The following is a 57,671-nucleotide window of genomic DNA, read 5'->3' as shown; positions in this document are numbered from 1 at the left end:
TTGGTAAAATTTGCATACAGCCTGAACGGGTCCAAACGGAATATTATCAATCAGCTTGAAATCAGAAAGAAGAACGACGATCTGATCATGACGCTGTTTGCAGAGGGTAGAACGATTGCAGAGGAATATCAGGCTGGTAAACAGAAAAAACACCTTGAAAAAGCGTTGAAGATGAACATTCAGCTGGATTTCAAACAAATGTCTGCTATATCAAACAGGTAACACGGAGGGATAAGTGTGGGGCATCATAAATCGCAATTTGATCAATCGGAATTTTTTAATAACAGGGAATTGAGCTGGCTTGCATTTAATGAAAGAGTTTTATATGAAGCGCTCGATAAAAAAAATCCGCTATTCGAACGGTTAAAATTTCTGGCAATTTTCAGTTCCAATCTGGATGAGTTTTTTATGGTTCGTGTAGCCGGTCTGAAGGATCAGGTTAAGGCAAATTTTAATAAACCTGAAAATAAAGCGGGTTTGACACCGAAAGGCCAGCTGACAAAAATTGCTGAGTATAACCACCGTCTTGTCAAACTGCAGGATAGGACCTTTATCGAAGAGCTGCTTCCGGCTTTAAAAGGTGAAGGGATCAGCATTAAAAAGCTGGATGACTGCAGTCATAAGCAGAGGAATTTTCTCGAGCGGTATTTTAATGAACAGATCTTTCCTGTTCTCACGCCTCTTGCAGTGGATGCATACCGTCCTTTTCCGATGCTTCTAAATAAAAGTCTCAATATGATTGTCAGACTTGAAGCAGAAAGCGGAAGTCAAATGGTTGCAATTGTTCAGGTACCGTCAGTTTTGCCCCGGTTTATCAAGCTGCCGAGTGTAACAGGATTTGAATATATTCTGCTTGAGGATGTCATTAAATTTTTTCTCGATAAATTATTCATCGGGTATGATGTCAGATCCTCCATGCTTTTTCGAATAACACGGAATGCGGATCTGACCATTCATGAAGAAGGAGCACGGGATCTCCTGCTTGAAATTGAAAAAGAATTAAAGAAAAGGAAATGGGGAGCCGCTGTCAGGCTTGAAGTTGTTGATGGGATGCAGGATGATGATATGCTTGCTTACCTGCTGCAGGAATTAGAAGTGCATCCGGATGATGTTTACCGGATTAAAGCTGCCATTGATTTAACATTCTTATTCCCATTTACTAAAGAGGTTTCTGTCAATAAAGAACATTTGCTGTTTGATTCATTCATTCCGCAGCCGCCGGAAGATTTACCCTCAGGTGAAGACCTGTTTGAAAAAGCATTACATCAGGATCTGTTTTTTCATCATCCATATGAATCTTTTACCCCTATCGTTGATTTTGTTGCTGATGCAGCCGAAGATCCGGACGTGTTGGCGATCAAGCAGACGTTATACAGGGTGAGTGGAGATTCGCCCGTGATAAACGCTCTGAAGAAGGCTGCTGAAAATGGGAAGCAGGTAACCGTTCTCGTAGAATTAAAAGCACGTTTTGATGAAGAAAATAATGTTCAGTGGGCAAAAGAGCTTGAAAAAGCAGGATGTCATGTTATTTACGGCATGACTTTATTAAAGACCCACAGTAAGATCACATTAATCGTCAGAAAAAGAAATAATAAGATAGAGCGCTTTGTCCATCTTGGAACAGGGAATTATAACGATCAAACAGCAAAGATTTATACGGATATGGGTATCATTACAACAAAAAGAAAATTCGGAACGGATGCGACAAACTTTTTTAACTACCTGAGCGGATATACAGAGAAACCATCGTACCATCATCTAGTCGTGGCCCCATTTTCAATCAGGGATGAATTTATGAATTTGATTGATCAGGAAATCGATTTTCATAAAAAACATAAAAATGGACATATTATAGCAAAGATGAATTCGCTCACTGATAAATCAATAATCATAAAGTTGTATGAAGCATCCACTGCCGGCGTGAAAATTGAACTGATTGTAAGAGGAACCTGCTGCCTGAAGCCCGGTATAAAAGGGGTTAGTGAGAATATCCATGTGCGGAGTATTGTCGGAAGATTTCTTGAACACAGTAGAATCTATTATTTTTACCACAACGGCGAGGAAAAAACGATGCTTTCATCTGCAGATCTTATGACGAGAAACATGGAAAAAAGAGTGGAGCTTCTTTTCCCGGTTCTTGAAAAAAAGCACAAAAAAAGAATTAAGACTATTTTGGCCTTACAGCTTTCTGATAATACGAAAGCCAGGGTTCAGGACCAGAATGGGCAATATTATTATGTACAGACAGAAAGTAATGATTCTATTCATGCTCAAGAACTGCTTCTTAAAAAGGCCTATCGTTTGAGAGAAGATGAAGAATGAGGGTATATTTAACCAAAATATACCCCTATAACGTTACTAAAGTTGTGATATTCAGTTGACAGACCATAGGTTATTTGAAATGATGGAGTTAATATATGAACCGTTTTATAAAGTCAGCTGTTATTATGTTGGAAGGATGAACCTATGGACACCTCATATTCCGGAATAGAAATGAAAGAGAGCAGAGACCTCTCTCTTATGATCCCGAGTGTACTGGAACAATTAATTACGATTCATGCATCAGACGCCATCTACATAATGAAAGCAGATGAGCAGGACCAGTTCACTTACCTATATGTGAATAATGCCGCTCTCCGTTCCATGAATCTTGAGCGGGACGACGTTTTAGGCAAATCCATCCTACAAGTAATGGGGGAGAGTTCAGGCAGAAAAATTCATGACTACTACATGGAAGCTAAAGCATCAAAAAAGAATCTCCGCTACCGTGACGTGATCAGTGATGAATTTGGTGTCAGAACATTTGAAACTGGTATTACACCTATTTTCAATGAAGAAACAAAAGAGAACTATATGGTCGCAGTTGCCAGAGACGTGACAAGAGAACAAAAGGAAAGAGACAGGCTTCAGACGCTTGAGCAACGATACAGATCAATTATAGAAGAAAATCTCGATGCAATTGTTACACTTTCAAAAGATGGAATGATGGAAACGGCTAATGAGGCAGCAGAGGAAATTTTTGACTGTGAAGCTTCTGCACTAAAAGGGAAGCATGTGTTAGATCTGTTTCCGGGAGAAGCAATCAGTAAGGTGAAGCAGGCTTTAAATCGCTCCTCAAAAGGGACACCGACAGCAGTCAGCCTGATTCAGGTGGAAACTTTCAAAAAAAGACCTGTCATCCTTCAGGCTAAATTTGTCCCAATCAAACTTGAAGGAACGGTTCACGGGGTTTATTTAATTGCGCGTGATGCGACTAATGAAATTGAGACAGACGAAAAAATCAATTATTTGCATTTTCATGATAAATTAACGGGATTGCCAAACAGGCAGGCATTAAAAATCAGACTGGCTGAGTTGACGGTAAAACAAAAGGACGATTCTCATGCAATCCTGTGTCTGGACCTCGACAACTTTAAAGCGCTGAATGAAGCGCTCGGGTACACAACAGGAGACGAGCTCCTTGTTAAAGTGTCTGAGCGGCTTGAAGGGTACAGCAGCTTATCAAACAATCTGTTCCGTCTTACGGCAGATGAATTTATTATGATCATGGAAAACACTTCAAAAGAAAAAATTGAAAAGCTTGCATCCGGTGTTATCCGTCTTTTTGCTGACCCGTTCATTGTCAGGGGACAGGAATATTTTATTTCAGCGAGTATCGGAATCAGTCTCTTTCCGCAGGACGGACAGGATGATGACAGTCTCGTGAATCATGCAGGTCATGCTCTGCAGATGGCAAAAAGAAAAGGACGATCCCTGTTCCAGTTTTACAATGTTGAAATGAATAAATCCTCTTCAAGAAAAATGATGATTGAAAATCATTTGAGAAGAGCGATAGAATTTGATGAGCTTTCACTCGTTTATCAGCCTCAGGTCAACCTGAAAAACGGTGAAATCAACAGTGTCGAAGCTTTACTGAGGTGGAATAACCGTAAGTTCGGGCATGTTTCGCCGGGCGAGTTTATCCCTGTGGCAGAGGAAAGCGGCCAGATTTTACCGATCGGATCATGGGTAATTGATCAGGCCTGTCATCAGCTATTCAAATGGACTAACCAGGGAATCAGAAACACCCGAATTGCCATTAACATTTCACCAAAACAGTTTGCACAGGAGAATTTTGATGAAATTATTATGAAGTCTCTTGAAAAATATAATGTAACTCCTGACCTGCTTGAGATCGAGATAACAGAGAGTGCAATGGGAAATATGTCTGAAACATTGTCCATGCTGAAAAAACTGAAGGAAATCGGAGTGAAAATTTCAGTTGATGATTTTGGTACAGGCTATTCATCCCTGAACTATCTTCGCCAATTTCCGATTGATATATTGAAGATTGATCAGTCCTTTGTGAAAGAGCTCCGATCCGAGCAAAAAGATGCAGCCATTACAAAAACCATCATTCACCTTGCACACAGTCTGGGACTCGAAGTAGTGGCAGAAGGTGTGGAAGAACAATTTCAGGTTAGATTTCTGCAAAAAGCACACTGTCAAAAGGGGCAGGGCTATTTCTTCAGCAAGCCTCTTCCTTCAGGAGAAATGGAAAAAAAGCTGCTCTCTATCGGGTAGGACCATATGATGATTGACAGAAGCCCTGCTGTAAGTTAACGTAAAATTATTGTGCAAAATAATGAGATTACGTTAAAAGGAGCTTTTACCATTGAAAAAAGGAATTGCGCTTGATCTGTTACGCATCCCTACAAATGCTGGAACGATCGTGGCTTACATCGAAGGGTTTCAGTCCACTCAACATAAAGGAACTGTGTTTGCTGAATTAAACGGTAAAACCGTTACAGCCTCAGGATTTAATCGAAAAAAAACGATTGTACGTGCGATTGCAAAGCTTCATCAGCAGCATGCCATTCAGCAGGATTTTACGAAATAAAGAAACCTGATCAGGTAATATAGTGACCGTTCACTATTTTACAGGATCAGGCTTTTTTATTTTTTAGTTTAACGGTATAATGAATGAATAGTCATTCATTATAAGGGGGATATGTATGTCAAAAGTGTATATTGTAACTGGCGGGTCAAATGGAATGGGGAAATACATGGCGCAGCGTCTGGTGAATGATGGTCATTCAGTTTTGATCACGGGACGGGATGAAGAAAAACTGATTGCTGCTGCAGAAGAATTGAAAAGCGGTAAAGGAAACATTGCTTATTTCCAGATGGATGTAAGGGAGCCAGAGCTCGCTGAAGCCATGGTTCAAAAAGCAGTAGATGAATTTGGAACGCTGCACGGACTGATTAACAATGCTGCGGGTAATTTCATTTGTCCGGTTGAAAAAATGTCAGCCAATGCTTGGCGTGCGGTCATTGATATCGTTTTAAACGGTACTTTCAACTGTACAAAAGCTGCAGGTGATTACTGGATCAAAAATGATGTCAAAGGGGTAATCATTAATATGGTCGCTACATATGCATGGAATGCCGGAGCGGGAGTGGCGCATTCTGCTGCAGCAAAAGCAGGTGTATTATCACTTACCAGAACAATCGCAGTTGAATGGGGACATAAATACGGAATTCGTGCGAATGCTATCGCTCCTGGTCCGATTGAGCGTACGGGCGGAGCAGAAAAGCTGTGGGAGTCAGAGGAAGCTGCGAAAAGAACCCTTCAGTCAGTTCCATTAAAACGTCTTGGCAAACCGGAAGAAATTGCTGCACTGGCAGCCTTTATGCTCTCAGAAGATGCTGCTTACATGAACGGTGAATGCATTGCCCTTGATGGCGGACAATGGCTTAACGCTTTTCCATTTTAAGCAAAAAGGCGTAATCAGTTAATAATTTCATCATGAATGAATGAAACATCCATTTTTCACACACGCTATAGAAAAAAGGTGTGTGAAAAATGGATGCAGTGACTGTAAGTCTGATTGTCCTTGTTACCGTAATCCTCATCGGATCTCTAATCATGACACTTCGAACCGCTTATTGGGTGAAGAAGAGGGAAGCCGTTCAGGATGCGGAAATTTCAACAAAAGTAAGGGAACACAACTTGTTTTTGAACCCGGTTTTCCTGACTTATGTATTTGCAGGAGTTGTGTGGGCCGGGACAATCATTTATATGGTAATGGCTTACAGCTGAACGAAAAAAACCAGTGAGTCCGGACTCACTGGTTTTTCAGTTGAAGTATATAATGCATTACTCACAAACGATATTCAGTTTTCCAGCGAGTTCTTCCAGATTAAATCCTCTGACTACTTCAGCATCATTAATAAGAACCGTTGGGGTAGAATAGGAGGCAAGCTGATCTATCATAAACTGTCTTGATTCAACGTCGTTTTTAATATTGATTTCCTCAAATTGAATTTCATGTGCCCTGAAAAATTTTTTGACAATTTCGCACGGTGGGCACTGGGGCTGTGTATATAAAACAACCTTTTGCACAACCATCACTTCCTTTTGCTTTTAAACTTACCTTTAGTTTCTCTTATAAGGCGGACAGTGTCAAAAGATTTGCAGGCAAACACAAGAAATTCCTGTTCTCATATTGTATTGTATGGTATAGTAATCCTTGTTTTGTAATAGCCGAAAAAGGGAATCATGGTTGATATGGACGTGAATTCATACACTAATGGACATCTTAAAAGTTCCCATATCTTATTAATGGCGTTATAAAGAAAAGAATCGTTTACTTTTAATAGAAGGGAGAATACCACATGTCTCAGCTAATGGGGATTATCCAACGTTTAAAATCGTTACAGGAACAAGATCAGTCAGGTGAAGTACCTTCCCGTTTCTTCGAACTGAACGGAAAACGCGTTTGTCAGGTAAAATACTTTGGAGCAAACGACACATTTGAACTTGAAGTATATGACAAAGATCAGAAAGCTCAAAAATATCCATTCGACAACATTGATATGACAGCCATCGAAATTTATGAGCTGCTTCAGGAAGAAAATAATCAGTAATCACACCAAACCGGGGCCAACCCGGTTTTTATTATGGATAAAAACGGACACATGACCTCAAGGGGCCAGTCGCCGGAGCTGGACAAAGAAAGCTCTATTGAATGTTTATCCATAAATCGCTACATAAAGAATTCAATTAATATTAATTGTAAAAAGGACCTGGACCATCCGCAGACTCCTGTGGCGGAAAGGGACAGGTGAAACCGATGTGCGAAGCACAGCGGGTTCACCGCCCGGCTACGGAAAAGCGGAGACGGGCGTTTAGGGACGTACAAACTGGACTGGCCCAGACGGAGATAAAGGAAACACGGCGAAGTGAGCTGATGTTGACTTATCGGACGAGGGGACGGGAAGTTTGCTAGTCCCTGCCCGACGTAGCTAGACAGCGAAAAGCGTAGGATGGTCCAGGTCCGGTTCAACTTTGGAAATTAATGATAAAAACCAGCCAATATAATAGAGAACAAATTTACCATTATGTTATGATAAAGGCACTGAGATTTAAAAAAGGGGTTTATACAATGATTACCATCGACCATAAGGAATTTCTTGAAACTGCAATTGAACAGTATATCATTCCATCTGAAAAAATTGCCCATGTTCAGGAACTAAATACAGCAGAGCATGCATTGCTCGTTTTAACAAAAAGCGGATATTCGGCCATACCTGTGCTGGATGCAACTTACCACTTAAAAGGCCTTATCAACGTACAAATGATAACGGATTCAATGCTCGGAATGGAGCAGATTGAATTTGACCGGTTAAACGAAAAGAAAGTGCAGGATATTATGCAAACGAATATCCCTTGTCTGAAAATGACCGATCAGTTTCAATATGCTTTAAACCTGCTTGTCGACCATCCGTTTCTCTGTGTGATGGATAAAGACGGCTATTTCGAAGGGATCCTGACGAGAAGGGTCATGTTAAAACAATTACAGCGTCACATCCATAAACAAATTCAGCGTTCTTAAAGCAGCCGGGAGCCGACAGATGAGCCAAACAGAACATGAACATAAAATAAAAAAATACAGACCCTATATACTCGCTTCCGTCATGCTTGCCATGTTTGTCGGCGCAATTGAAGCAACAATTGTTTCTACTGCCATGCCTTCTATAACGGCAGATCTTGGAGGATTCCAGCTCTACAGCTGGGTTTTTTCTTCTTACCTGCTTATGAGCACTGTGACAGTTTTGCTGTACGGGAAACTGTCTGATTTATTCGGACGCAAACCGGTCATGACGCTTGGCATGTCACTTTTTTTAATCGGTTCTATTTTGTGCGGATTTGCTGAATCAATGGAGTGGCTTATTGCGTTCAGATTTATTCAGGGGCTTGGTGCAGGTGCGGTTTTACCTATCGCAACAACCATTGTCGGAGATATTTATACGAAGGAAGAACGGGCTAAGATTCAGGGCTACCTGTCAAGTGTGTGGGGAATATCAGCTGTAATGGGGCCTGCAATTGGGGGTTTGCTAGTTGAAACAGTCGGCTGGCAATATGTATTCTGGGTGAATATTCCGCTTGGATTGCTTTCACTTACTGGTTTATGGCTGTTCTTAAAAGAGGATGTAGAGAAAAACAGGTCTCCAATTGATTATAAAGGGGCTATCCTTTTAACGCTTGCGCTGACGTTTTTTTTATACCTTCTGGTTGAAGGTGGCGTGTCTGTTTCCTGGACTTCAGTGCAGGCTATCGTAATCCTTCTACTTGCTGCCCTGCTGCTAGTCTGGTTTGTCCTTCATGAGCTAAAAGTGGAGGATCCGATGATGCCATTTTCCATCTGGCAAAACCGGGCCATTTTTATTGCTAATGCAGCCTCGCTCATGACGGGTGTCCTTTTGATTGGCATTTCGAGTTATCTGCCGGCATTTGTCACAGGTGTCATGGAAGAGGATGCGAGAACAGCCGGCTTTACATTAACGGCGATGTCAATTGGCTGGCCAATTGCGGCCACAATTGCAGGAAGACTGCTGATTAAAATTGGCTATTACAAGACGAGTCTGATAGGTGGGGCTGCACTTATTCTCGGAACACTTCTGTTTGTTCTGATGAAGCCGGAATACGGTCCGTGGTGGGCAGCCATGTCGTCATTCTTTGTCGGCGTTGGGATGGGATTAACAACGACATCGTTTATTGTCTCCATCCAGAGTGCGGTGCCATGGAATCTGAGAGGAGCGGCAACGGCTGCCAATATGTTTATGCGAAATCTGGGTAGCACGATTGGCGTAGCGCTCCTCGGTGGGGTTCTGAATGCATCTATTCAGCGATCTTTTACAGCAGACGAAACTGATGAGCTTAACGGATTAGGTGTTGAGGCAGTGAACAGTCTACTGGAAGAAGAACAGCGAAACACCCTGGATCCTGACGTGCTTGCCGGATTACAGGAAGCCATGACGGGTGGATTAAGCACGGTTTACCTCATTGTATTCGGTTTCGCGGTTGCTGCTTTTATCCTTTTATTCTTCCTGCCGAAAAATGAATAACAATAGAAGGAGAAGTTAAATGAACCGTTCAGATTACCGGCTTCTTGATATTCTAGCTCAGGAAATGAATATGCGAAAAGCAGCAGAGCGGCTGTTTGTGTCACAGCCTGCATTATCACAACGACTTCAAACAATAGAAAAAGAATGGCAAAAACCATTGTTTATCCGCTCTCAAAAAGGCCTTACCCTTACGCCTGCGGGTGAAATGATTGTGAACCTGTCGAGGGAAGTTCTGGCAAAAGAAGAGGGCATCAAAGAAAAGCTTCAATCACTTGATTCCCAGGTGTATGGAACGCTAAAGATCGCCTGTGCTTCAATCGTCGGACAAAACTGGCTGCCAAAGGTGCTGAAATTGTTTGTGGAGACAAATCCTCATGCCAGAATTTCGCTAATTACCGGATGGAGCAGTGAAATTTTGCAGGCCGTTTATAATGGGGATGTTCATATTGGGATTATCAGAGGTACGCCTGATTGGAAAGGTCCGAAAATGCATCTCTTTCAGGATCAGCTTTATTTGGTTGATCGGGAAATCCGCAGAATTGAAGACCTGCATCTAACCAATCGCCCGTTTATACAGTTTAAAAGCGATTCCACCTACTATCAGGAAATACAGGAGTGGTGGAATCGTCAATTCCAGATTACACCGAGGCAGAACATCCTTGTAGATCAGATTGAAACGTGTAAACAAATGGCGTTAAATGGTATCGGATATGCGATTCTTCCATCTATTACATTGACGGGAGAGGAAGAGGTTTTCACAACACCCCTGAATATGGAGGACGAAACGGCGCTGAAAAGAGATACTTGGCTGCTAGGATATCAATCTGCTTTTGAACTGCCGCAGGTTGAAGCGTTTATTGAATCAGTCAACACTCACCTTGAAAATACAAACAAAAACTGATCACTTGTCTACACATGCTGTGATCTGATAAAGTAAAAGAGGATTTATAATTATTCAAACAATTGAGAGGAGAATGCAACAATGAATCAGATGGATGCAAATGAAATCATTTCTTACATACAGAATGCGAAGAAGTCAACACCAGTAAAAGTTTATGTAAAAGGTGCTGACCTTCACAAAATTAATTTTGGTGATGCTTCTCAGACGTTTTTATCAGAAGGATCAGGCGTTCTCTTCGGAGAGTGGGCTGACATTGCACCTGCACTTGAAGAGAATAAAGATCAGATCTGGGATTATGTCGTTGAAAATGACCGTCGTAACTCTGCGATCCCGATGCTTGACCTGAAAAACATTAAAGCCCGTATCGAGCCGGGTGCAATTATCCGTGATCAGGTTGAAATCGGCGACAACGCCGTCATCATGATGGGCGCTTCTATTAACATCGGATCAGTAATCGGTGAAGGAACAATGATCGATATGAACGTTGTAATGGGAGGCCGTGCAACAGTAGGTAAGAACTGTCATATCGGAGCAGGTTCTGTTCTTGCCGGAGTCATCGAGCCGCCATCAGCTAAGCCGGTTGTCGTGGAAGATGATGTTGTCATCGGTGCCAATGCCGTTGTACTTGAAGGTGTAACAGTTGGAAAAGGTGCTGTTGTTGCAGCAGGCGCAATTGTTATTGAAGATGTAGAACCTTATACAGTTGTTGCCGGCACGCCTGCAAAAATGATTAAGAAAATTGATGAAAAAACAAAGTCAAAAACAGAAATCAAACAGGAACTCCGTCAGCTTTAATACGGGATTTCATATAAAGAGGCTGGAACGACTCTGATGAGTGCTGTCCCAGCCTTTTTTCTGAAGAAAATGATGTGTGGATATTCCTGCAGTCAATGATACTTATGGATGGATGGAGATCCTGACTGCCAGGATGTGATGTCCGTTTAACATCGCGAAAGGAATGAAATAAATGAACTCATTTGTTCAAATCAGAAGGGATCTTCACAAGATTCCTGAAGTCGGATATGAGGAATTCAAAACGCAGCAGTACCTGCTCCGTTATATAGAAAGTCTGCCCCAGGAGCGAATTGAAATAAAACAGTGGGAAACAGGTCTCTTTGTAAAACTTACAGGGTTGAAACCTGAATCCAAAACGATCGCCTATCGGACAGATATTGATGGACTGCCGATCACAGAGTTGACGGGACTTGATTTTGCTTCCGAGCATCCTGGCAGAATGCATGCATGCGGCCACGACTTTCACATGGCGATCGCACTCGGTATATTAACTGAACTCGTTAATCAACCGCCAGAAGTCAATGTTCTGTTTATCTTCCAGCCGGCAGAGGAAGGACCTGGCGGAGCGGCCAGAATGCTCGAGTCAAAAGAAATGCAGGAGTGGATGCCTGATGAAATTATGGGTCTTCATATTGCGCCTGAATATAAAGCAGGCGTAGTCGCATCAAAGCCGGGACTTTTATTTGCGAATACATCAGAACTGAGAATCATTCTGAAAGGAAAGGGTGGACATGCTGCTTATCCTCACAAAACGAGAGATATGATTGTGGCGGGTGCCCATTTAATTACACAGCTTCAAACCATTGTGGCACGTTCAGTGGATCCGCTTGACAGCGGTGTCGTAACAGTTGGAAAACTTGAAGCTGGAACAGTAGGTAACATTATTGCAGAAACAGCAGAATTAAACGGAACGATGCGAAGCCTTGACCCGGAAACGATGGAGATTTTAAAAAGCCGGGTACGGGCGATTTGTGAAGGGATCAGTGCATCATTCGAATGTGAAGTGATTCCTGAATTCAACCAGCCGTATTATATGGTTTATAACGATGAGGACTCAGTAGGTGATTTTATTTCGTTTGCTGAATCTTATGAAGGTGTAGAGTTTGTTCATTGTAAAAAAGCGATGACCGGTGAAGATTTCGGGTATTTTCTGAAAGAAATCCCGGGCTTTATGTTCTGGCTAGGGGTAGATTCAGTTTACGGATTGCACCATGCAAAATTAAACCCTGATGAAAAGGCGATTGGTGTCGCGATCGGGTTAATGAGAGATTATATCAAGTCTAAATAAAGACGGGCAGATTTCCCCCTTCGCTTTCCGCGGCCGCTTGGTTAACTCGCCTACGCTTTAGCCGGTTTCACCTGTCCCTTTACGCCACAGGATTTTTCGGGGAAATCCTGTCCTCTTTTATTAACAAATCAGCCTTTTGTAACTTAAAGAAAAGTGCTGAAAAAATAAGAAGATGATCTTCTTATTGTACTGAAAATTTTCTGAAGTATAAGGACATTTTAATTTTCGCCTAATGAAAAAATAACTTTAAAAGCAACAAAACAAAGTGCCAGGTCATTCCATAGACTTCTGCGGCAGAGGAGCGACAGGTGAGACAGCGTAATGCGGAGCATTAGCTGGCTCACCGCGCGGCCGCGAAAAGCGAAGGAATGACCTGGCACGATTTAGAACTTCAACAACCTGTAAAACGACCTGATTGTTAATATCAGGTCGTTTTTTTTGGTTATTTTTTTTCGACATATACTTGATGAGGAAATGGGATTTCAATTCCGTTTTTATCAAGTGTCTCTTTTAGTACCTTTCGAAGCTCACGCTCAATGCCCCACTGCTCATTATTAACTGTCTTTGCGATGACACGGATGACTACATCAGAGGCGCCAAGTGTCTGAACACCCAGTACATTTGGTCCTTCAACGATCATGTCATTTGATGCTGCGACTTCATCACATGCTGCCTGCATGACAGCAATGGCTTTATCGATATCATCATCATAAGAAATGCCGATATCAATTAAAGCGCGCATATTGCCTCTGGAGTGGTTACTCATTCCGGTAATCTCTCGGTTAGGAACAAAATGAAGTGTCCCATCAAATCCGCGGATTTTCGTCTGTCTAAGCCCAACTTCTTCGCAAATCCCTGAAAACTCTCCCGTTGTAATATAATCACCTACATCAATCTGTTTCTCAAGCAAAATGAAAAATCCGGTGACCACATCACTGACGAGTCCCTGAGCACCAAAACCGATTGCAAGCCCTATAATGCCGGCACCCGCAATTAATGCAGTGACATCATAGTTGAACACCTGAAGAATGGTCACAACCAAAATGAAGATTAATGCATAGCCATATACGTTTTTAATCAGGCTTTCGAGTGTTTTTGCCCGACCGATTGAAATATTTTCTTTTTCCTGATATTTTTCGAACACATTTGAAAGGATCCGATTACCGATCGACCGAACAATTAAAAAGGCAATAATAATACCAATAATCTTTAAGGCACCAATCCCGATTGCAATCAGGAGTGCTCCCCACTCGTAGTCAGCCAGCCGGCTGCCGAGTGCATTGAACAATAAAGTTTCCATCGACTCACCCCATTAAAAATTATGTAGATTTTTTCACTATACCCTTATATCAAACAATGTAACGTCGATTCAAGTAATTCGGGTTAATTCCATTGGATTCGGACCATACTTCAGAATAGGAAGGATCCGCCGTTTCAATTAAATTGATTCTGAATTAAATTGACTATGCTTTGGCAATCATTTATCATGAACAACGTGAGTTTTTTAGAGGTGAACGATTTCACCTTGATGCAGATTATTTTTGGAGGGATTTCTTATGGCAGAACGTATGGTTGGCAAGCAGGCTCCACGCTTTGAAATGGATGCTGTTCTTGCAAACAAAGAATTTGGCAAGGTAAGCCTTGAACAAAACATGAAAGAAGACAAGTGGACAGTACTTTTCTTCTATCCAATGGACTTCACTTTTGTATGTCCAACTGAAATTACAGCAATGTCTGATCGTTACGACGAATTCGAAGACCTTGATGCAGAAATTATCGGGGTTTCTACAGATACAATCCACACACACCTTGCATGGATTAACACAGAGCGTAAAGACAATGGTCTTGGCGAACTGAAGTATCCACTTGCAGCAGATACAAACCATCAGGTATCACGTGAATACGGCGTCCTTATTGAAGAAGAAGGGATCGCTCTTCGCGGACTATACATCATCAGCCCTGAAGGTGAACTGCAGTACCAGACAGTGTTCCACAACAACATCGGCCGTGATGTAGATGAAACACTTCGCGTACTTCAGGCCCTTCAAACAGGCGGACTTTGCCCGGCTAACTGGAAGCCAGGCCAGAAAACTTTATAATTCAGACATAACCAAAAAGAGACAGCTCGTGATATAGAGCTGTCTCTTTTTTTTGCCGATCCATCACAGATAAGTTCCTTAATATACATGGACAATGTCTCCCCATACCACTCTAGCGCTTCTGATTTTGACCTGTCCATTAAACTAAAGGTGTTTTTTTCTATCTAAATCCGCCTTCAAAACACCGGAAGGAAAGGGAATACTATTTGCAGATCTCTATTCTGCACTCTTTATTTTTGAAAAACCTCAAAAGTGCAGGGGGCAGCCGTAGACTCCTGCGGCAGAGGAGCGAAGGATGCCCCCTGCACTTTTTTAGCTAAATGATAACTTATGTGAAAACTTAGAGGTCGGCCACTAGCGAAGGATGGTCCCAGGCCGGCTCTTGCTAATACGATCTCAGTCATCCGACTGATCATTTTTATTTCGATATCCTATATAATCAACAAGTGTTAGAAAATAAACAAATGAGAAAAAATTCAAAATAAAGGTGGAAAAATATTTCGATTACCGATATATTTAATAGTATGTTTTATCAGGAGAGGGGGAAAACACTTGGATGTTTTTCAGAAATTAAAAGAGTTTTATTGGCCTCATAAACGTCATTTTATTATTTCTATTATCTTTCTATTTGTAATGACGCTCATCACGGTCGTTTATCCGGTCATTCTTCAATTAACCATTGATGAAGTGGTCGGTCAGGGCAGGTATGAGATCGTACCATATCTGGCATTTGGTTTCATCGGGCTGATGGCTGTAAAAGGGGTAGCGACCTTTATTTCTCAATATAACGGAGATTTATTTGGGATCATTTCTGTATATGATTTGAGAAAGCGCTTATATGATAAGCTTCAGAGCCTGCCTTTTCAGTATTACGATAATGCGAAGACCGGGGATATTATGTCACGTCTGACCGCGGATGTGGAAGGTTTCCGCTTTTTCCTTTCATTCGGATTTGCAGAATTGATCCGGCTGATTTTACTGCTTGTTGTCACAACGGGACTTATGCTTTATTATTCAGTGCCTTTGACGATTGTGACGATGATTTCAATTCCCTTTTTAGCGATCGCGGTATATAAGTTTGATAAAAAAGTTCATCCTGCGTTCCGTGGCGTCCGTCAGTCATTTGGACGGCTGAATACGAATGTTCAGGAGAATATTAGCGGGATCAATACGGTTAAATCACTTTCGAGAGAGGAACACCAGATCGGAAAATTTAATTCTTCAAATGAAGATTATAAGGAGAAGTATATTTTCACTTCGGATGTCTGGGCAAAGTATTTTCCACTGATGGAGTTTCTCGGGAATGTTAGTGTCGTTCTGCTGCTTGGATACGGTGGATTTCTTGTAGTGAATGGACAGTTGACGCCAGGTGAGCTTACCGCTTTTTACAGTCTGGTTGGATTTATTATCTGGCCGATCATGAACCTCGGTTTTACGATTAACCAGTTTTCACAGTCCAAAGCATCGGGTGAAAGACTGCTTGAAATTCTTGAAGCGGAAGAAACCATAAAAGAACCAGAGCATGCCATTGAAATGAAAAACACAGATGGAGAAGTTGAATTTGACAATGTGACGCTTCGCTATACTGAGGATGATGAAAAAGCGCTGGACCAGGTTTCCTTTAAAGTGAGAAGCGGACAGACGGTTGGTCTGATCGGGGCAACGGGTTCAGGAAAGACGAGTATTACACAGCTGATGACACGCTTTTATGAACCAAGTGAAGGAAGCGTACTGATTGATGGTAAAAACGTTAATGAGTACACTGTCCAGTCTTTAAGAAAAAATGTTGGTTTTGTCCTGCAGGAGTCATTTCTGTTTTCATCAACTATCAAATCGAATATTGCATTTGGGAATCCAGGCGCGACAATGGACCAGATTGTTGAGGCAGCAAAACGTGCGCAGGCTCATGATTTCATTATGGAACTCCCTAAAGGCTACGATACGATGCTCGGTGAAAGAGGACTCGGATTATCAGGCGGGCAGAAACAGCGGATTGCGATAGCGAGAGCGATCTGTCTTGATCCGGGGATTTTAATTTTGGATGATGCGACGAGTGCGGTGGATATGCAGACTGAATTTGAAATTCAAAAAGCATTAAAGGAAGTTATGCGTGGAAGAACAACCTTTATCATTGCGCACCGGATTTCTTCATTAAAGCATGCTGATGAAATTTTTGTTTTTGAAAATGGACGCATCACCCACCGTGGAAAACATGATGAACTGATCAAAACAGAAGGACAGTACAGAAGAATTTATGATATTCAGTATAAAGATCAGATTGAACTGGCGGCCAGTATGAAAGCGGGGGCAAGCCGATGAGTAAAGCGTCAAATGCAAAAGAAAGATTTCATTATTCCACCGATCAGGTGATTGAAAAGCCGTTTAACTGGCTGCAGCTTTGGAGGCTGCTGCATTATTTGAAGCCTTATACAAAAAAGCTCCTGCCTCTTTCCGTTTTAATGGTGTTAATTACGACTGCAGTCCGGCTTGTGATTCCGATTATGATCGGGATTTATGTGATTGACGAAGCGATCATGTCAAAGGATGGGGATTTGCTTCTCCAGCTTGTTGGTGTCATCGCAGGGCTTTATATCATTAACTATGTAGCCAATATTTTCAGAATAAAATGGATGAATATACTCGGTCAAAGTGTAATTTATGATTTGAGAAAGCATTTATTCACGCACGTACAGTGGCTGAGTAACCGTTTTTTTGATCAGCGTTCGGCGGGATCCATTCTGGTCCGGATTATGAATGATATTAACTCCCTGCAGGAATTGTTTACGAATGGGGTTATTAATCTGCTGATGGATGCATTGATGCTGATCGGGATTTTTATTATCCTGTTTACAATCAGCCCACAGCTGGCACTTGCCGTCATGATTGTTCTGCCACTGATGTTTTTGATCTCAACTAAGCTGAGAAAGAAAATCAGGCGTTCATGGCAGACGGTGCGTCTGAAGCAGTCAAAGCTGAATTCTCACCTGAATGAAAGTCTTCAGGGAATGCGTGTAACACAATCTTTTACGCAGGAAAAAGAAAATGCAGCCTATTTTAATGGTGTAAACACTGAAACGTTTGAAAGCTGGCAGGATGCGACGAAGAAGAATGCAACCTTCAGGCCTCTCGTTGAAATGACAAATGCAGTAGGATCAGCGATTCTCATCTGGTATGGTGCCTACCTGATTCAAAGCGGCAGTCTGCAGATCGGTGAATTCGTTACGTTTGCCTTCATGGTGGGCATGTTCTGGGAGCCGATTTCGAGACTTGGTATGGTCTATAACCAGCTGTTAATGGGGATGGCATCTTCTGAACGTATTTTTGAGTTTCTGGATGAAAAGCCAAACGTCGCTGAAAAAGAAAATGCTGTTGAGTTAAAAGAGATCAAAGGGAAGATTGACTTTGATAATGTTGAGTTTGCCTACACAGAAGATCGAAAGGCATTAAATAAGCTTTCACTGTCTATTAAAGCCGGTGAAACCATTGCGTTGGTTGGTCACACAGGATCGGGTAAAACGACGATTGCCAACCTTGTTACCCGCTTTTACGATCCAACTGCCGGTACTGTTAAAATGGACGGCCATGATCTGAAAGACGTGTCTTTAAGAAGTCTCAGATCCCAAATTTCGATTGTATTGCAGGATACGTTTATTTTCTCGGGTACAATTAAGGATAATATCCGGTTTGGTTTCCCTCATGCAACGGATGAACAGATTATTGACGCTGCCAAAGCAGTTGGGGCACACGGTTTTATTGAGAGGCTACCTAAAGGCTATGAAACGGAAGTAGAAGAACGTGGAAATATCCTATCGGTGGGAGAGAGGCAATTAATTTCATTTGCCCGTGCACTGCTTGCTGATCCGAGGATTATCATTCTGGATGAAGCAACAGCCTCTATTGACACTGAAACTGAAGTGATCATACAGAAGGCACTGTCCACTCTTCTTGAAGGACGTACAGCAATCATTATTGCGCACAGACTGTCAACTATACGGGATGCTGATAAAATTTATGTTCTCGATCACGGGAACCTGATGGAATACGGTAATCACCAGGAGTTAATGGTGCGAAAAGGCATTTATCACGGTTTGGTTCAGTCTCAGTTCACGATGCAAAAAGAAGCTTAAATGAAATTTTGACAAATTTATAAACGGAAAAGCCCTCTGATTCATTTCAGAGGGCTTTATTCGTTGATTTTTTTTGTGAAGGGGATGTATACTTATATCAAATAGTTTGTGAAGGATGTCACAAAATATTCATGTTCAACATATCACAAACATTCTTCCAGTTACATTGTGATGATCTCTTAGTGGTATAGTAAAGATAATAACAAGTTGGAAATCGGGAGGGAATACCAGTGCTAGATTTAGATGGCGTTACGCTCACCAGGCTGCTAACTGCAGCAACATTAATGTTTCACGTTATTTTTGCAACCATAGGTGTCGGAATCCCGGTCATGATTGCCATTGCGGAGTTTTTGGGTATTAAGAAAAATGACCCTCATTATCTTCTGTTGGCAAGACGATGGGCGAGAGGGTTTACGATCACGGTAGCAGTGGGAGTTGTGACCGGAACAGCAATTGGTCTGCAGCTGTCATTACTGTGGCCAAGCTTTATGCAGCTTGCCGGACAGGTAATCGCACTGCCGCTGTTTATGGAAACATTCGCATTCTTTTTTGAAGCCATTTTCCTTGGAATCTATTTATACACTTGGGATCGTTTCAAAAACAGATGGCTACACTGGCTATTGAATATACCGATTGTGATTGGAGCTACTTTATCAGGTTTCTTCATTACAACGGTAAACGCATTTATGAATACACCGCAGGGATTTGATCTGCTTGATGGAGAAGCGGTAAATATTGATCCGCTGGCAGCGATGTTTAATCCTGCAACACCGACAAAGGTATTTCACGTTTTAACATCGAGTTACATGACATCAGCATTGATTCTTGCTGCCATCGCGGCATTTATGATTTTGAAGAAAAAAGGCAGCTTTACTTACCATAAAAAAGCGCTGAAATTGACGATGATTGCGGGTCTTATTTTCACAGCGGGTACAGCGCTTGCAGGTGACCTTTCAGCTAAGTTTCTTGCTAAAGAGCAGCCTGAAAAATTAGCTGCTGCTGAGTGGCACTTTGAAACTGAATCAAATGCAGATCTTATCGTATTTGGTACGATTGATGAAAATAATGAAATCAGCAATGAAATACGAATTCCGGGGGCATTGAGTTTTCTTGCCGGTAACTCATTTGATACTGAGGTAATTGGTTTAAATGAATTCCCTGAAGAAGAAAGACCGCCTTTATGGGTACACTATGCATTTGACCTGATGGTTTCGATCGGAATGTACTCTCTGTTTATCGCTGGAATTTTCGTTCTGTTCAGCTATATCAAGCGATTTAATGAACATAATAAATTCCTGCTCATGGGGATTGTGGCGAGTGGTCCACTGGCGATGCTGGCAGTTGAATTCGGCTGGGTATACGCAGAAGTTGGGCGTCAGCCATGGATCCTCAGAGGCATTATGACAGTGGATGAAGCAGCGACCACTTCAACCTCAGTGGGTATTGCATTCGGATTGTTCCTTGCACTGTACGCTGTACTTGGATTCTTCTGTGTCCGTGTTTTGCTGAAGATGTTCAGAAACAAACCAGCAGAAGCAGAGCTTGAACAGCGTTTCCCTGGAGGTAAGCTTTAACACAGGATGACAACTGATTCTGTATGAGCAGAATCAGTTGTTCCTGTGCTTATACATAAATAGATGGGAGGGAATTTCATGAGCTTGGAAGTCATTGGGATTTCGGTATTGTGGCTCTTTTTATATGGATATTTAATTGTGGCATCGATTGATTTTGGGGCCGGTTTTTTTGCTTACTATGCGAGGGTCTCAAAACGTGAACATATTATGAGTAAATTAATCAGCCGTTACTTGTCACCTGTGTGGGAAGTAACCAATGTATTCTTTGTTTTTTTCTTTGTCGGTCTTGTCGGGTTCTTTCCTGACACAGCCTACTACTATGGAACAGCACTGCTCCTGCCTGGATCAGTAGCAATCATATTAATTGCGATCCGCGGATCTTTTTACGCATTCGGAAATTATGGATCAAAAGACAATACCGTTTATCTGTTTTTATACGGTGCAACAGGGTTATTGATACCGGCAGCTTTATCAACATCATTGACGATTTCAGAGGGAGGATATCTTGAAGAAACGTCTGAAGGTGTTGTCTTCCTGGCAGGTGAACTTTTTACCAGTCCGTATTCATGGAGTGTAGTTGCGCTGGCGATCGTTTCTGTTCTATTTATCAGCGCAGCTTTCCTGACTTATTATGCGGATCGTGCCGAGGATGTTGATTCACGTGCCATCATGAGAAAGTTTGCACTATGGTGGAGTGCACCAACGATTGGAGCGAGTCTTCTCGTTTTTGCGGGACTGCGCGATCATAACGTGGAGCACTTTAGAAGAGCTCTGGATTTATGGTGGATGTTCGGACTTTCTCTATTATTTTTCCTGATTGCTGCATTTTTAATTTACTCAGGAAAAAGATACGGTACAGCGTTCATCATGGTTATGCTTCAATTCTTCTTTGCATTTTTTGGTTACGGGGCTTCGCACTTACCATATATCCTGTACCCTTATATCACCATTGAAGGAAGTGTTGTTAACGAAACCATGGGAACAGCGCTCGTCATTGTCTTTATACTCGGTCTGTGCCTGCTTATTCCGTCTCTATACCTCCTGATGAGGCTATTCCTTTTTGATGCAGACTACGTAAAAGGGAAAAAATAATTTCATTTTCAGAAATTTCCTGTGATAAAATAAGAGCAGGATTCAGAAAGTGGAGGAATGGGTTGTGAAAAAAGAATTTGTAGTCATCGGCCTCGGCCGATTTGGAGGCAGTATTGTACGTGAACTTGTTGAGCAGGGCATGGAAGTTATGGCCATTGATAAGTTCGAGGATAAAGTCGACGAATTCTCAAACATTGCCACACATGCGGTAATGGCAGATTCAACGGACGAATCAGTTCTCAGAAGTCTTGGGATCCGTAACTTTGACCATGTCATCGTAGCAATTGGTGATGATATTCAGGCCAGTATCCTAACAACACTGATGTTAAAAGAAATAGGTGTTAATAAAGTAACGGTCAAGGCTCAAAATGACTATCACGAAAAGGTGTTGCGCAGAATCGGTGCAGATAAAGTAGTACACCCTGAACGTGACATGGGTAAACGTATTGCACACAACATCGTCTCAAATAACGTACTCGACTATCTTGAACTGTCTGATGAACATTCCATCGTTGAAATCGCCGCCAACAGCCTGCTCATAGGTAATACAATCATTGAGCTCGATATCCGAGCAAAATACGGAATTAACATCGTAGCGATCAAAAGGGGAGACAACATCATCGTATCCCCACAGGCGAACGATGTCATCGAAAAAAATGATATCCTTATCGTCATCGGAGCAGATAACGATATCAACCGCTTCGAAAAACGCGTCATGCAAAGCTCCTGACAAAAACCGGACCACAATCAACATCACGTGGTCCGGATTTTTTTGTGTGGTAAGGAGCGGAGAACTTTCGATCCACAAACTGTGACAGTGGAGTGAAAGGTGAGACAGCTAAGGTTTAAAGCACAGACCCAACGAGTTGCCGTGGAGGATGCGAACCTCCCCGTTATCAATGCGTTTTATAAATAAATAGTTGAAAAAAATACACAAAGGGCCTGCCTCAACCGTAGACTCCTGTGGCGGAAAGGGTCAGGTGAAACCGATTGTGCGAAGCGCAAGCGGGTTCACCGCCCAGCCACGGAAAGCGAAGGTTGAGGCAGGCCCGATTATTTATAATTGAAAAGGGAGACTGCACACAATGCAGTCTCCCTTTTTTATACTTCCATAATAATCGGTAAAATCATCGGACGGCGTCTCGTCTTTTCATAAAGGAAAGGCTCAAGCGTGTCCGTAATCTCATTCTTAATCTCAGACCATTGACTCGTCTTATTCGAAAGCACCTTATTCAGATGCTTCTGCAGCAAATACTGCGCCTGATGAATAAGTTCACCGGATTCCCTCATATATACAAATCCGCGTGAAATCAGGTCCGGACCTGAAACAACTTTATGCTCATTCAGGTTCAGGCTGACTACGACAACGACAAGGCCTTCCTCAGAAAGAATTCTTCTGTCGCGAAGAACGATATTTCCGATATCACCAATTCCGCTGCCATCAATGTATACATTTCCGGATGGGATCTTACCTGCAACCGATGCCTCTGTACTGCTTAGTGCAAGAACATCGCCATTTTCCATGACAAAACAGTTTTCCTCAGGAACATCACAGTCAACAGCAAGGTTTACGTGCATCTTCTGCATTCTGTATTCACCGTGAATCGGCATAAAGAATTTCGGCTGAATCAGACGCAGCATCAGCTTCTGCTCTTCCTGAGAGCCGTGACCTGACGTATGGATATCGTTCAATGAACCGTGAATGACATCAGCGCCGGCGCGATACAAAAGGTTAATCGTCCGATTTACGCTGATGGTATTTCCAGGGATCGGTGATGAAGAAAAGACAACTGTGTCCCCGGGGATAATCTGAATCTGACGGTGTGTACCATTCGCAATTCTTGAAAGAGCTGCCATTGGTTCCCCCTGACTTCCGGTACAAAGAATGACGACTTTGTCCGATGGAAGTCTGTTCAGTGTATGTGCATCAATAAACGTATCTTTTGGTGCATTTACATAGCCGAGTTCATGTCCGATGTTAATCGCATTTTCCATACTCCGGCCGAAAACAGCTACCTTACGGCCGTGTTTCACAGCAGCATCAGTTACCTGTTGAAGTCGATAAATATTAGACGCAAACGTAGCAAAAATAATTCTTCCATTTACTTTCTGGAAAATATTATCGATGCTGTCACCAACCTTGCGTTCTGAAAGCGTGAAGTTTGGAACTTCACTGTTAGTGCTGTCTGAAAGAAGGGCAAGTACACCTTCCTTTCCGATCTCAGCCATTTTCGTTAAATTGGCAGGTTCTCCAACCGGCGTGAAATCAAACTTGAAGTCTCCGGTATGAACAATGTTCCCTGGAGGAGTTTTTACTACAATTCCATAGGAGTCAGGAATACTGTGCGTTGTTCTGAAAAAGCTCACGGCTGTTTTTCTGAACTTGATGACATCATCTTCTCCGATTGGATGAAGTTTCGTTGTGCGAAGCAGTCCGTGCTCTTCAAGCTTGTTTTTAAGAAGGCCTAATGCAAGCTTTCCACCGTAAACAGGTACGTTAACCTGTCGGAGTAAGTATGGAATTCCACCAATATGATCTTCGTGGCCATGCGTAATAAATAATCCTTTGATTTTATCTACATTTTTTTCTAAATACGTGTAATCAGGGATAACATAGTCGATTCCAAGAAGATCGTCTTCGGGGAATTTAATACCGGCATCAATCAGAATAATTTCATCCTGAAACTGAACGCCGTACGTGTTTTTTCCGATCTCTCCCAGTCCGCCGAGGGCAAACACAGCAGTCTGGTCATTTTTTACAAATTTCATTTATTAAAGCTGTTCCAGACGGTAATTTTCATGGTTTTGTTCATATTCCAAGTATTTGCCCTCTAACTTTTGAACAAGTTCAATATTGTAATTACGACCGCTTAGCTTTTTACGTACTTCTTCTTCAGTCTCTGCCTCAACATAGATTGCCTTTGTTTTCTCTCTTACCGGCACCTCTGTTGCTTCTTCCTGATAATACACTTTAAAAATCATTGTTTATTCTCTCCTTCTATATAAAGTACTAAAAAGCGGATAAATTCCGCTCTTATTATCATTTCATTTATCAGTATAACCAGCTTTAACATAACCTTTCCCCGAACATAAAGAACAGCCCTCCTGAAATGAAGGGCTTACAGGGACTCAGGCAATTGTCTTTTTACGCAGCATGTCTCTCCACTGTCGTGCAAGCTTTCGTTTAAGCTTCTTCAACATCGCGGATCACTCCTTACCTATATCATACCTCTGTTCAGGCAATCTGTAAAGATAAGGTTCTTGACAAGGGCTTGTGATGAAATCGGTAAATACTATCTTTCAAGCGGTTCTGCATCAGCAGGTTCAAAGAAAGGATCCTTCTTATTAATATGGTCATAAAACATAATGCCATTCAGGTGATCCATTTCATGTTGCGCAGCAATGGCCGCAAGCCCCTTTAAACGAAGCTTAACTTCTTTACCATCCTGATCAAAGCCTTTAATCGTCACGCGGGAATAGCGCACGACGTATCCGGGTATATTTTCATCAACAGATAAGCAGCCTTCTCCGGAAGTCAGGTAAGCCTTCTCGACAGAATGACTGACGATTCTCGGATTAAATAAGGCGAAGCTGTATGTGCGGTTGCTTCCGTCTTCAAGATGCAGGGCAAACATCCTTTTGGATACATTGATTTGTGGAGCTGCAAGTCCGATTCCGGGTCTCAGCCCGTATTTCTCGGCAATGTCCGGATCCTGACTGTTTTTAATGTAATCCAGCATTGAAAGCAGTGTCTGCTTGTCCTCTTCACTGGGTGGAAGGGAGACTTCTTCTGCTTTTTGACGTAGAACAGGATGTCCGTCTCTAACGATATCTTCCATTGTAATCATATTGTTTATCCTCCTGTGCGTGTTTATACAGCCTGTTCCTAATCATATCAGATTTCGAGTAAACAAAAAACGTCAGTGGCTTTATCAGGACAGGAAAGTCGCTCAAAAGGGATTGAAGTTTAAGGGAATCATCTATATGATATTAAGTGTTATCAATTGAGGGGGTTACAATTCGTGAAAACATACATATTCAGCACTCTTTGCGTGTCTTCAATATTTTTAAGCGGCTGTGTATTCGGTTCACAGGCTGAAGAAGAGATAGGTGGAATTCTGGAAACCGCTGTGACAGAAGAAGAAGGCTATGTTCAGGCGCAGAATGAATTAAGAGAACTTGAGGCAGCTGAGCAGGAGCTATACAATGAAATCATGGCCTTAAGCATGGAAGAATTTGAAACAGTGAGTGAACTGGCTGATGAAGCGCTGGCCAATCTTGATGAAAGAGAAGAGCAGCTGAACGCTGAGGCGGAAGCAGTGAACCAGTCATCTGAAGTCTTTCAGGAGGTTGAACCTTTAATATCAGATTTAGAGACTGAAGAACTGCAAAGCCATGTTGAATCGATGGTTGAAACGATGAATGAACGTTATACAATACATGAAGACTTATCGGCAGCCTATGCAGAGAGCCTTGGCTTGAACCGTGAACTGTATAATATGCTAAAAGAGGAAGACCTTGAGCTTGAAGAGCTGGAGAATCAGATTACGCTTGTAAATGAACAGAATTCCATAATCATCGAACTGAACGATGATTTTAATGAAGCCACAACAGAATACAACGAATTGAAGTCAGCATTTTATGAGATGGCTGAAATCGAAACAGAAGAGTAGGGAGACCTGCTCTTTTTATATTGTCATTTTTGGTTGTCTATTCCGATTTGGTGAAGAAAATTAGACATATAACAGAGATAAAAGTGTTGAATTATACTAATACAGTTGGTTATTTTTACTGAAACAGATGTTAAATAGGATTGTTTTTATTTGGGAAAATAAGTGCGGGAATTCACATAGCACTTTATCGTTGACGTTAATAATCCTCTCATGTAAACTTTAAATCGTGAGTTAAGTTGTATTACTCCGAATCAGGCATGAAATAGTACAGAGAAACAAATTTAACCGTTTAGGTTTTCTGTGGCCTGATTTGTGGAAAAATAAAAAGTAATTGTGTTTTTTGGCGAAATGCCTCGCTCGAAAGATCAAACAAACCCGAAAGGATAGGTGGACTGAATGGCTTCTAAAAAGAAGACTCCATTTGATGCTGTAAAAGTATTGGAGCAAATCGAAGACAAATTTGAGATGTTCCAGATTCTAGATGAAGAAGGGAAAATCGTTAACGAAGATGCAATGCCTGACTTAAGTGATGAGCAGCTTCAGGAATTAATGAGCCGCATGGTTTATACACGTATTCTTGATCAGCGTTCTATCTCTCTTAACCGTCAGGGACGTCTAGGTTTCTACGCACCAACTGCAGGACAGGAAGCGTCACAGATCGCTTCTCATTATGCACTTGAAAAAGAAGACTGGGTTGTTCCTGGTTACCGTGACGTTCCTCAGATCATCTGGCACGGCCTGCCACTTGCACAGGCATTCCTGTTCTCACGTGGACACTTCAAAGGAAACAAATCTCCGGAAGGTGTTAACGTACTGCCTCCACAGATCATTATCGGAGCACAGTATATTCAGACAGCCGGAATCGCACTTGGTCTTAAAAAGCGCGGTAAAAAAGCAGTTGCCATTACATACACAGGTGATGGCGGTTCTTCACAGGGTGACTTCTACGAAGGAATCAACTTTGCGGGAGCATACGGTGCACCAGCGATTTTCGTTGTTCAAAACAACCAGTTTGCGATCTCTACACCACGTGATAAGCAGACAAAAGGTAGAACAATTGCTCAGAAAGCAGTTTCTGCCGGAATTCCAGGTATCCTTGTTGACGGAATGGACCCGCTAGCTGTTTATGCAGCAACGCGTGACGCCCGTGACCGTGCCGTTGCAGGTGAAGGTCCAACACTGATTGAGACATTATGCTACCGTTACGGACCACATACAATGGCTGGTGATGATCCAACCCGTTACCGTACGGATGATATGGATACTGAGTGGGAAAAGAAAGATCCACTAGTACGCTTCCGTAAGTTCCTTGAAGAAAAAGGACTATGGAATGAAGAGAAAGAAAACGAAGTAATCGAAAAAGCAAAAGAAGAAATCAAAGCTGCGATTAAAGAAGCAGATGATACACCAAAACAGAAGGTTACGGAATTAATGGACATTATGTATGAAGAAATGCCGTTTAACCTGAAAGAACAATATGAAATTTATAAAGAGAAGGAGTCGAAATAAGCCATGGCACAAATGACGATGATTCAGGCGATCACAGACGCTCTCCGCACAGAACTGAAAAATGATGAAAATGTACTTGTGTTTGGTGAGGACGTTGGTTTAAACGGAGGCGTATTCCGTGCGACTGAAGGTCTTCAGAAAGAATTCGGGGAAGATCGTGTATTTGATACACCTCTTGCAGAATCAGGGATCGGCGGCCTTGCAATCGGACTTGCACTAGAAGGCTACCGTCCAGTTCCTGAAATCCAGTTCTTCGGATTCGTATTCGAAGTAATGGATGCAGTGAGCGGTCAGATGGCACGTATGCGCTACCGCAGCGGCGGCAAATACAGCTCTCCAATCACAATCCGTTCTCCATTTGGAGGAGGCGTACACACGCCTGAGCTTCACGCAGACAGCCTAGAAGGTCTGATGGCTCAGCAGCCTGGTCTGAAGGTAGTTATCCCTTCAACGCCTACGGATGCAAAAGGACTTCTGATCTCTGCAATCCGCGACAACGATCCGGTTATCTTCCTAGAGCACATGAAGCTTTACCGTTCATTCCGTGAAGATGTACCGGAAGAAGAGTACACAATCGAAATCGGAAAAGCTGATGTTAAGCGTGAAGGTACTGACCTTACAATCGTAACGTACGGTGCAATGGTTCACGAATCATTAAAAGCAGCTGAGCAGCTTGAAAAAGACGGCCACTCAGTTGAAGTTATTGACCTTCGTACGATTCAGCCGCTTGATATCGAAACAATCATCAAGTCTGTTGAAAAAACAAACCGCGCAATCGTGGTTCAGGAAGCACAAAAGCAGGCTGGTATCGCGGCAAGCGTTGTAGCTGAAATTAACGACCGTGCCATTCTCAGCCTTGAAGCACCTGTTCTGCGCGTAGCAGCAGCAGATACTGTATTCCCATTCTCTCAGGCAGAATCAGTATGGCTTCCAAATGTTAAAGATGTAGTAGCTACAGCTAAAAAAGTACTTGAGTTTTAATTGAAACGGAGATCCATTCTCCGTTTTCCCTTTCCATAAAGAAATGATCACCATCGTGTGATATACGATATACATTTAAAAATTAATTTAAGCAGGAGGTTGAAGACATTGTCATTTGAATTTAAATTACCTGATATTGGTGAAGGAATTCACGAAGGTGAAATTGTAAAATGGTTCATTGCTGTCGGAGACAAGGTAGAAGAAGACGATGTACTTTGTGAAGTACAAAACGATAAAGCGGTAGTTGAGATTCCTTCCCCTGTTGCAGGAACAGTTGAAGAAATTCTTGTTGAAGAAGGAAGCGTTGCAGTAGTAGGCGACACGCTCATTAAATTCGACGCACCTGGCTATGAGGACCTTAAATTCAAAGGTTCTGACAGTGATGACGACGACAAGAAGGAAGAGCCGAAAAAAGAAGAGCCTAAGCAGGAAGAAAAGAAAGAAGAAAAGCCTGCAGAAGAAAAATCAGAGCCTGCTGCTGAAGCAAAACCTGCTGAAGATGTGGATCCAGACCGCCGCATTATTGCAATGCCTTCTGTACGTAAATATGCACGCGATAATGATGTGGATATCCGTTACGTATCAGGTTCAGCTAAAAATGGACGTATCACAAAAGAAGATATCGATTCTTACCTGAAAGGTGATACTGCTGCACCGGCAGAAGCGAAGTCTGAAGACAAGCCTGCTGAGCAGAAAGAAGAAAAAGCAGCGAAATCAACTCCATCTGTACCTGAAGGTGACTTCCCTGAAACACGTGAAAAGATGAGCGGAATGAGAAAAGCAATTGCTAAGGCAATGGTTAACTCTAAGCACACTGCACCTCACGTAACATTAATGGATGAAGTAGATGTTGAGAAGCTTGTTGCACACCGTAAGAAATTCAAGGAAATCGCGCTTGAGAAAGACATTAAGCTTACATTCCTTCCATACGTGGTAAAAGCACTTGTTTCTGCATTACGTGAGTACCCTGTACTGAACACATCACTTGATGATGAAGCACAGGAAATCATTCAGAAGCACTACTATAACATCGGTATCGCTGCAGACACTGAAAAAGGTCTTGTCGTACCGGTCGTTAAAAATGCTGACCGCAAATCTGTATTCGGTATTTCTGATGAAATCAATCAGCTTGCTGGTAAAGCGCGTGACGGCAAATTATCCGGTGATGAAATGAAAGGTGCATCATGCACAATCACAAATATCGGATCTGCCGGAGGCCAGTGGTTTACACCGGTTATCAACCATCCTGAGGTTGCAATCCTCGGAATCGGTCGAATTGCGGAAAAACCTGTTGTAAAAAATGGTGAAATTGTAGCCGCTCCTGTGTTAGCATTATCATTGAGCTTCGATCACCGTATGATTGATGGTGCAACTGCTCAAAATGCGTTGAACCACATCAAACGTTTATTGAACGATCCAGAACTTTTACTAATGGAGGCGTAAAACCATGGTAGTTGGAGATTTCCCTATTGAAACAGATACTCTCGTCATTGGATCAGGTCCCGGAGGATATGTAGCTGCAATCCGTGCAGCTCAGCTTGGACAAAAAGTGACAATCGTTGAGAAAGAAAATCTTGGCGGTGTTTGCTTAAACGTGGGCTGTATCCCATCAAAAGCGCTGATCACAATCGGTCACCGTTATGAGCAGGCTCAGCATTCAGACGATATGGGTATCGTTGCTGAGAACGTTAAAATTAACTTTGAGAAAGCCCAGGAATGGAAAGCCGGTGTAGTGAAAAAACTTACTGGTGGAGTTGAAGGACTTCTTAAAGGAAACAAAGTTGAAATCGTACGCGGCGAAGCTTACTTCGTTGACAACGAAACAGTTCGCGTAATGGATGACAGCTCTGCTCAGACGTACAAATTTAAAAATGCGATCATTGCAACAGGATCGCGTCCAATCGAAATCCCATCTTTCAAATTCTCAGACCGCGTTCTTGATTCTACAGGTGCACTTGCGCTTAAGGATATTCCTAAGAGCCTTGTTGTCATTGGTGGAGGATATATCGGGACTGAGCTTGGTTCTGCCTATGCAAACATGGGTACTGAAGTAACAATCCTTGAAGGTGCTGACGATATCCTTGGCGGATTCGAAAAGCAAATGACAACGATTGTTAAAAAAGGACTTAAGAAAAAAGGCGTTAACGTCATTACAAAAGCAATGGCTAAAGGCGTTGAAGAAACAGACAGCGGCGTAACGGTAAAGTATGAAGCTAAAGGCGAAGAAGTATCTGTAGACGCTGAGTACGTTCTTGTAACAGTAGGACGCCGTCCAAACACAGATGAAATCGGTCTTGATCAGCTTGGTATTGAAATGTCTGACCGTGGCGTAATCAAAACAGACAAGCAGTGCCGTACAAGCGTTGACAATATCTTCGCAATCGGAGATATCGTAGACGGACCACCACTTGCTCACAAAGCTTCTTACGAAGGTAAAGTGGCAGCTGAGGTAATCGGTGGCGAGAAGTCTGAAGTTGACTACCTTGCAATCCCTGCAGTATGCTTCACGGATCCTGAACTGGCAACAGTCGGATACAACGAAGCTCAGGCGAAAGAAGAAGGAATTGAAGTAGTCGCTTCAAAATTCCCATTCGCTGCAAACGGACGTGCACTTGCACTTAACCAGACTGAAGGTTTCGTTAAGCTTGTGACACGCAAAGAAGACGGTCTGATCATCGGTGCTCAAATTGCCGGTGACGGAGCTTCTGACATTATTGCAGAGCTTGGCCTTGCAATCGAAGCTGGTATGACAGCTGAAGACGTTGCAATGACGATCCACGCTCACCCAACACTTGGTGAAATTTCAATGGAAGCTGCAGAAGTAGCCCTTGGAACACCAATCCACATCGTAAAATAATGCTACACCAGCGGGACAACCCATACACGGGTTGTCCCGTTTTTTATACAAGATTTTGTGGAGTTCATTATACATTCTTCGTCAATCATGTTTAGGATTATTAGAGGGCATGGGGCATCCGAAGACTCCTGCGGCAGAGGAGCGACAGGTGAGACAGCGTAGCGCAGAGCGCTAGCTGGCTCACCGCGCGGCCTTAGAAAAGCGGAGGCGACTCGTCAAGCCCCGACAAGCATAAGACGAAAATGATAAGAGGGTTGCTCTTTACCCTCGTTCATTTTTGACTTATGACCTCGAGGGGCTAGTCGCCGCAGCTGGACAAAGGAGCGAAGGATGCCCCATGCCCGGTTTTATGAAAGAATTAAATTCCACCGGAAATGAAAGTAAAATCTATGCTACACTTGGTTTATACATATTGGAAAGGTGAGGTTACAGTTGGAATATTTAGTCCCTGCAGCCGTAACGGCAGTCCTGCTCACAACAGCCTGCAGTTCAAATGCGGAAAACACAACAGAAGAATCAAATACATCCGAAGAAGCACTTGAAACAGTGCAGACAGAAGACGTCGAATCTGCCGGGGAAGAAACGGAGCAGACAGAAGAAGCTCCTGAAGAAACAGAAGCTTTACAGGATGAACCGGAAGTGACTGAGCCTCAATATGAGATCAATCCAGCCATCTGGACCGTAGAAGCTTTAGGTGATGCTCCATCCAACGTCGTTCTTTTAACGATTGATGATGCGCCTGATCAGTACGCAGTTGAAATGGCTAATACGTTAAAAGAGAAAGACGCACCTGCTATCTTTTTTGTAAATGGTCATTTTCTTGATACGCCCGAAGAGGAAGCAATGCTGAAGGAAATTCATGAACTTGGTTTTCAGATTGGTAATCATACATATTCCCACCCGAATCTGAGGGATCTTACAGAAGAGGAACAGCGTGAAGAGATCGTATCATTAAGTGATCGCGTTGAAGAAATTATTGGGGAACGTCCTGTCTTTTTCAGGGCCCCATTTGGTGCAAATACAGACTTCAGTGAACAGCTGGCTGCACAGGAAGGAATGGTGCTGATGAATTGGACATACGGATATGATTGGGAAGCGGATTATCAAGATGCAGCCGCTTTACAGGATATCATGGTCAATACAGAATTTCTGACAAACGGGGCGAACCTGCTGATGCATGATCGGGAATGGACGTATGAAGCATTACCCGGTATCGTGGATGGACTTCGTGAAAAAGGATATGACATTGTGGACCCAGTGTTAATTAAAGGGATTGACCAGTAAAAAAGCTGTTGTATCTTTCAGGCATTTGGGTTAAAATAGCAGGGAAGCGCTTACAAACATATGGGGATGGGAGTAAGTGAAACGGCTTAGCGACGCAATTAGGTGTCCGTCATGAATAAAAAGGGAAAAAAGAGACTGAATGATGATTTCAGTCTCTTTTTGTTTTCTCTATTTAATAGCTCGATGCTCTTTAATGACCCGCAGTTTCTTAAGTGTTTCATCCTCCGGACCCTGTACTGGAAGTCCTGCTGCAATATTTTCATGGATATAATTCAGGTTTTCCTCCGTAATAATTTCACCCGGAATAAAAATCGGGATTCCTGGAGGATAGACCATAATAAATTCAGCACATATTCTGCCGGCAGTCTCTTCAATAGGTAAGAGCTCTGTTTCAGAATAAAAAGCATCACGTGGACTAAGTGCCAGCAGCGGGATATCCGGAAGCATCACTTCGGGAATATCAAAGTCTTTACCATGTCTGTACTCTATGGATAGTGCATGCATGGCCTCTACAAGAATTGACGCTTCATGCTCTGTATCGCCAGGCGTCACGATACATAAAATGTTATACAGGTCTGAAAGCTCAACTTCGAGATTATAATTCTTTCGCAGCCAGAGCTCTGCCTGATAGCCAGTGATTCCAAGTTCTTTAATAGAAATTATGATCTTTGTCGGATCGTAATCGAACGTTGCAGGTGTACCGAGAATTTCTTTCCCGATGCAGCGGATCTGTTCGATGCCGGATAATCTTTCCCTTATAGACTCAGCAAGTCTGATTGTCTGATCAATAAGCTCTTTTCCTTCCGTAGCCAGCCGTCTTCTCGCTGTATCCAGAGAAGCAAGGAGGGGATAGGAGGTGGAAGTGGTTGTCAGCATGCTTAAGATCGTTTGAACTCTTTTAGGAGAAACAAGCCCTTCCTTTACATTCAAAACCGAACTTTGTGTCATTGACCCGCCAAGTTTATGAACGCTTGTTGCTGCGATATCTGCTCCAGCCTGCATAGCTGATACAGGAAGTTCATCATGGAAATGAATATGAACACCGTGTGCTTCATCAACGAGAACCGGAACGTGGTTTGCATGTGCAATCTTCACGATTTCACGCAGGTCCGCTGCGATCCCGAAATAAGTCGGGTTAATGACCAGCACGCCCTTCGCATCAGGATGCTGTTCGAGTGCATGTGAAACGGACTCGGGTGTAATACCGTGAGAGATTCCAAGTTCTTTATCTACTTCCGGATGAACAAACACCGGGATTGCGCCGCAAAAAACAATCGCGGACATAACCGATTTATGAACATTTCGCGGAACAATGATTTTTTCGCCGGGACCACACACACTCATGACCATCGTCATAATTGCGCCTGATGTTCCCTGAACAGAAAAAAATGTATGGTCAGCACCGAATGCTTTGGCAGCAAGGTCCTGTGCATCTTTGATCATCGCCTTTGGCTGATGCAGATCATCAAGTGGTGCAATATTAATTAAATCAATTGATAAAATATTATCTCCAGCAAATTCTCTGAACTCCGGATCCATGCCTGCACCTTTTTTATGGCCTGGAATATGAAATTGTACTGGATTTCGCTCACTATGCTTTTTCAGTCCTGTAAAGAGCGGCGTATCATACTGTGTCAGTGTACGGTCTTCACGAAGTACATTTAATAGTGATGAAGGTGTGCTAGACAATTGAATATTCACCTCATTAAGGGTATTGTTACCTTATAGACAACAGAAGAATTATAGCATTTCCTGCAGTAAATGAAAATAAATCTCTGCGGGTGTTTTTGAAAGGAAGCGTGAAAAATGGAATATCAATACCCTATCTCAATGGATTGGTCGACTGAGGAGATCGTTGATGCTGTTAAGTTTTATGAAGCAGTGGAAAGGGCTTATGAGAAATCGGTCAATCGTGATGACTTTATGAACCTTTACAGACGGTTTAAAGAGATTGTTCCCTCAAAGTCAGAAGAAAAAACCATAGACAGGGAATTTAGCGAAATGAGCGGTTACTCAATTTACCGAACTCAAAAAAAAGCCCGTGAAACGGAATCGGGACAAAACTTTTCTATGAAATAAAAAGCGGCCGGTTACATGGGTTCACTTATGTGAGTCCATGATAACCGGCCATTTTATTTATTTCTGCTGGGCAGTCAGCGCAAGCTTGTATAAAGGAATCAGTTCTTTAAATGTTTCTTTAATGAGTGGAAGAAGCTGATCAGGATCTGAGACGATGTCGGACTCTTTGTCGATTTTTCTTCCGGCAAGAAACTCAGCTTTTTTAATATTTTCAAATCGTTCAAGCACGTGAAGAAAATCTCCTTCATTCATTTCACTTATCTTCTTCGCCTCTTTTTTCGTGTGATCCACTGAAATCCAGCCATCCTCAGGTAAAATCTTTACGATCTGATCAAATGATTCAATCATTTCCCTCGCGATTTTCTGCTTTTCAGGCAGCTCATAAATAAAGGCAACCCAGATAAACAGATGATCATCCCATAATCCAACCTGGAAGTGCGGCAGTTTTTTATAACCCCGTTTATTAGGTGAGACAGCCATCCAGGTATCCTTTGGAGGATTGACAGACCGTCTGGCATGCTTAGCGATATGAAGATAAAGTTCTTCGTCCAATTCCCGCTCCAGGTATGGCACCAGCTCTTCTCCAAGTGATCTGAATACAGGCTGAATACGTTCTCTTATTAACTCCATTCTTTCATCAAGACCGGGAGTAAGAAAGACATCAAATTCTTTTTCTGTAAATGCAGTTTTCATGAAAAAAACCTCCGTGATATGCTCCAAAAACAAACTGGCAGTTTGAGTTGTCTGAATTATGGCTATAATAAAATTAACGGACCAGCCTGTCAGGCAAAGATTAAATTTATTCTAGCACAGGCATTCACCGTGAATAAACTGAAGAGTACTGAATAAGATGCTGTAAAGAAGATCAAAAAGAGAGAGGAGTGCATGGGCATGAAACAAGTCATCCAGGTAACGAGAAAAAGAGACTACAAACAGGAAAGACTGGCTGTGCTTCGCATGGAACTGGATTACGAGCTGGCTGTGCTATTTGAAGCAATGGAAAATGGAGATGGAGCAGGTATGGACCGGGCGAAAGATAAACTCTTTTCCATCCGGCGCGAACTCCTCGATCTCAATGGTTTTACCGCATGAAAAATTTAACCGACGTAACTGTTCAGCAAGGCTAAGACGAACGCTTAAGCAAAAGTGTTCGTCTTAGCCTTGCTGAATTTAGTCGTTTCCCTTGCCTTGAGCCTGCGGTTCGGCTACTGTATAGGCAAGATACAATTGGCAGGAGGTACCCCTAATGAATCAGACGCGGAATGAAATGGACCGTTTTGCAAAGGAATTAATCAAAAGAGCCGGTCAGACCATTATTAAATCATTCGATGATGTTCTTAATATAGAAACAAAAAGTAATGCAAATGATCTAGTAACGAATATGGACAAGCAAATCGAACGTTTTTTTGTAAAAGAAATACAGGATAAGTACCCGGATCATAAAATACTCGGTGAAGAGGGCTTTGGAGATCAGGTTAAGTCGCTGGATGGTACTGTTTGGATTATTGATCCAATCGATGGAACGATGAATTTTGTTCATCAGCAGCGGAATTTTGCCATTTCAATTGGCGTTTATGAAGAAGGCGAAGGGATTCTCGGTTATATTTATGATGTTGTCCATGATGAATTGTATTGGGCCTCAAAAGGCGAAGGTGCATATTTAAATGACAAAAAGCTGTCACCGCTAAAAGAGGTAAAGCTTGAGGAGTCCATACTCGCTCTGAATGCAACCTGGGTAGCACCACATGAAAGAATTCCATTCGAAGCATTTACTCCACTTGTCAGAAAAGCGCGCGGAACGAGATCTTACGGTTCAGCAGCACTTGAACTGGCGTATATTGCAACGGGTGGTATAGATGGTTATATGACAATGCGGCTTGCGCCGTGGGATGTAGCGGGAGGAAAAGTGATTATCGAGGAAGTCGGAGGGAAGATGACAGATCTGTCAAACAATCCACTTAATCTGATCGACAGCTCTCCGGTGTTTGCCGGAAATGCTTCACTTCATGACGAAATTTATACGGAATATCTGAGCAAATATTTTAAATCATAAAACAATAAAAAAGACTGGACCATCAACTGGTTCAGTCTTCTCTTTTTGCGGTTATTCAGCACTCTGCTCCCGCATTTTCTTTTTTGTTTTAAATCCAAGTCCGAATATCGCAATAAATACAACCAGAGAAATTAAAATACCTGTAACGCTGCGCTCAGCAACCGCGATCCCGATCGCAGACATTGCAACGACAGCGAGAATCGCTAAAAAAAGAAAAATTCCGTTACCGTTTTTCATCGTCATCCTCCTCATATACGTATATTTTACATAATCCATTTCTTTATTTCCACCTCTTGTGATACAATAGTACAGTTAGAATAGATTAGAACGTTAAAACAGGAGTGAAATAATGACTAATATCAGGCAAGACCTTCGAAACATTGCAATCATTGCTCACGTTGACCACGGAAAAACAACTTTAGTAGACCAGCTTTTAAAACAATCAGGTATCTTTCGTTCAAATGAGCATGTAGAAGAACGTGCAATGGATTCGAATGACCTTGAAAGAGAACGCGGTATCACCATTTTAGCAAAAAATACTGCGATTCAATATAAAGATACCCGCATCAACATTCTTGATACACCGGGACACGCAGACTTCGGTGGAGAAGTAGAGCGGATCATGAAAATGGTTGATGGCGTTCTGCTTGTGGTTGATGCCTACGAAGGCTGTATGCCTCAGACACGTTTCGTGTTGAAGAAAGCCCTTGAGCAGAATTTGACACCAATCGTTGTCGTAAACAAAATTGACCGTGACGCTGCGCGTCCAGCTGAAGTAATCGATGAGGTTCTTGAGCTGTTTATCGAGCTTGATGCTAACGAAGACCAGCTTGAATTCCCGGTTGTTTACGCATCAGCTATTAATGGAACAGCAAGTCTTGATCCGGAACAACAGGATGAAACGATGGAATGTCTGTATGACTCGATCGTTGAAAACATCCCTGCTCCAGTCGACAACAGCGAAGAGCCGCTTCAATTCCAGATCGCTCTTTTAGATTATAACGACTATGTAGGACGTATCGGAATCGGACGTGTATTCCGCGGAACAATCGAAGTAGGTCAGCAGGTTTCACTGATGAAGCTTGATGGATCATTCAAAAATTTCCGTGTGACAAAAATCTTTGGCTTTATGGGGCTGAAACGTGTTGAAGTTCAGTCTGCAAAAGCGGGAGATCTGATTGCCGTTTCGGGAATGGAAGATATCAACGTTGGTGAAACGGTATGTCCGGTTGATCACCAGGATGCGCTGCCGGTTCTTCGTATTGATGAGCCAACTTTACAGATGACTTTCTCTGTTAACAACAGCCCATTTGCAGGCCGTGAAGGGAAATTCGTTACTGCCCGTAAAATCGAAGAGCGTCTTCTGGCACAGCTTGAGACAGATGTCAGCCTTCGTGTAGACCCGACTGATTCACCGGATGCATGGGTTGTTTCAGGACGTGGTGAGCTTCACCTGTCTATTCTGATCGAAAATATGCGTCGTGAAGGATATGAGCTCCAGGTATCCAAGCCTGAAGTTATTGTCCGTGAAATCGACGGTGTCCGCTCTGAGCCGGTTGAACGCGTTCAAATTGATGTTCCTGAAGAATACACAGGCTCAATTATTGAATCTATGGGTGAGCGTAAAGGTGAAATGCTTGATATGATCAATAACGGTAACGGACAGGTGCGTCTTGTATTTATGATTCCTGCCCGTGGACTAATTGGTTATACGACTGATTTCATGACCCTGACTCGCGGTTACGGAATCATCAACCACTCATTCGACAGCTACCAGCCGATGCAGCAGGGCCGCGTAGGTGGACGTAGAGAAGGGGTACTTGTTTCTATGGATAAAGGCCAGGCTTCCCAGTATGCCATTCTTGGTGTAGAGGACCGTGGTACGATCTTCATCGAACCGGGTACAGAAGTGTATGAAGGAATGGTTGTTGGACAGCACACGCGTGATAATGACCTGACTGTAAACGTAACAAAAATCAAAGCAGCCAACAATATCCGTTCTGCCAACAAGGAGCAGACAACGACGCTTAAAAAGCCAAGACTGATGACGCTTGAGGAATCACTTGAGTATCTGAACGACGATGAGCTTTGTGAAATCACGCCTGAGTCTATCCGTATCCGCAAAAAGATCCTGGACAAAAACGAGCGTGAACGTTCTCAAAAGAAAAAGAAATACGCTGAAATGGGTAACTAATTAAGAGGAGTTGAAAGTCTCCATGGTCAATGTGGAAGATCGTCTCTCGTTTTTCCCGGCACTGTACCGTGTAGATACAAATCCTGATGCAGGTATGTGGTATCTATACATCACGATTGTGCTGCTATCAATTTTAGTATACAAGCTGGGGTTCGCAAAAAAATTGCCTCTGCTTAAGAATGTATTAATTTATCTTTTCCTGATTACGGGCTGTACCGTTCTGACCTTCCTGGCTATTTTCCTGCCGGTTACAGAAGGACTGATCATTGCAGCGCTCATTCTGATCATTTACAAGATCAGACTGCGGCGTGAACAGGCTAAAGGTAACGTCTAATATGTAAGGAGGATCGACATGCGTCGATCCTTCTTTTTATGTTTTAATCATGTGCTTCGAAGCAGATCATTCTGGCACATCAGACTCCTTAATTAATTCCATCACTTCTTCAAATGATTCGATCGTTTTAAAAATGTATTCCTTCTTACTGAAAATTAATTCAATCATTCCAAAAAATAATTCAATCACTACCCCGGCAACACCACACTAATCCCATCACTCAAGAGCATAATCCTTTCAATTCCTTAAAAGATTCCTTCACTAGCTAGCACAAGCCATTCAATCAATCTGACTCATCGCCCCTCAGCAAAAAAGATGCTCATAGGTCCATTTTCTAAGATATTTCAATGAATGATTTTTAAAATAGATTGACTAGGACCGTATTCCCCCGAAGACTCCTGTGGCGGAAAGGGACAGGTGAAACCGACTGTGCGAAGCGCAGGCGGGTTCACCGCCCGGCCACGGAAAGCGGAGGGGGAATTCGGTCCGGTTTTACAAAACCTCCCCTCTCACACCTCACATCGGCGCGTTAAATAAAAAAATTTAAAAAAAATCAAAATCGCTCTATATCAATTATGAAAACGCATACAATTTAATTAAATATTCTAATTTGTCTAAAAATTATAAAATAGCCTGTTGACGGACTTGTATATCCGCGTTATGATTGTCAACAATTCAAGCATATCAAGCACTGATACGCGATATTATGTTGATGGAAGGAGTGAATAAGGTGAGTGAACAATTAATCTTTCTTGACGGCGAATACGTCACAAAAGAAAATGCGAAAATTTCCGTTTATGACCACGGATTCTTATATGGCGATGGGGTGTTCGAAGGGATTCGTTCCTACGATGGAAATGTCTTTCGACTCGAAGAGCATCTTGTCCGGTTATATGACTCAGCAAAGTCAATTTTACTTGAAATCCCTTATACGAAAGAGGAAATGAAACAAATTGTCATTGAAACACTCAGAAAGAACAACCTGACAAACGGTTATATTCGATTAGTTGTTTCACGGGGCGTTGGCAATCTTGGGCTTGATCCTTTTACTTGTAAGAGGCCGAGCGTCATTGTCATTGCAGAATCCTTAGCACTATTTCCGAAGAAGCTTTATGAAACAGGAATTGAAATTGTAACGGTTGCGAGCAGAAGAAACCGTTCTGATGTACTAAGTCCTAAAGTGAAATCACTGAATTATTTGAACAACATTCTCGTTAAAATCGAAGCAGGTCTCGCTGGTGTTCCTGAAGCCCTTATGCTGAATGACCAGGGATATGTAGCTGAAGGTTCTGCCGATAATATATTCATTGTTAGAGGTAATAAGATTCTCACGCCGCCAGGATATGTTGGAGCGCTGGAAGGTATTACAAGAAACGCAATCATTGAACTGGCTAAGAAAAAAGGTTATCAAATGGAGGAAGCTGTTTTCACAAGACACGATGTGTATGTGGCAGATGAAGTTTTCCTTACTGGAACAGCTGCAGAAGTGATTGCAGTCGTTAAAGTGGATGGGCGCCAGATTGGTGAAGGCGAACCGGGTAAAGTGACAAAAGATCTTTTAAAAGAATTCCGTGAACTTGTGATAGAAGACGGAGTCAAGGTATATAATTCAACATTACATGCAGGGTAATTCATTTATCTATCAACTTTTGTGAGTTAAAGCAATCATACGTTAAATCATTGATGAGGTTAAAGTATTCAGCAAGCGGTATTTACAGAGAGCCGAGGATGGTGGAACCCGGTATTACCAGCTGAGTATGACATCCCCTCGGAGTGGGGCACTGAAATTTTCAGTAGGTGCTCACGGACATGAAAGTGTTCGTTATCAGTGAACAGTTTATCTGTTCAGGAGGCAGCAACAGCTGCGAAGTAGGGTGGTACCATGAAAAGTCTTTCATCCCTATACAAAGGATCCATGATCTATTTGTATGGGCTTGAAGGACTTTTTTTATTTTGATTATAAAAATAAAACAGATGAAACGTGATTGAAGGAGGCGCTAATCGATGAGCGTGCAGGTAAACGAAAAGCATGATCAGATGAAAGCACTTGGTGGAGATGTGGAAAAGTCAGCGGCACAGGGTGCAGATGTATTTATACAATCCCTTCAGAATGAAGGGGTGGAAATGATCTTCGGTTATCCGGGTGGAGCTGTACTTCCTATCTATGATGCTCTATACAAGAATCCGATTCCTCACATTCTGGCCAGACACGAACAGGGGGCCATTCACGCGGCTGAAGGGTACGCAAGAGTCTCCGGTAAGACGGGGGTTGTAATTGCTACATCAGGCCCTGGTGCAACGAACCTGGTAACAGGCATTGCTGATGCCATGATGGATTCCCTCCCGCTTGTTGTATTTACCGGTCAGGTGGCCAGTGCAGTAATCGGCACTGACGCCTTTCAGGAGGCGGACATTGTAGGCATTACACAGCCAATCACGAAGCATAACTATCAGGTCAAGGATGTGAACGACCTTCCGAGAATCATTCATGAGGCATTTCATATCGCTTCTACCGGCAGACCGGGACCTGTTCTAGTCGATATTCCTAAAAATGTTTCAAATGAAATTTTCACACTGTCAGAAGTAAAACAGACTGAAGTGGATCTCCCGGGTTACCAGCCGACAACATCGCCAAACTTTCTGCAGATTCAAAAGGTGGCACAGGCTATCCAGAAAGCGAAAAAGCCTTTGATTCTGGCTGGAGCAGGTGTGCTGCACGCCAAAGCGTCTGAAGATTTAGTGAAATTTGTTGAACAGTCCAAAATTCCAATTACAAACACACTGTTAGGATTAGGAACCATCAAAGGGGATCATCCTCAGTTTCTTGGCATGGCAGGTATGCATGGAACCTATGCAGCCAACATGGCCATTTGTGAATGCGATTTACTTATCAACTTCGGTGCAAGATTTGACGACCGGTTAACAGGAAATCTTGATCACTTTGCACCGAATGCACACATCGTTCATATCGATATTGATCCAGCTGAAATCGGAAAAAACGTTCCAACGGATATTCCGATTGTTGCAGATGCAAAAGAGGCACTTCAGTCCCTTTTAAAACTCGGTGTTGTAACAGATGGATTCAGTGAATGGACAGATCACCTGAATAAACTGACAGAGGAGTTTCCTCTCTTCTACAGGCAGTCTGAAGAAGGAATTCTCCCTCAGCAGGCGATTGAAATGATCCACAAGCATACCGGCGGAAATGCCATCGTCACAACAGATGTTGGACAGCACCAGATGTGGGCAGCTCAATATTATAAATTTAACAACCCGGATCACTGGGTAACCTCAGGAGGCCTTGGAACCATGGGGTTTGGTTTCCCGGCAGCGATCGGGGCACAGCTGGCGAAACCGAAAGAAACGGTTGTTGCAATTACCGGTGACGGAGGATTTCAGATGACGCTGCAGGAGCTGTCGCTGCTGCAGGAAAGTCAGATTCCTGTCAAAGTCATTATTTTAAATAATCAGTGTCTCGGTATGGTGCGTCAATGGCAGCAAACCTTTTATGAAGAAAGATATTCTGAATCACTGATGCCTTCCCAGCCTGACTTTGTAAAACTTGCTGAAGCTTATGATATCGAGGGCTATAAAGTGAGCACGGTTGAAGAAGCTGATCAGGTATTTGAAAAAGCATTAAAGTCCAATAAGCCGGTATTGATCGATTGCCGGGTTAAACAGATTGAAAATGTTTACCCGATGGTTGCACCAGGCAAAGGGCTTCACGAAATGTTAGGGGTGAAAGAATGAAGCGAGTTATCACGACTACCGTGATCAATCAGAGTGGCGTGCTAAACCGCGTCACAGGGCTGCTGATGAAAAGGCAGTTCAACATTGAAAGTATTACGGTTGGACATACAGAGCAGCCGGGCATCTCGAAAATGACATTCGTCGTTCATGTTGAAGATCAAAGGAAACTTGAACAGCTGTTAAAGCAGCTTCAGAAGCAAATTGATGTGTTAAAGGTAAATGACATTACGGATAAAGCGATCGTCACAAGAGAGCTGGCACTGATTAAGGTGCTGTCACCTCCGGCAGTCCGGAGTGAAATCACCAGTATTATTGAACCTTTCCGGGCAACCGTCATTGATATGAGCAAAAATGTTATCACTGTACAAGTAACCGGCGATCCGGAAAAGGTTGAAGCCTTTATTGATTTAGTAAGACCATATGGAATTAAAGAACTGACAAGGACGGGAGCAACAGCTTTTGTCAGGGAAAACCAGAAAACACCGTCACAGCAATTATCTATTTTATAAACCCACATACTTAGGAGGAATTTATTATGGTAAAAGTTTATTACAACCAGGACATCAACGGATCTTTAGAAGGTAAGAAAGTAGCGATCATCGGGTACGGTTCACAGGGTCATGCACACGCCCAGAACCTGAAAGATACAGGACATGACGTTGTAGTTGGCGTACGTAAGGGGAAATCATGGCAGCAGGCAGAGCAGGATGGACTTGAAGTAAAGTCGGTCCGTGATGCAGCTGAAGAAGCGGATATCATCATGGTCCTGCTTCCGGACGAGCGTCAGACCGCTGTTTATGAAGAAGAAATCAAACCGGGCTTGCGTCCAGGAAAATCTCTCGTTTTTGCACACGGATTTAATGTTCACTTTAATCAGATCGTTCCACCTGAGGACGTAGACGTATTCCTTGTAGCGCCAAAAGGTCCGGGACACCTTGTACGCAGAACTTTTGAATCAGGAGCTGGCGTACCTGCGCTATATGCTGTTTACCAGGATCGATCAGGTCACGCCGAAGAGACAGCTCTTGCTTACGCGAAAGGAATCGGAAGTGCGCGCGCAGGTGTCTTGAAAACAACCTTCAAGGAAGAAACGGAAACAGATTTGTTCGGTGAGCAGGCAGTATTATGCGGCGGGTTAACATCCCTTGTAAAAGCAGGCTTTGAAACGCTTGTGGAAGCAGGATATCAGCCGGAACTTGCCTACTTTGAGTGTTTACACGAGCTGAAGCTCATTGTGGATCTCATGTATGAGGATGGCATGAGCGGAATGAGATATTCGATTTCAGATACAGCACAATGGGGTGACTTCGTATCCGGTCCGCGTGTTGTAGATGCAGATACTAAGGCACGCATGAAGGATATCCTGACTGATATCCAGACAGGTAAATTTGCAAAAGGCTGGCTGCTTGAAAACCAGTTGAACCGTCCTGAGTTCACAGCGATTGAAAACAGCGAAAAGGAACATCAGATCGAAAAGGTGGGACGTGAGCTGCGCAGCATGATGCCGTTTGTTAAAGCCGGTAAAAAACAAGAGAAAGAAGTGGTCGCGAGTGCGAAAAATTGATGTCTTTGATACAACACTTCGGGATGGCGAACAGTCAGCAGGAATAAACCTGAATACAGCAGAGAAACTGGAGATTGCAAAGCAGTTAGAGCGATTTAACGCTGATGTGATAGAAGCGGGCTTTCCCGCTTCCTCACAGGGCGATTTCGAAGCCGTTAAGAAAATTGCCCAGACCGTAAAAGGCTCGATCGTCACAGGGTTGGCACGGGCTGTTGAAAAAGATATTGATACTTCCTGGGAAGCGCTCAAATACGGTGAACAGCCGCATATTCACATTTTTTTGGCCACTTCACCGATCCATATGACGCATAAACTCAAAAAAACACCTGATCAGGTCGTAGAAATTGCAGTTGAATCAGTGAAGCGGGCGAAAAAGAACTTTCCTCTCGTGCAATGGTCAGCAGAAGATGCTTTCCGTTCTGATCCTGAATTCCTGGCACGGATCGTAAAGGAAGTCATTAAAGCAGGAGCGACAACGATCAACCTTCCGGATACAGTCGGTTACGCAACACCTGCAGAGTACGGTGCGATGTTCCGTTATCTGAAAGAAAACGTGACAAACATTGACCGTGTTAAGCTTTCAGCACACTGTCATAACGACCTTGGGATGGCAGTGGCTAATACAATCGCTGCAATTGAAAATGGAGCCGACCAGGTTGAGGGAACGATTAACGGACTCGGTGAACGCGCCGGAAACGCAGCGCTTGAAGAATTAGCGGTTGCGTTGCATATCCGTAAAGACATCTTTAACTTTGGCACAGATGTCAAACTCGATGAAATCAAACGCACGAGTCAGCTTGTCAGTCAGTTGACAGGAATGGCGATTCAGGCTAATAAAGCTGTTGTCGGTAAAAATGCTTTCGCGCATGAATCCGGTATTCATCAGGATGGCGTGCTGAAAGAACGTTCCACTTATGAAATCATTACACCTGAACTCATCGGGGAAAGCTCAAACCGGATCGTGCTCGGAAAACATTCCGGCCGTCACGCATTTAAAGACAAAGCCATCGCACTAGGCTTTGAACTGAGTGATGAAAAAATTAACGAAGCATTTAAAGCATTTAAAGCACTTGCTGATAAGAAAAAGGAAATTTCAGAAGATGACCTGTATGTGCTGTTAACAGATCAACAGATTCAGGAAGAGGAAGTTCCGGTATACGAATTGAAATCCGTACAGGTTCAATACGGTAATGGAAGCATTCCAACGGCATCCGTTTCAGTTGTATCACCTGAAGGTCAGCTTCTTCAGGAGGCTTCAACAGGATCAGGAAGCGTAGAAGCGATCTGTAACACGCTGGAGCGCCTAGTAAAAGGAAAAGTTCATCTGCTGGATTATCGTGTTACATCGATTGGTAAAGGAAGAGACGCACTTGGGGAAGCGGTTGTCAACATGACCTATAACGGACAATCTGTCACTGGACGGGACGTGGCGCAGGATGTGCTTGAAGCATCAGCAAAAGCCTACCTGAACGCGATTAACCGACAGTTGGTAAACGAACAAAAACGTGCATTAGCCAAAACCGTATAAAGGGGAGAATACATCATGAAAAAAACAGTAGCAGTTCTGCATGGAGATGGAATCGGACAGGAAGTAACAGAATCGGCCGTAAAGGTCCTCCAATCAATTGGACGCCGGTTTGATCATACGTTTCGGGTTGAAAAGGGTCTGATTGGCGGAATTGCTATTGATCAGACAGGAAATCCTCTGCCAAAGGAAACGGTAGAGCTTTGTGAAAAAAGTGACGCAGTACTATTAGGAGCAGTCGGCGGTCCGAAATGGGATCAGAACACTTCTGAGCTGCGTCCGGAACGCGGGCTTCTCGGGATCAGAAAACACTTCGGATTATTTGCCAACCTTCGACCTGTAAAAGCGATTAAAGGAATGAGTGAAGCCTCTCCTTTAAAGGATCATCTGTCTAAAGATGTTGATATGATGATCGTTCGTGAACTGACTGGTGGTCTTTACTTCGGTGAACCAAAGCGTAAAACGCACAATGGTGCCGTTGATACAATGAGTTATTCCAGAGAGGAAGTCGAGCGGATCGTTGAGCAGGGCTTTGAGCTTGCCAGACTCCGCAAAGGAAAAGTGACATCAGTGGATAAAGCCAATGTCCTTGAAACGAGTAAGCTTTGGAGAGAAGTAGTTGAAGAGAAAAAAGCGCAGTATCCGGACGTGGAGGTTGAGCATCTGCTTGTTGATGCGGCTGCCATGAAGCTGATCACACAGCCAGGCTCATTTGATGTTGTCGTAACAGAAAATCTTTTCGGTGACATTTTAAGTGACGAAGCTTCTGTTTTAACCGGATCGCTCGGCATGCTGCCTTCAGCGAGTATCCGTTCAGACGGCTTCGGCCTTTATGAACCGGTCCATGGCTCTGCTCCTGATATCGCGGGTCTGAACATTGCGAACCCGTCAGCAGCGATCCTGTCTGTTGCCATGATGCTGAAATACTCTTTCGGAATGGAGACAGAAGCAGCAGCAGTAGAAGCGGCAGTTTACAGCGTTTTTGAAGATGGCTACTGTACAACCGACATCCAGAAATCCGGACACAAGGTTTTATCAACAACAGCATTTACAGATAAAGTAGTAGAAGAGCTTGAAAGGGAATTTGTATCAGATCACATTCTATCTGCTTATGTGTAAGAATGGGAGGCACTTTAAATGGCGAAAACAATTATAGAAAAAGTCTGGAACGACCATGTCGTTCATCAGGAGTCCGGTAAACCGGATCTTTTATATATTGATCTTCACCTGATTCACGAGGTGACCTCACCTCAGGCGTTTGAAGGTCTCCGTCTTAAAGGGAGGAAGGTAAGACGCCCTGATTTGAGCTTTGCGACAATGGACCACAATGTCCCGACAAAAAATCGTGATGTGATTAAAGATCCCATTTCCAAACAGCAGATGAGCACGCTTGCTGATAACTGTAAGGAATTCGGTATTCCGCTTGCACATATGCACCATCCGGATCAGGGTATCGTTCACGTTATCGGGCCTGAGCTTGGATTAACACAGCCCGGCAAAACGATTGTCTGCGGAGACAGCCATACATCAACACATGGCGCTTTCGGGGCACTGGCTTTCGGGATTGGAACAAGTGAAGTGGAGCACGTTCTTTCCACGCAGACACTTTGGCAGTCCAAGCCGAAAACAATGGAGATCCGCATAGATGGTGAGCTTGGTTTCGGGGTAACAGCCAAAGATGTCATTCTTGCAATCATCGCAAAATTCGGTGTGGATGCCGGAACCGGTTATGTAGTGGAATACACGGGTGACGCGATTCGTAAAATGACAATGGAAGAGCGTATGACCATCTGTAACATGTCAATTGAAGCAGGAGCAAGAGCGGGTCTGATCAGTCCGGATGAAACGACAGCGGATTATCTGAAAGGACGTGCACATGTTCCGGATGACGAGTATGAAGCATTAAAAGAAAAGTGGCTTGATTATGCTACGGATCCGGGTGCTGAATATGACCGGACGCTGACGATCCATACAGACGAGATTGAACCGTTTGTGACGTGGGGGACTAACCCTTCGATGGGTTCAGGGATTTCATCAGCCATTCCGCACGCAGAAGACTATGATGATGCAGGAAAACAGGAAGAATTAAAGCAGGCACTTGAGTATATGGATCTGAAGGAAGGTCAGGCTCTTTCAGATATTGAAATCCAGCACGTCTTCATCGGATCGTGTACAAACTCCCGTATTGGCGACTTACGCGCTGCAGCAAAGGTGATTGAAGGACGCAAAGTTCATCCGAACGTCACTGCCATCGTCGTTCCCGGATCATTTACCGTCAAGATGAAGGCTGAACAGGAAGGACTGGATCAGGTCTTTAAGGAGGCAGGATTTGAATGGCGTGAGTCGGGATGCAGCATGTGTCTTGCGATGAATGACGATATCGTTCCGGCAGGTGAGCGCTGTGCTTCCACTTCGAACCGTAACTTTGAAGGTCGTCAGGGAGCTGGAGCGAGAACGCACCTTGTCAGTCCTGCTATGGCAGCGGCTGCAGCTGTAAACGGACGTTTTACTGATGTCAGATCCATGGTCAACGTACACGCATAGAAAGGAGGCTGACAGATGGAGCCTGTAAAAAAACTGAGCAGCACGATTACACCGCTTGACCGTATAAATGTTGATACGGATCAGATCATTCCAAAGCAATTTTTAAAAAGAATTGAACGTACAGGGTTCGGTCAGTTTCTCTTTTATGGCTGGCGCTTTAACGCTGATGGTTCTCCAAACGAAAAATTTATTCTGAACCAGCCTCCCTACAAGGATTCAGAGATTCTTGTTGCGGGACATAATTTCGGGTGCGGGTCTTCACGTGAACATGCACCATGGGCTCTGCAGGACTATGGTTTTAAAATCATTATTGCTCCAAGCTTTGCCGATATTTTTTACAACAACTGTGTAAAAAACGGGATACTCGCAATCCGGCTTGAGGAAAGTAAAGTGAAACAGCTTTTAGAAGGTGGGAAAGAAAAGCAAAGTGTCACGGTAGACCTTGAATCACAGAGTATTCACTACAATGGGGAACAGTGGACATTTGATATTGATCCTTACTGGAAACAGATGCTGTTAAACGGCTGGGATGAAATATCGATTACATTCCAATACGAAGACGAAATCAGGCAGTATGAAGAGCAGCATCATTAAAACGGATAACATTTGAGAGGATGATCGACTTGGGAATTTCTACGACACAGGTGCATTATTTGACGCAGCAGAAACATTAAGCGGTGTTGTTCACAGGACACCATGTAAACAATCACTTACCCTGAATCAAAAAACGGGTCAGGATGTATGGATGAAGCTTGAAAACCTTCAGAAGACCGGCTCTTTTAAAGTAAGAGGTTCGTACAATAAAATCGCTTCATTAACTGAGCTAGAATGCAAACGCGGCATTATTGCGGCTTCAGCCGGGAACCATGCCCAGGGTGTTGCACTCGCCGGTAAGAAAAGAAATGTGCCGGTTACGATTTTTATGCCTTTATCCACACCGGATTCAAAAGTGAATGCGACGAAGGAATACGGCGCAGAAGTCGTTTTGACAGGTGAATCTTTTGATGAAGCATATGCTGAAGCCATGAAGCGTCAGTCTGAGACCGGAGCGGTGTTTATTCATCCATTTGAAGATTTGAAAATCATTGAAGGACAGGCGACAGCAGCACTGGAAATGCTTCAGCAATGTCCGCATCTCGAAAGAATTTTCGTACCGGCAGGCGGAGGAGGACTTCTTGCAGGAACAGCACTTGCTGTAAAAGCAATCAAACCTTCCGTTAAAGTGATCGGGGTTCAATCCGCTTCAGCACCTGCAATTGCGGCTTCCTTTTACGGTCAGCACAGCCTTGGCGTACCGTTTTTACCAACCATCGCTGAAGGGATTAAAGTGAAGTCTCCCGGTGAGCTGACGTTATCGATCATCAGAAAATATGTTGATGAAATGGTAACCGTTACAGAAGCAGAGATCGCAGAAGCCATTCTATTTATGCTTGAAAGAGAAAAAATGTTAGTGGAAGGCGCAGGAGCGGCGGGTGTTGCAGCCATCCTGAGCGGGTCTTTACCTTATACATCCGGAGAGACAGGAGTGATTGTCAGTGGAGGAAACTTTGATGTATCAAAGCTTGTGCAATGCCAGGAGCTCGTCAGCCAAACGAAAAAACCGAAAAGCAAGTTAATCATTTGATCAAAATCATAACGGATCAGTTTTTATAAAACCGTGCCGGGTCATTCCTTCGCTTTCCATTGTCTAGCTGCGGCTGGCAGGGACTAGCAAACTTCCCGTCCCCTCGTCCGATAAGTCAACATCAGCTCACTGCGTTCGCTGTGTTTCCTTTATCTCCGTCGGGGCCAGTCCAGTTTGTACGTCCCTAAACGCCCACCTCCACTTTTCCAAGGCCGCGCGGTAAGCCAGCTGTGCTTCGCACATCTGTCTTACCTGTCGCTTCACTGCCGCAGGAGTCTACGGAATGACCCGGCACTTTTCTGTGATTTTATATTCAATCAGCTTTTTAAAACTTCGCTATGATAAAATGCATGTAGAACCACATTGAGTTTATATGATTGAATATAAAAACAGGACAGCACCCATGATGGTGCTGTCCTGTTTTCTGATTAAAAATCTTTTTCAATTTTTCTTGAGCTTTTATAAAACTTGAAATTTCCGGTGGCAACGCGCTTTTTTGTTTTTTGTGCAATTCTCTCATTGCACTCCTCACAAAGATAGGTGTTGATCGGGCGATTACGCAGCTTTTTTGCCAGCGGACTGAAATCCTCAATGGATTCGATTTTATCACAAATAAAACATTTTACTCTCATTATGTGAAACTCCCCTCAGCTGCCTGCTTTTCATCAGTATATCATTAAACAGGTGAATTACATAACGGTCTACGGATTATTCTGTCAGTGACTTTCAAAATGAGATATAATAAGCAAAAACAAAAAAGGAGTGGGAAGGTTTGGCTAACCGTGTAGAAGATAAACTGATTCCTTCTTTATATGAAGAGTTTTTACATGAACGGTTTGTTCAATTAGCAACGGTGGATTATCAGACAGGCGGTACGAACGTTGCTGCGTTGTCGTGGGTGCACGCAAAGGACGAGTCAACCATTCTTTTTGCAGTCGATCACCGTTCGCGAATTATTCAAAACATTAAGAAGCAGCCTCTTTGCTCTTTATCTATTATTGCTTCCGGAAGTACATTTTCGATCAGTGGAAGAGCGCAGGAGGCCGGACAATCATCCTCTGATGTGCCTATTGGATTATCCATTTTACAGTTGTCTATTGATGAAGTGAGAGATGTTATGTTTTATGGGGCGAAAATTGTGACTGAACCTGCCTTTGCGAAAACGTATGATGAAGACGCAGCGAGAAGACTTGATGAGCAGGTGATGGAGGAGTTAAGAAAATATTAAGCTTGAAAATGATAATATGGACAAAAAAGGATGATGCGGCGTGCTGCACCATCCTTTTTGTCAGGAAATCGTGATCTTTCTTACATTCCTGATAGGATCCGATCTGTTTGAACCATCAGGGTAGAGAATGTGAATAGGGCCATCCTCACGTAAAGGCTTCCCTTCGTTTGAAAAAGCAGCGATCAGTTCAAAAGCTTCCTCAATGCTGAATGAATGGACGCTGTCTGTTGTTGAAATGACAACTTTGCTAGCATGGGGCTCAGGCTCAGCGTTTAAAATGAATGGCTTCAGCTTAATGCCGAAGGTGCCGGTCATCAGTTTTTCTTTTTCATATTTCTTCTGACTGCCTGAACCCTGCTTTGGGAGCTGTGCCCCTTCTTTAATTTCGCGTGAAAAGTGTTCTGCTACAGCTTTTGAATACTGTTCTATTTCATCCACTTCTATTTGTTCAGTATCAAAATAAGTTTTCAAATCAATTTTCCGTTCATCAAAAATCCATACACCTGGATCTAATGTTAGCTGAAATTTCACTGCGCCTGATAAAGGAATGATGTCACTCATGTAAATGCCCCCTGTTCTGTTTCTTCTCATACGAGTATACATGGATCACGAAAGGATGTCACATTCGCCTGTGTGTGAAAAATCATTATGAATGATGTGGCAATGAGCGGGGCGTCACTTGCAATTTTGCCGTCAAAACGCTAAACTTTATGAAAGAGCAGTCATCTGAAGGTGCTGCAACAAGAATGGATTGGGGGGATCAGTGTGACATCAGAGATGAAAATCGATCATCGTGAAAAAGCCTACGAGCTTTTACGCAAAGATGCCGAAAAAATAGCGCAACTAATCAAAGTTCAAATGGATAACTTAACGATGCCCCAGTGTCCATTGTACGAAGAGGTATTAGATACGCAAATGTTTGGGTTATCCCGTGAAATAGAATTTGCCGTCAGGCTCGGGCTTGTGGATGAAGCAGATGGAAAATCGTTAATGGATTCTCTTGAAAAAGAGATGTCGGTTCTTCATGAAGCTTTTACCAATAAATAATCAAATTCCGCTCAAACAATATTTTTTGATTGTTTGGGTTTTTTTATATCGAAAATAGAGGGTTTTTAACGTTTCCTGTTGAATAAATATACAAGATGGGACTGATCGCAATGTCGACCATTCTGAAAAGAATGTTCAGGTCTTATGACTATTCATTAATGGCTGTATACATATTATTAGCAGTATTTGGGGTTGTCATGGTCTACAGTGCGGGAATGGTCCACGCCGTAGAAGTACTGGACCTGCCACCCGACCATTTTTACCAGAATCAGCTGAGGCATTTATTCATCGGACTAATCGGATTTATCGTAATGGCCTTAATCCCTTATAAGCTTTACAAAGAGAAGGGAATGCTAATGCTCATTACTGGCCTGATGTTTGGACTGTTAGTTCTTGTTCATATCATCGGAACAGAAATCAACTTCGCTCAGAGCTGGATTGTGATCGGGGGATTCAGACTGCAGCCGTCTGAATTTGCAAAATTGGGGATGATTGTGTATTTAGCTGCTGTATATGCTAAAAAGCAATCTTATATTGATGAATTTAACAAAGGGGTTATGCCGCCTATTCTCATCCTGGTCGTTGCATGCTTTTTAGTTGCAACAGAACCGGACTTTGGAACAGCAGCCATTATTTTCGCTATCGGATTGAGCGTCATTATTGCGTCAGGAATGAAAGTGAAAAGTATGCTTAAGCTTGGAGGATTGGCTGCAGGTTTCGTCACTGTCATAGGAGGGGTATTGTTATTGTTTAACCGCGATCTTTTTCAGACCATTTTTTCTGAAGAAAGGCTTGGAAGGATAGCGGCTTATCAGGATCCATTTGCACATATCAGTGACAATGGCTGGCAGCTTGTCGGATCCTATTATGCTATAGGAAATGGAGGCATCTGGGGAACCGGGCTTGGTCAGAGTGTTCAGAAGCTGGGTTTTCTGCCGGAACCGCATACGGATTTTATTATGGCCATCATTGCTGAGGAGCTCGGAATTCTTGGAGTCGGATTTGTGTTGATCGGTCTGATGTATATTGTCCTTAGAGGGATCGTAACAGGGATGAAAAGCCGGGACCGTTTTGGCCGGATGCTCGCAGTGGGAATTTCAAGTATGATCGGCATTCAGGCTTTTATTAATCTTGGCGGGATGTCCGGGCTGATTCCGATTACTGGTGTACCACTTCCGTTTATCAGCTATGGAGGTTCTTCTCTGATTCTGCTGTCCCTTTCAATGGGGCTTTTGCTGAATGTATCAATGTTTGTGAAATATGAGGAAAAATATTTTACGAAGAACAAAAAAGAATCACCCGTACCGGCTCAGGTAAGTACTCCTGTCTATACACAGAAAAGAGCTGGCAGAAATCAATTTCAATAATAGGTGAAGATTTTTAGGAGGTAGATTTGATGAAGAAAATCAGTAAGGTATTAGTAGCCAATCGTGGAGAAATTGCGATTCGTGTATTCCGTGCATGTACGGAACTGAACATAAGAACGGTCGCTGTCTATTCTAAAGAGGACAGCGGTTCGTTCCACCGCTTCAAAGCAGATGAAGCATACTTAGTAGGAGAAGGCAAAAAGCCTATTGATGCATACCTTGACATCGAGGGTATTATTGAAATTGCAAAACGTGCAGGAGTTGATGCGATCCACCCTGGATATGGATTCCTGTCTGAAAATATTCATTTTGCCAGACGCTGTGATGAAGAAGGAATTACGTTTATTGGACCGACTTCTAAGCATCTGGATATGTTCGGAGATAAGGTGAAAGCGAGACAGCAGGCTATTAATGCAGGTATTCCTGTTATTCCGGGAAGTGATGGTCCGGTTTCAAGCCTTGAAGAAGTTGAGAAGTTCGGGGAAGAACATGGTTTTCCATTCATAATTAAAGCGTCGCTTGGCGGAGGCGGCCGCGGCATGCGGATTGTCCGTTCAGCCAAGGATGTAAAGGAATCCTATGACCGTGCCAAGTCTGAGGCAAAAGCGGCTTTTGGCAATGACGAAGTATATGTGGAGAAATTCATTGAAAATCCTAAGCACATTGAGGTGCAGATTCTTGGTGATCATGATGGTACGATCATTCATCTGTACGAGCGTGACTGCTCCATACAGCGCCGTCACCAGAAGGTTGTAGAAGTGGCCCCGTCTGTTTCACTTCCCGAAGGACTACGTGACGAAATATGTGATGCAGCTGTTAAGCTCGCAAAAAATGTACAGTATGTAAATGCAGGGACAGTGGAGTTTCTTGTAGCAAATAATGAATTTTTCTTTATTGAAGTAAATCCACGCGTCCAGGTTGAACATACGATTACAGAGATGATCACGGGTGTTGATATTGTTCAGTCCCAGATTATGATTGCAGAAGGGCATTCGCTTCATGGTGAAAAGATGGGAATCCCTGTGCAGGACAAGATCCAGCTTAATGGCTTTGCTATTCAGTCACGTGTGACAACTGAGGATCCATTAAACGGGTTTATGCCTGACTCGGGAAGAATTATGGCCTACCGTTCCGGAGGAGGATTTGGTGTTCGTCTGGATGCAGGTAACGGGTATCAGGGTGCTGAGATCTCAGCGCATTATGATTCACTTCTCGTTAAAGTTTCGACCTGGGCACTGACATTTGAGCAGGCTGCAGCCAAAATGGTCAGAAACTTGCAGGAATTCCGAATTCGCGGTATAAAAACGAATATTCCATTCCTTGAAAACGTTGTAAAGCATGAAAATTTTCTAAATGGCGAATACGATACGTCATTTATTGATACAACACCTGAGCTGTTCTTATTCCCTAAACGGAAAGACCGTGGAACAAAAATGCTTGCTTATATTGGAAACGTAACAATCAACGGATTCCCGGGTATCGATAAAGGTGAAAAGCCGGATTTCGCTCAGCCAAGAATTCCGAAAGTTAATTTGCTTACTGAACCTCCGGCTGGAACGAAACAAATTCTTGATGAACGCGGAGCAGATGGATTAAAGGACTGGGTAAAAGAACAAAAGGACGTTCTTGTAACAGATACAACCTTCCGCGATGCACACCAGTCTTTACTTGCAACGCGTGTCAGAACCGTTGATCTGAAGCATATTGCAGATGCATCTGCACGCATGCAAAGTGAACTGTTTTCGTTTGAAATGTGGGGAGGGGCAACCTTTGATGTTGCTTACCGTTTCCTGAAGGAAGACCCTTGGATGAGGCTGTTAACGCTTCGTGAAAAGATTCCAAATGTACTGTTCCAGATGCTGCTTCGTGCATCGAACGCCGTCGGCTACAAGAACTACCCTGATAATGTGATTCAGGAATTTGTTCAGAAATCAGCCTATGCAGGAATCGATGTCTTCCGTATCTTTGACAGCCTGAACTGGGTTAAGGGAATGGAAGTAGCGATTGAGGCTGTTCGTGACTCTGGTAAAGTGGCAGAAGCGGCAATCTGTTATACAGGGGATATTCTTGATCCTACAAGAACAAAGTATGACACTGATTACTATAAAGCACTTGCCAAAGAACTTGAAAATCAGGGAGCACATATTTTAGCAATCAAGGACATGGCAGGACTGCTTAAGCCTGAGGCAGCATACCGCCTGATCTCAGAGCTTAAAGATACGGTAGATCTTCCAATCCATCTTCATACGCACGATACAAGCGGAAATGGAATTTTCCAATATGCCCGCGCCGTTGAAGCCGGAGTAGATATCGTTGATACAGCACTGGGCTCGATGAGTGGACTGACTTCCCAGCCGAGTGCAAGTTCACTGGCTTATGCACTGAAAGGAAATACGCGTCAGCTGAAAGTGGACGTAGATCATTCTGAGACGCTTTCTCATTACTGGGAAGACGTTCGTAAGTATTACGCACCATTTGAAAGCGGCATGAATTCTCCTCATTCTGAAATTTATAAGCATGAAATGCCGGGCGGACAGTATTCAAACCTTCAGCAGCAGGCGAAAGCTGTTGGACTTGGCGGCCGCTGGGAAGAAGTGAAGGATATGTATGCACGTGTGAACCAGATGTTTGGGGATATTGTCAAAGTGACACCTTCTTCAAAGGTTGTCGGTGACATGGCACTGTTTATGGTGCAAAACGATCTGGATGAGGAGAGTGTAATCGCAAAGGGGAATTCAATCGACTTCCCTGACTCAGTCATTGAGTTGTTCTCAGGTTATCTTGGACAGCCACACGGAGGTTTCCCAGAAGATCTGCAGAGAGTGATTCTAAAAGGTAAAAAGCCGATCACGGTTCGTCCGGGTGAATTAATGGAGCCGGTTGATTTTGATAAGCTGAAGGAAGAAATGTTCCATGAGCTGGGCCGTCCTGTTACGAACTTTGATGCACTGGCACAAGCCTTGTATCCAAAGGTGTTTAAAGAATATACCGAAATGACTCAGCAATTTGGTGATGTTTCAGTTATTGACACGCCAACCTTCTTCTATGGCATGAAGCTTGATGAGGAAATCGAAGTAGAAATCGAAACAGGTAAAACGCTGATTCTGAAGCTTGTATCGATCGGTGAGCCGCGTAAAGACGGCACGCGCGTTCTGTATTTTGACTTGAATGGTCAGCAGCGTGAAATTGCGATCCGTGATGAAAGCATTAAGTCTACGGTTGCGGTGAAGCAAAAAGTGGATCCATCCAACCCTGAAGAGCTCGGCGCAACGATGCCTGGAACAGTGTTGCAGGTTGTTGTATCTAAAGGTGATCAGGTCAAGCAGGGTGACCACCTGCTGATCACAGAAGCCATGAAGATGGAAACAACAGTACAGGCACCGTTTGATGGAACGGTTGAGGACATTTTCGTTGAAAGCGGTGAAACCCTGTCGCCGGGAGATCTGTTAATTAAATTGAAGAAAGACAGTTAATCTGACTGAAACCGGGCCGGTTCCACCTTTCGCTTTCCTTTGTGTCTAGCTGCGGCGGGCAGGGACGTACAAACTTCCGGTCCTCTCGTTCGATAAGTCAACATCGGCTCGCTGACGCTCTCCGTGTTTCCTTTATCTTCGTCGAGGCCAGTCCAGTTTGTACGTCCCTAAACGCTCGCCTGCGCTTTTCTTGGTGTCTAGCTGCGGCGACTAGCCCCTCGAGGTCATAAGTCAAAGATGAACGAGGGCAAAGATCAGCCCTCTTTTCATCTTCGCCTTATGCTGTCGGGGCTGGACGAGTCGCCTCCGCTTTTCTTAA

The 57,671-nt window shown here is 43.2% G+C and carries 52 protein-coding genes, 1 pseudogene and 1 other annotated feature (1 of these 54 running past the window's edge); of the genes and pseudogenes, 42 read left to right on the top strand and 11 right to left on the bottom strand.

Annotated features, from left to right (window positions below):
• The 6 genes from E2491_RS02440 to E2491_RS02415 all read left to right on the top strand — a co-directional run.
• A protein-coding gene (locus tag E2491_RS02440; RefSeq protein ID WP_134372167.1) for a Ppx/GppA family phosphatase crosses the window boundary here: on the top strand, positions 1–222 show its 3' end. The gene continues 1,326 nt to the left of window position 1, outside the view; 222 of the gene's 1,548 nt are visible here — the last part of the coding sequence; its start codon lies off the left edge, out of view; it ends in the stop codon at positions 220–222.
• Positions 223–231: 9 nt separating this feature from the next.
• Positions 232–2,322 carry an RNA degradosome polyphosphate kinase gene (locus tag E2491_RS02435; RefSeq protein ID WP_134372165.1) on the top strand — a complete coding sequence of 697 codons (2,091 nt, stop codon included), beginning with the start codon at positions 232–234 and terminating at the stop codon, positions 2,320–2,322.
• Positions 2,323–2,466: 144 nt separating this feature from the next.
• Entirely contained in the window at positions 2,467–4,563 is a 2,097-nt protein-coding gene (locus E2491_RS02430) for an EAL domain-containing protein (RefSeq protein WP_134372163.1), read from the top strand.
• 91 nt (positions 4,564–4,654) lie between these two features.
• Positions 4,655–4,879 (top strand): hypothetical protein, encoded by a 225-nt coding sequence (locus E2491_RS02425; protein ID WP_134372161.1) that lies wholly within the window; start codon positions 4,655–4,657, stop codon positions 4,877–4,879.
• Between the two features lie 115 nt (positions 4,880–4,994).
• Positions 4,995–5,756: a 2,4-dienoyl-CoA reductase gene (gene fadH / locus E2491_RS02420; RefSeq protein ID WP_134372159.1), complete on the top strand. Its 762-nt coding sequence runs from the start codon at positions 4,995–4,997 to the stop codon at positions 5,754–5,756.
• Between the two features lie 89 nt (positions 5,757–5,845).
• Complete coding sequence (locus E2491_RS02415) at positions 5,846–6,082, top strand: hypothetical protein (RefSeq protein WP_134372157.1); 237 nt, start codon at positions 5,846–5,848, stop codon at positions 6,080–6,082.
• Positions 6,083–6,139: 57 nt separating this feature from the next.
• On the opposite strand, the gene E2491_RS02410 is transcribed toward E2491_RS02415, so the two are convergent.
• Positions 6,140–6,385 (bottom strand): glutaredoxin family protein, encoded by a 246-nt coding sequence (locus E2491_RS02410; protein ID WP_134372155.1) that lies wholly within the window; start codon positions 6,383–6,385, stop codon positions 6,140–6,142.
• Positions 6,386–6,657: 272 nt separating this feature from the next.
• Here E2491_RS02410 and E2491_RS02405 point away from each other — a divergent pair, with 272 nt between their 5' ends.
• The 6 genes from E2491_RS02405 to E2491_RS02380 all read left to right on the top strand — a co-directional run bounded on the left by E2491_RS02405 (position 6,658) and on the right by E2491_RS02380 (position 12,374).
• On the top strand, positions 6,658–6,909 hold the full coding sequence (locus tag E2491_RS02405) for a YkuJ family protein (RefSeq protein WP_134372153.1): 252 nt from the start codon (positions 6,658–6,660) through the stop codon (positions 6,907–6,909).
• 518 nt (positions 6,910–7,427) lie between these two features.
• Positions 7,428–7,877 carry a cyclic-di-AMP-binding protein CbpB gene (gene cbpB, locus E2491_RS02400; protein WP_134372151.1) on the top strand — a complete coding sequence of 150 codons (450 nt, stop codon included), beginning with the start codon at positions 7,428–7,430 and terminating at the stop codon, positions 7,875–7,877.
• Between the two features lie 19 nt (positions 7,878–7,896).
• Positions 7,897–9,390, top strand: coding sequence for an MDR family MFS transporter (locus tag E2491_RS02395; protein WP_134372149.1), 1,494 nt, complete (start codon positions 7,897–7,899; stop codon positions 9,388–9,390).
• Between the two features lie 19 nt (positions 9,391–9,409).
• Positions 9,410–10,291, top strand: coding sequence for a transcriptional regulator CcpC (locus tag E2491_RS02390; protein WP_134372147.1), 882 nt, complete (start codon positions 9,410–9,412; stop codon positions 10,289–10,291).
• 81 nt (positions 10,292–10,372) lie between these two features.
• The gene (gene dapD, locus E2491_RS02385; RefSeq protein WP_134372145.1) at positions 10,373–11,086 is read left to right on the top strand and encodes a 2,3,4,5-tetrahydropyridine-2,6-dicarboxylate N-acetyltransferase; all 714 of its coding nucleotides are present in this window, start codon (positions 10,373–10,375) and stop codon (positions 11,084–11,086) included.
• Positions 11,087–11,258: 172 nt separating this feature from the next.
• On the top strand, positions 11,259–12,374 hold the full coding sequence (locus E2491_RS02380) for an N-acetyldiaminopimelate deacetylase (protein ID WP_134372143.1): 1,116 nt from the start codon (positions 11,259–11,261) through the stop codon (positions 12,372–12,374).
• Between the two features lie 442 nt (positions 12,375–12,816).
• Here E2491_RS02380 and E2491_RS02375 read toward each other — a convergent pair whose 3' ends face one another.
• Positions 12,817–13,674 carry a mechanosensitive ion channel family protein gene (locus tag E2491_RS02375; RefSeq protein ID WP_134372141.1) on the bottom strand — a complete coding sequence of 286 codons (858 nt, stop codon included), beginning with the start codon at positions 13,672–13,674 and terminating at the stop codon, positions 12,817–12,819.
• Between the two features lie 256 nt (positions 13,675–13,930).
• Between E2491_RS02375 and E2491_RS02370 the strand changes: the two genes are divergently transcribed.
• The 6 genes from E2491_RS02370 to E2491_RS02345 all read left to right on the top strand — a co-directional run bounded on the left by E2491_RS02370 (position 13,931) and on the right by E2491_RS02345 (position 21,996).
• Positions 13,931–14,473, top strand: coding sequence for a peroxiredoxin (locus E2491_RS02370; RefSeq protein WP_134372139.1), 543 nt, complete (start codon positions 13,931–13,933; stop codon positions 14,471–14,473).
• A gap of 552 nt (positions 14,474–15,025) precedes the next feature.
• Positions 15,026–16,792 carry an ABC transporter ATP-binding protein gene (locus tag E2491_RS02365; protein WP_134372137.1) on the top strand — a complete coding sequence of 589 codons (1,767 nt, stop codon included), beginning with the start codon at positions 15,026–15,028 and terminating at the stop codon, positions 16,790–16,792.
• On the top strand, positions 16,789–18,600 hold the full coding sequence (locus tag E2491_RS02360; RefSeq protein ID WP_134372135.1) for an ABC transporter ATP-binding protein: 1,812 nt from the start codon (positions 16,789–16,791) through the stop codon (positions 18,598–18,600). Before E2491_RS02365 ends, E2491_RS02360 begins: the two co-directional genes overlap by 4 nt.
• Positions 18,601–18,830: 230 nt before the next feature.
• On the top strand, positions 18,831–20,174 hold the full coding sequence (locus E2491_RS02355; protein WP_134372133.1) for a cytochrome ubiquinol oxidase subunit I: 1,344 nt from the start codon (positions 18,831–18,833) through the stop codon (positions 20,172–20,174).
• A gap of 78 nt (positions 20,175–20,252) precedes the next feature.
• Positions 20,253–21,266 carry a cytochrome d ubiquinol oxidase subunit II gene (locus E2491_RS02350; protein ID WP_134372131.1) on the top strand — a complete coding sequence of 338 codons (1,014 nt, stop codon included), beginning with the start codon at positions 20,253–20,255 and terminating at the stop codon, positions 21,264–21,266.
• Between the two features lie 64 nt (positions 21,267–21,330).
• Positions 21,331–21,996, top strand: a complete 666-nt coding sequence (locus E2491_RS02345; RefSeq protein ID WP_134372129.1) for a potassium channel family protein — start codon at positions 21,331–21,333, stop codon at positions 21,994–21,996.
• Positions 21,997–22,367: 371 nt separating this feature from the next.
• On the opposite strand, the gene rnjA is transcribed toward E2491_RS02345, so the two are convergent.
• From rnjA to def, 3 genes are all read right to left on the bottom strand, one after another.
• On the bottom strand, positions 22,368–24,035 hold the full coding sequence (gene rnjA / locus E2491_RS02340; protein WP_134372127.1) for a ribonuclease J1: 1,668 nt from the start codon (positions 24,033–24,035) through the stop codon (positions 22,368–22,370).
• Positions 24,036–24,038: 3 nt separating this feature from the next.
• Positions 24,039–24,248, bottom strand: coding sequence for a DNA-dependent RNA polymerase subunit epsilon (locus E2491_RS02335; protein WP_134372125.1), 210 nt, complete (start codon positions 24,246–24,248; stop codon positions 24,039–24,041).
• A 311-nt stretch (positions 24,249–24,559) separates the two neighbouring features.
• Positions 24,560–25,114, bottom strand: a complete 555-nt coding sequence (gene def, locus E2491_RS02330) for a peptide deformylase (protein ID WP_134372123.1) — start codon at positions 25,112–25,114, stop codon at positions 24,560–24,562.
• A 174-nt stretch (positions 25,115–25,288) separates the two neighbouring features.
• Between def and E2491_RS02325 the strand changes: the two genes are divergently transcribed.
• The 6 genes from E2491_RS02325 (at position 25,289) to E2491_RS02300 (ending at position 32,570) form a co-directional block, all read left to right on the top strand.
• The gene (locus E2491_RS02325) at positions 25,289–25,939 is read left to right on the top strand and encodes a YkyA family protein (protein WP_166805766.1); all 651 of its coding nucleotides are present in this window, start codon (positions 25,289–25,291) and stop codon (positions 25,937–25,939) included.
• A gap of 396 nt (positions 25,940–26,335) precedes the next feature.
• Positions 26,336–27,448 (top strand): pyruvate dehydrogenase (acetyl-transferring) E1 component subunit alpha, encoded by a 1,113-nt coding sequence (pdhA, locus tag E2491_RS02320; protein ID WP_134372119.1) that lies wholly within the window; start codon positions 26,336–26,338, stop codon positions 27,446–27,448.
• A 3-nt stretch (positions 27,449–27,451) separates the two neighbouring features.
• Entirely contained in the window at positions 27,452–28,429 is a 978-nt protein-coding gene (locus E2491_RS02315; protein WP_134372117.1) for an alpha-ketoacid dehydrogenase subunit beta, read from the top strand.
• A gap of 108 nt (positions 28,430–28,537) precedes the next feature.
• Complete coding sequence (locus E2491_RS02310) at positions 28,538–29,872, top strand: dihydrolipoamide acetyltransferase family protein (protein WP_134372115.1); 1,335 nt, start codon at positions 28,538–28,540, stop codon at positions 29,870–29,872.
• A 4-nt stretch (positions 29,873–29,876) separates the two neighbouring features.
• Positions 29,877–31,286, top strand: coding sequence for a dihydrolipoyl dehydrogenase (gene lpdA, locus E2491_RS02305; RefSeq protein ID WP_134372113.1), 1,410 nt, complete (start codon positions 29,877–29,879; stop codon positions 31,284–31,286).
• Positions 31,287–31,718: 432 nt separating this feature from the next.
• Positions 31,719–32,570 (top strand): polysaccharide deacetylase family protein, encoded by an 852-nt coding sequence (locus E2491_RS02300; protein WP_244093844.1) that lies wholly within the window; start codon positions 31,719–31,721, stop codon positions 32,568–32,570.
• A gap of 168 nt (positions 32,571–32,738) precedes the next feature.
• Here the strand turns inward: E2491_RS02300 and E2491_RS02295 are convergent, their stop codons facing one another.
• Positions 32,739–34,208, bottom strand: coding sequence for an aminotransferase class I/II-fold pyridoxal phosphate-dependent enzyme (locus tag E2491_RS02295; RefSeq protein WP_134372288.1), 1,470 nt, complete (start codon positions 34,206–34,208; stop codon positions 32,739–32,741).
• A 168-nt stretch (positions 34,209–34,376) separates the two neighbouring features.
• On the opposite strand from E2491_RS02295, the gene E2491_RS02290 reads away from it, so the two are divergent.
• Positions 34,377–34,649, top strand: coding sequence for a UPF0223 family protein (locus tag E2491_RS02290; protein ID WP_134372109.1), 273 nt, complete (start codon positions 34,377–34,379; stop codon positions 34,647–34,649).
• A 57-nt stretch (positions 34,650–34,706) separates the two neighbouring features.
• Here the strand turns inward: E2491_RS02290 and E2491_RS02285 are convergent, their stop codons facing one another.
• Entirely contained in the window at positions 34,707–35,342 is a 636-nt protein-coding gene (locus E2491_RS02285; protein WP_134372107.1) for a YktB family protein, read from the bottom strand.
• A gap of 198 nt (positions 35,343–35,540) precedes the next feature.
• Between E2491_RS02285 and E2491_RS02280 the strand changes: the two genes are divergently transcribed.
• Positions 35,541–35,741: a hypothetical protein gene (locus tag E2491_RS02280; protein WP_134372105.1), complete on the top strand. Its 201-nt coding sequence runs from the start codon at positions 35,541–35,543 to the stop codon at positions 35,739–35,741.
• Between the two features lie 154 nt (positions 35,742–35,895).
• Positions 35,896–36,702 (top strand): inositol monophosphatase family protein, encoded by an 807-nt coding sequence (locus E2491_RS02275; RefSeq protein ID WP_134372103.1) that lies wholly within the window; start codon positions 35,896–35,898, stop codon positions 36,700–36,702.
• Positions 36,703–36,753: 51 nt separating this feature from the next.
• Here the strand turns inward: E2491_RS02275 and E2491_RS02270 are convergent, their stop codons facing one another.
• On the bottom strand, positions 36,754–36,978 hold the full coding sequence (locus tag E2491_RS02270; protein WP_244093843.1) for a YlaF family protein: 225 nt from the start codon (positions 36,976–36,978) through the stop codon (positions 36,754–36,756).
• A 73-nt stretch (positions 36,979–37,051) separates the two neighbouring features.
• Here E2491_RS02270 and typA point away from each other — a divergent pair, with 73 nt between their 5' ends.
• Together typA and E2491_RS02260 are read left to right on the top strand one after the other, a co-directional pair.
• A complete protein-coding gene (gene typA / locus E2491_RS02265) occupies positions 37,052–38,896 on the top strand; it encodes a translational GTPase TypA (protein ID WP_134372101.1) in 1,845 nt (614 codons plus the stop codon).
• 22 nt (positions 38,897–38,918) lie between these two features.
• Positions 38,919–39,230: a YlaH-like family protein gene (locus E2491_RS02260; RefSeq protein ID WP_134372099.1), complete on the top strand. Its 312-nt coding sequence runs from the start codon at positions 38,919–38,921 to the stop codon at positions 39,228–39,230.
• Positions 39,231–39,296: 66 nt separating this feature from the next.
• Here E2491_RS02260 and E2491_RS17695 read toward each other — a convergent pair whose 3' ends face one another.
• Positions 39,297–39,419, bottom strand: coding sequence for a hypothetical protein (locus tag E2491_RS17695; protein ID WP_256369338.1), 123 nt, complete (start codon positions 39,417–39,419; stop codon positions 39,297–39,299).
• 541 nt (positions 39,420–39,960) lie between these two features.
• Between E2491_RS17695 and ilvE the strand changes: the two genes are divergently transcribed.
• From ilvE to E2491_RS02215, 9 genes and pseudogenes are all read left to right on the top strand, one after another.
• A complete protein-coding gene (gene ilvE, locus E2491_RS02255; RefSeq protein ID WP_134372097.1) occupies positions 39,961–40,860 on the top strand; it encodes a branched-chain-amino-acid transaminase in 900 nt (299 codons plus the stop codon).
• A gap of 41 nt (positions 40,861–40,901) precedes the next feature.
• Positions 40,902–41,135: a binding site (T-box leader), on the top strand.
• Between the two features lie 132 nt (positions 41,136–41,267).
• The gene (ilvB, locus tag E2491_RS02250; protein WP_208528025.1) at positions 41,268–42,980 is read left to right on the top strand and encodes an acetolactate synthase large subunit; all 1,713 of its coding nucleotides are present in this window, start codon (positions 41,268–41,270) and stop codon (positions 42,978–42,980) included.
• Positions 42,977–43,489, top strand: coding sequence for an acetolactate synthase small subunit (gene ilvN / locus E2491_RS02245; protein WP_134372093.1), 513 nt, complete (start codon positions 42,977–42,979; stop codon positions 43,487–43,489). Before ilvB ends, ilvN begins: the two co-directional genes overlap by 4 nt.
• Before the next feature lie 26 nt (positions 43,490–43,515).
• Positions 43,516–44,544 (top strand): ketol-acid reductoisomerase, encoded by a 1,029-nt coding sequence (gene ilvC / locus E2491_RS02240; RefSeq protein ID WP_134372091.1) that lies wholly within the window; start codon positions 43,516–43,518, stop codon positions 44,542–44,544.
• On the top strand, positions 44,531–46,072 hold the full coding sequence (locus tag E2491_RS02235; protein ID WP_134372089.1) for a 2-isopropylmalate synthase: 1,542 nt from the start codon (positions 44,531–44,533) through the stop codon (positions 46,070–46,072). Before ilvC ends, E2491_RS02235 begins: the two co-directional genes overlap by 14 nt.
• 15 nt (positions 46,073–46,087) lie before the next feature.
• Complete coding sequence (gene leuB / locus E2491_RS02230) at positions 46,088–47,188, top strand: 3-isopropylmalate dehydrogenase (RefSeq protein ID WP_134372087.1); 1,101 nt, start codon at positions 46,088–46,090, stop codon at positions 47,186–47,188.
• A gap of 18 nt (positions 47,189–47,206) precedes the next feature.
• The gene (gene leuC / locus E2491_RS02225) at positions 47,207–48,613 is read left to right on the top strand and encodes a 3-isopropylmalate dehydratase large subunit (RefSeq protein ID WP_134372085.1); all 1,407 of its coding nucleotides are present in this window, start codon (positions 47,207–47,209) and stop codon (positions 48,611–48,613) included.
• A 15-nt stretch (positions 48,614–48,628) separates the two neighbouring features.
• Positions 48,629–49,207, top strand: coding sequence for a 3-isopropylmalate dehydratase small subunit (gene leuD / locus E2491_RS02220; RefSeq protein WP_134372083.1), 579 nt, complete (start codon positions 48,629–48,631; stop codon positions 49,205–49,207).
• 94 nt (positions 49,208–49,301) lie between these two features.
• Positions 49,302–50,237, top strand: a pseudogene (locus E2491_RS02215) (threonine ammonia-lyase); the annotation flags it as partial.
• 428 nt (positions 50,238–50,665) lie between these two features.
• On the opposite strand, the gene E2491_RS02210 reads toward E2491_RS02215, so the two are convergent.
• Positions 50,666–50,869: a YlaI family protein gene (locus tag E2491_RS02210; protein WP_134372079.1), complete on the bottom strand. Its 204-nt coding sequence runs from the start codon at positions 50,867–50,869 to the stop codon at positions 50,666–50,668.
• 140 nt (positions 50,870–51,009) lie between these two features.
• Here E2491_RS02210 and E2491_RS02205 point away from each other — a divergent pair, with 140 nt between their 5' ends.
• Positions 51,010–51,465, top strand: a complete 456-nt coding sequence (locus E2491_RS02205; RefSeq protein WP_134372077.1) for a pyridoxamine 5'-phosphate oxidase family protein — start codon at positions 51,010–51,012, stop codon at positions 51,463–51,465.
• 60 nt (positions 51,466–51,525) lie between these two features.
• Here the strand turns inward: E2491_RS02205 and E2491_RS02200 are convergent, their stop codons facing one another.
• The gene (locus tag E2491_RS02200; RefSeq protein WP_134372075.1) at positions 51,526–52,026 is read right to left on the bottom strand and encodes a peptidyl-prolyl cis-trans isomerase; all 501 of its coding nucleotides are present in this window, start codon (positions 52,024–52,026) and stop codon (positions 51,526–51,528) included.
• A 204-nt stretch (positions 52,027–52,230) separates the two neighbouring features.
• Here E2491_RS02200 and E2491_RS02195 point away from each other — a divergent pair, with 204 nt between their 5' ends.
• The 3 genes from E2491_RS02195 (at position 52,231) to pyc (ending at position 57,352) form a co-directional block, all read left to right on the top strand.
• Entirely contained in the window at positions 52,231–52,512 is a 282-nt protein-coding gene (locus E2491_RS02195; protein WP_134372073.1) for an Fpa/YlaN family protein, read from the top strand.
• Positions 52,513–52,631: 119 nt separating this feature from the next.
• Positions 52,632–53,879 (top strand): FtsW/RodA/SpoVE family cell cycle protein, encoded by a 1,248-nt coding sequence (locus E2491_RS02190; protein WP_134372284.1) that lies wholly within the window; start codon positions 52,632–52,634, stop codon positions 53,877–53,879.
• 29 nt (positions 53,880–53,908) lie between these two features.
• On the top strand, positions 53,909–57,352 hold the full coding sequence (gene pyc, locus E2491_RS02185) for a pyruvate carboxylase (protein WP_134372071.1): 3,444 nt from the start codon (positions 53,909–53,911) through the stop codon (positions 57,350–57,352).
• Positions 57,353–57,671: the final 319 nt, after the last annotated feature.

It is taken from the genome of Jeotgalibacillus sp. R-1-5s-1 (genome assembly GCF_004405105.1).
Lineage (GTDB): Bacteria > Bacillota > Bacilli > Bacillales > Jeotgalibacillaceae > Jeotgalibacillus.
Note: the sequence above shows the minus strand (reverse complement) of the source record. Positions and strands in the feature narration are given on the sequence as shown.

What these genes read in the sequence shown, in the direction of transcription:
- E2491_RS02430 (WP_134372163.1), top strand. Translation starts at nt 2,467, where the DNA reads ATGGACACCTCATATTCCGGAATAGAAATGAAAGAGAGCAGAGACCTC.
- fadH (WP_134372159.1), top strand. Translation starts at nt 4,995, where the DNA reads ATGTCAAAAGTGTATATTGTAACTGGCGGGTCAAATGGAATGGGGAAA.
- E2491_RS02415 (WP_134372157.1), top strand. Translation starts at nt 5,846, where the DNA reads ATGGATGCAGTGACTGTAAGTCTGATTGTCCTTGTTACCGTAATCCTC.
- E2491_RS02405 (WP_134372153.1), top strand. Translation starts at nt 6,658, where the DNA reads ATGTCTCAGCTAATGGGGATTATCCAACGTTTAAAATCGTTACAGGAA.
- cbpB (WP_134372151.1), top strand. Translation starts at nt 7,428, where the DNA reads ATGATTACCATCGACCATAAGGAATTTCTTGAAACTGCAATTGAACAG.
- E2491_RS02395 (WP_134372149.1), top strand. Translation starts at nt 7,897, where the DNA reads ATGAGCCAAACAGAACATGAACATAAAATAAAAAAATACAGACCCTAT.
- E2491_RS02390 (WP_134372147.1), top strand. Translation starts at nt 9,410, where the DNA reads ATGAACCGTTCAGATTACCGGCTTCTTGATATTCTAGCTCAGGAAATG.
- dapD (WP_134372145.1), top strand. Translation starts at nt 10,373, where the DNA reads ATGAATCAGATGGATGCAAATGAAATCATTTCTTACATACAGAATGCG.
- E2491_RS02380 (WP_134372143.1), top strand. Translation starts at nt 11,259, where the DNA reads ATGAACTCATTTGTTCAAATCAGAAGGGATCTTCACAAGATTCCTGAA.
- E2491_RS02375 (WP_134372141.1), bottom strand. Translation starts at nt 13,674, where the DNA reads ATGGAAACTTTATTGTTCAATGCACTCGGCAGCCGGCTGGCTGACTAC.
- E2491_RS02370 (WP_134372139.1), top strand. Translation starts at nt 13,931, where the DNA reads ATGGCAGAACGTATGGTTGGCAAGCAGGCTCCACGCTTTGAAATGGAT.
- E2491_RS02360 (WP_134372135.1), top strand. Translation starts at nt 16,789, where the DNA reads ATGAGTAAAGCGTCAAATGCAAAAGAAAGATTTCATTATTCCACCGAT.
- E2491_RS02350 (WP_134372131.1), top strand. Translation starts at nt 20,253, where the DNA reads ATGAGCTTGGAAGTCATTGGGATTTCGGTATTGTGGCTCTTTTTATAT.
- rnjA (WP_134372127.1), bottom strand. Translation starts at nt 24,035, where the DNA reads ATGAAATTTGTAAAAAATGACCAGACTGCTGTGTTTGCCCTCGGCGGA.
- E2491_RS02335 (WP_134372125.1), bottom strand. Translation starts at nt 24,248, where the DNA reads ATGATTTTTAAAGTGTATTATCAGGAAGAAGCAACAGAGGTGCCGGTA.
- def (WP_134372123.1), bottom strand. Translation starts at nt 25,114, where the DNA reads ATGATTACAATGGAAGATATCGTTAGAGACGGACATCCTGTTCTACGT.
- pdhA (WP_134372119.1), top strand. Translation starts at nt 26,336, where the DNA reads ATGGCTTCTAAAAAGAAGACTCCATTTGATGCTGTAAAAGTATTGGAG.
- E2491_RS02315 (WP_134372117.1), top strand. Translation starts at nt 27,452, where the DNA reads ATGGCACAAATGACGATGATTCAGGCGATCACAGACGCTCTCCGCACA.
- lpdA (WP_134372113.1), top strand. Translation starts at nt 29,877, where the DNA reads ATGGTAGTTGGAGATTTCCCTATTGAAACAGATACTCTCGTCATTGGA.
- E2491_RS02290 (WP_134372109.1), top strand. Translation starts at nt 34,377, where the DNA reads ATGGAATATCAATACCCTATCTCAATGGATTGGTCGACTGAGGAGATC.
- E2491_RS02285 (WP_134372107.1), bottom strand. Translation starts at nt 35,342, where the DNA reads ATGAAAACTGCATTTACAGAAAAAGAATTTGATGTCTTTCTTACTCCC.
- E2491_RS02280 (WP_134372105.1), top strand. Translation starts at nt 35,541, where the DNA reads ATGAAACAAGTCATCCAGGTAACGAGAAAAAGAGACTACAAACAGGAA.
- E2491_RS02275 (WP_134372103.1), top strand. Translation starts at nt 35,896, where the DNA reads ATGAATCAGACGCGGAATGAAATGGACCGTTTTGCAAAGGAATTAATC.
- E2491_RS02270 (WP_244093843.1), bottom strand. Translation starts at nt 36,978, where the DNA reads ATGGATTATGTAAAATATACGTATATGAGGAGGATGACGATGAAAAAC.
- typA (WP_134372101.1), top strand. Translation starts at nt 37,052, where the DNA reads ATGACTAATATCAGGCAAGACCTTCGAAACATTGCAATCATTGCTCAC.
- E2491_RS02260 (WP_134372099.1), top strand. Translation starts at nt 38,919, where the DNA reads ATGGTCAATGTGGAAGATCGTCTCTCGTTTTTCCCGGCACTGTACCGT.
- ilvB (WP_208528025.1), top strand. Translation starts at nt 41,268, where the DNA reads ATGAAAGCACTTGGTGGAGATGTGGAAAAGTCAGCGGCACAGGGTGCA.
- ilvN (WP_134372093.1), top strand. Translation starts at nt 42,977, where the DNA reads ATGAAGCGAGTTATCACGACTACCGTGATCAATCAGAGTGGCGTGCTA.
- ilvC (WP_134372091.1), top strand. Translation starts at nt 43,516, where the DNA reads ATGGTAAAAGTTTATTACAACCAGGACATCAACGGATCTTTAGAAGGT.
- leuB (WP_134372087.1), top strand. Translation starts at nt 46,088, where the DNA reads ATGAAAAAAACAGTAGCAGTTCTGCATGGAGATGGAATCGGACAGGAA.
- leuC (WP_134372085.1), top strand. Translation starts at nt 47,207, where the DNA reads ATGGCGAAAACAATTATAGAAAAAGTCTGGAACGACCATGTCGTTCAT.
- leuD (WP_134372083.1), top strand. Translation starts at nt 48,629, where the DNA reads ATGGAGCCTGTAAAAAAACTGAGCAGCACGATTACACCGCTTGACCGT.
- E2491_RS02210 (WP_134372079.1), bottom strand. Translation starts at nt 50,869, where the DNA reads ATGAGAGTAAAATGTTTTATTTGTGATAAAATCGAATCCATTGAGGAT.
- E2491_RS02200 (WP_134372075.1), bottom strand. Translation starts at nt 52,026, where the DNA reads ATGAGTGACATCATTCCTTTATCAGGCGCAGTGAAATTTCAGCTAACA.
- pyc (WP_134372071.1), top strand. Translation starts at nt 53,909, where the DNA reads ATGAAGAAAATCAGTAAGGTATTAGTAGCCAATCGTGGAGAAATTGCG.